Annotated in this window: 61 protein-coding genes (2 of these 61 running past the window's edge); 32 read left to right on the top strand and 29 right to left on the bottom strand. The window is 71.0% G+C overall.

The features are described 5' to 3' along the window. Together OHA21_RS11850 and OHA21_RS11845 are read right to left on the bottom strand one after the other, a co-directional pair. Positions 1 to 145, bottom strand: partial view of an enolase C-terminal domain-like protein gene (locus OHA21_RS11850; RefSeq protein ID WP_328473192.1) — the 5' portion only. 1,022 nt of this gene lie to the left of the window's left edge; the window shows 145 of its 1,167 coding nt (coding positions 1–145); it begins with the start codon at positions 143 to 145; the stop codon falls past the left edge of the window. A 13-nt stretch (positions 146 to 158) separates the two neighbouring features. Continuing rightward, a complete protein-coding gene (locus OHA21_RS11845; RefSeq protein ID WP_328473190.1) occupies positions 159 to 929 on the bottom strand; it encodes a DeoR/GlpR family DNA-binding transcription regulator in 771 nt (256 codons plus the stop codon). Positions 930 to 1,139: 210 nt separating this feature from the next. On the opposite strand from OHA21_RS11845, the gene OHA21_RS11840 reads away from it, so the two are divergent. The 14 genes from OHA21_RS11840 (at position 1,140) to OHA21_RS11775 (ending at position 13,395) form a co-directional block, all read left to right on the top strand. Continuing rightward, a complete protein-coding gene (locus OHA21_RS11840) occupies positions 1,140 to 2,705 on the top strand; it encodes an ABC transporter substrate-binding protein (protein ID WP_328473188.1) in 1,566 nt (521 codons plus the stop codon). Then, positions 2,702 to 3,640 carry an ABC transporter permease gene (locus OHA21_RS11835; protein ID WP_328473186.1) on the top strand — a complete coding sequence of 313 codons (939 nt, stop codon included), beginning with the start codon at positions 2,702 to 2,704 and terminating at the stop codon, positions 3,638 to 3,640. The genes OHA21_RS11840 and OHA21_RS11835 overlap by 4 nt, the downstream gene beginning before the upstream one ends. After that, complete coding sequence (locus tag OHA21_RS11830) at positions 3,637 to 4,530, top strand: ABC transporter permease (protein ID WP_328473184.1); 894 nt, start codon at positions 3,637 to 3,639, stop codon at positions 4,528 to 4,530. The genes OHA21_RS11835 and OHA21_RS11830 overlap by 4 nt, the downstream gene beginning before the upstream one ends. Beyond that, on the top strand, positions 4,527 to 4,736 hold the full coding sequence (locus OHA21_RS11825; RefSeq protein WP_328473182.1) for an ATP-binding cassette domain-containing protein: 210 nt from the start codon (positions 4,527 to 4,529) through the stop codon (positions 4,734 to 4,736). The genes OHA21_RS11830 and OHA21_RS11825 overlap by 4 nt, the downstream gene beginning before the upstream one ends. Further along, a complete protein-coding gene (locus OHA21_RS11820) occupies positions 4,718 to 5,365 on the top strand; it encodes an ABC transporter ATP-binding protein (RefSeq protein ID WP_328473180.1) in 648 nt (215 codons plus the stop codon). The genes OHA21_RS11825 and OHA21_RS11820 overlap by 19 nt, the downstream gene beginning before the upstream one ends. After that, a complete protein-coding gene (locus OHA21_RS11815) occupies positions 5,362 to 6,198 on the top strand; it encodes an ABC transporter ATP-binding protein (protein ID WP_328473177.1) in 837 nt (278 codons plus the stop codon). The genes OHA21_RS11820 and OHA21_RS11815 overlap by 4 nt, the downstream gene beginning before the upstream one ends. Then, the gene (locus OHA21_RS11810) at positions 6,195 to 6,962 is read left to right on the top strand and encodes an HpcH/HpaI aldolase family protein (protein ID WP_328473175.1); all 768 of its coding nucleotides are present in this window, start codon (positions 6,195 to 6,197) and stop codon (positions 6,960 to 6,962) included. Before OHA21_RS11815 ends, OHA21_RS11810 begins: the two co-directional genes overlap by 4 nt. After that, complete coding sequence (locus OHA21_RS11805) at positions 6,959 to 8,131, top strand: sialidase family protein (protein ID WP_328473173.1); 1,173 nt, start codon at positions 6,959 to 6,961, stop codon at positions 8,129 to 8,131. The genes OHA21_RS11810 and OHA21_RS11805 overlap by 4 nt, the downstream gene beginning before the upstream one ends. A gap of 1 nt (position 8,132) precedes the next feature. Beyond that, positions 8,133 to 8,810 (top strand): SDR family NAD(P)-dependent oxidoreductase, encoded by a 678-nt coding sequence (locus OHA21_RS11800; RefSeq protein ID WP_328473171.1) that lies wholly within the window; start codon positions 8,133 to 8,135, stop codon positions 8,808 to 8,810. Further along, on the top strand, positions 8,807 to 10,018 hold the full coding sequence (locus OHA21_RS11795; RefSeq protein ID WP_328473169.1) for a four-carbon acid sugar kinase family protein: 1,212 nt from the start codon (positions 8,807 to 8,809) through the stop codon (positions 10,016 to 10,018). The genes OHA21_RS11800 and OHA21_RS11795 overlap by 4 nt, the downstream gene beginning before the upstream one ends. Next, a complete protein-coding gene (pdxA, locus tag OHA21_RS11790) occupies positions 10,015 to 11,070 on the top strand; it encodes a 4-hydroxythreonine-4-phosphate dehydrogenase PdxA (protein WP_328473167.1) in 1,056 nt (351 codons plus the stop codon). Before OHA21_RS11795 ends, pdxA begins: the two co-directional genes overlap by 4 nt. 22 nt (positions 11,071 to 11,092) lie before the next feature. Then, positions 11,093 to 12,328: an iron-containing alcohol dehydrogenase gene (locus tag OHA21_RS11785; RefSeq protein ID WP_328473165.1), complete on the top strand. Its 1,236-nt coding sequence runs from the start codon at positions 11,093 to 11,095 to the stop codon at positions 12,326 to 12,328. Between the two features lie 80 nt (positions 12,329 to 12,408). Then, positions 12,409 to 12,642: a hypothetical protein gene (locus tag OHA21_RS11780; RefSeq protein ID WP_328473163.1), complete on the top strand. Its 234-nt coding sequence runs from the start codon at positions 12,409 to 12,411 to the stop codon at positions 12,640 to 12,642. A 174-nt stretch (positions 12,643 to 12,816) separates the two neighbouring features. Further along, on the top strand, positions 12,817 to 13,395 hold the full coding sequence (locus tag OHA21_RS11775; protein WP_328473161.1) for a hypothetical protein: 579 nt from the start codon (positions 12,817 to 12,819) through the stop codon (positions 13,393 to 13,395). Between the two features lie 21 nt (positions 13,396 to 13,416). Here the strand turns inward: OHA21_RS11775 and OHA21_RS11770 are convergent, their stop codons facing one another. The 6 genes from OHA21_RS11770 to OHA21_RS11745 form a co-directional block, all read right to left on the bottom strand. Next, positions 13,417 to 14,916: a protein kinase domain-containing protein gene (locus OHA21_RS11770; RefSeq protein WP_328473159.1), complete on the bottom strand. Its 1,500-nt coding sequence runs from the start codon at positions 14,914 to 14,916 to the stop codon at positions 13,417 to 13,419. Further along, positions 14,913 to 15,674, bottom strand: a complete 762-nt coding sequence (locus tag OHA21_RS11765) for a serine/threonine protein kinase (RefSeq protein ID WP_328473157.1) — start codon at positions 15,672 to 15,674, stop codon at positions 14,913 to 14,915. Before OHA21_RS11765 ends, OHA21_RS11770 begins: the two co-directional genes overlap by 4 nt. 69 nt (positions 15,675 to 15,743) lie before the next feature. Continuing rightward, complete coding sequence (locus tag OHA21_RS11760; RefSeq protein WP_328473155.1) at positions 15,744 to 16,223, bottom strand: MarR family winged helix-turn-helix transcriptional regulator; 480 nt, start codon at positions 16,221 to 16,223, stop codon at positions 15,744 to 15,746. A gap of 8 nt (positions 16,224 to 16,231) precedes the next feature. Beyond that, positions 16,232 to 17,479: an FAD-dependent oxidoreductase gene (locus tag OHA21_RS11755; RefSeq protein ID WP_328473153.1), complete on the bottom strand. Its 1,248-nt coding sequence runs from the start codon at positions 17,477 to 17,479 to the stop codon at positions 16,232 to 16,234. 85 nt (positions 17,480 to 17,564) lie between these two features. Then, positions 17,565 to 18,149, bottom strand: a complete 585-nt coding sequence (locus tag OHA21_RS11750; protein ID WP_328473151.1) for an RICIN domain-containing protein — start codon at positions 18,147 to 18,149, stop codon at positions 17,565 to 17,567. A gap of 125 nt (positions 18,150 to 18,274) precedes the next feature. Next, the gene (locus OHA21_RS11745; protein ID WP_328473149.1) at positions 18,275 to 19,480 is read right to left on the bottom strand and encodes a winged helix DNA-binding domain-containing protein; all 1,206 of its coding nucleotides are present in this window, start codon (positions 19,478 to 19,480) and stop codon (positions 18,275 to 18,277) included. A gap of 57 nt (positions 19,481 to 19,537) precedes the next feature. Here OHA21_RS11745 and OHA21_RS11740 point away from each other — a divergent pair, with 57 nt between their 5' ends. Then, complete coding sequence (locus OHA21_RS11740) at positions 19,538 to 19,690, top strand: hypothetical protein (protein ID WP_328473147.1); 153 nt, start codon at positions 19,538 to 19,540, stop codon at positions 19,688 to 19,690. Here OHA21_RS11740 and OHA21_RS11735 read toward each other — a convergent pair. Then, the gene (locus OHA21_RS11735; protein ID WP_328473145.1) at positions 19,671 to 20,012 is read right to left on the bottom strand and encodes a winged helix-turn-helix transcriptional regulator; all 342 of its coding nucleotides are present in this window, start codon (positions 20,010 to 20,012) and stop codon (positions 19,671 to 19,673) included. The genes OHA21_RS11740 and OHA21_RS11735 overlap by 20 nt on opposite strands. A 52-nt stretch (positions 20,013 to 20,064) precedes the next feature. Here OHA21_RS11735 and OHA21_RS11730 point away from each other — a divergent pair, with 52 nt between their 5' ends. After that, positions 20,065 to 20,634, top strand: coding sequence for a carboxymuconolactone decarboxylase family protein (locus OHA21_RS11730; RefSeq protein ID WP_328473143.1), 570 nt, complete (start codon positions 20,065 to 20,067; stop codon positions 20,632 to 20,634). On the opposite strand, the gene OHA21_RS11725 is transcribed toward OHA21_RS11730, so the two are convergent. Both OHA21_RS11725 and OHA21_RS11720 read right to left on the bottom strand, forming a co-directional pair. Beyond that, positions 20,615 to 21,478, bottom strand: coding sequence for a phosphotransferase family protein (locus tag OHA21_RS11725; protein WP_328473141.1), 864 nt, complete (start codon positions 21,476 to 21,478; stop codon positions 20,615 to 20,617). The two genes, OHA21_RS11730 and OHA21_RS11725, sit on opposite strands and share 20 nt — an antisense overlap. A 523-nt stretch (positions 21,479 to 22,001) precedes the next feature. Continuing rightward, entirely contained in the window at positions 22,002 to 22,532 is a 531-nt protein-coding gene (locus OHA21_RS11720; protein ID WP_328473140.1) for a hypothetical protein, read from the bottom strand. 50 nt (positions 22,533 to 22,582) lie between these two features. Between OHA21_RS11720 and OHA21_RS11715 the strand changes: the two genes are divergently transcribed. Further along, positions 22,583 to 23,569 carry a helix-turn-helix transcriptional regulator gene (locus OHA21_RS11715; RefSeq protein ID WP_328473138.1) on the top strand — a complete coding sequence of 329 codons (987 nt, stop codon included), beginning with the start codon at positions 22,583 to 22,585 and terminating at the stop codon, positions 23,567 to 23,569. 58 nt (positions 23,570 to 23,627) lie between these two features. On the opposite strand, the gene OHA21_RS11710 is transcribed toward OHA21_RS11715, so the two are convergent. Next, positions 23,628 to 24,296 (bottom strand): PRC and DUF2382 domain-containing protein, encoded by a 669-nt coding sequence (locus tag OHA21_RS11710; protein ID WP_328473136.1) that lies wholly within the window; start codon positions 24,294 to 24,296, stop codon positions 23,628 to 23,630. A gap of 179 nt (positions 24,297 to 24,475) precedes the next feature. Here OHA21_RS11710 and OHA21_RS11705 point away from each other — a divergent pair, with 179 nt between their 5' ends. Next, positions 24,476 to 25,267 carry a PRC and DUF2382 domain-containing protein gene (locus tag OHA21_RS11705; RefSeq protein WP_328473134.1) on the top strand — a complete coding sequence of 264 codons (792 nt, stop codon included), beginning with the start codon at positions 24,476 to 24,478 and terminating at the stop codon, positions 25,265 to 25,267. Positions 25,268 to 25,303: 36 nt separating this feature from the next. Here the strand turns inward: OHA21_RS11705 and OHA21_RS11700 are convergent, their stop codons facing one another. Next, on the bottom strand, positions 25,304 to 25,633 hold the full coding sequence (locus tag OHA21_RS11700) for a DUF6401 family natural product biosynthesis protein (RefSeq protein WP_328473132.1): 330 nt from the start codon (positions 25,631 to 25,633) through the stop codon (positions 25,304 to 25,306). A gap of 46 nt (positions 25,634 to 25,679) precedes the next feature. Between OHA21_RS11700 and OHA21_RS11695 the strand changes: the two genes are divergently transcribed. Together OHA21_RS11695 and OHA21_RS11690 are read left to right on the top strand one after the other, a co-directional pair. After that, positions 25,680 to 26,627, top strand: coding sequence for a nucleoside hydrolase (locus OHA21_RS11695; RefSeq protein ID WP_328473130.1), 948 nt, complete (start codon positions 25,680 to 25,682; stop codon positions 26,625 to 26,627). A gap of 11 nt (positions 26,628 to 26,638) precedes the next feature. Then, entirely contained in the window at positions 26,639 to 27,688 is a 1,050-nt protein-coding gene (locus OHA21_RS11690; RefSeq protein ID WP_328473128.1) for a DUF2293 domain-containing protein, read from the top strand. Here the strand turns inward: OHA21_RS11690 and OHA21_RS11685 are convergent, their stop codons facing one another. Next, positions 27,689 to 28,120 (bottom strand): MarR family winged helix-turn-helix transcriptional regulator, encoded by a 432-nt coding sequence (locus tag OHA21_RS11685; protein ID WP_328473126.1) that lies wholly within the window; start codon positions 28,118 to 28,120, stop codon positions 27,689 to 27,691. Positions 28,121 to 28,162: 42 nt separating this feature from the next. On the opposite strand from OHA21_RS11685, the gene OHA21_RS11680 reads away from it, so the two are divergent. Beyond that, the gene (locus tag OHA21_RS11680; protein ID WP_328473124.1) at positions 28,163 to 28,525 is read left to right on the top strand and encodes a hypothetical protein; all 363 of its coding nucleotides are present in this window, start codon (positions 28,163 to 28,165) and stop codon (positions 28,523 to 28,525) included. A 53-nt stretch (positions 28,526 to 28,578) separates the two neighbouring features. After that, positions 28,579 to 29,304, top strand: coding sequence for an AfsR/SARP family transcriptional regulator (locus OHA21_RS11675; RefSeq protein WP_328478377.1), 726 nt, complete (start codon positions 28,579 to 28,581; stop codon positions 29,302 to 29,304). A gap of 260 nt (positions 29,305 to 29,564) precedes the next feature. Here OHA21_RS11675 and OHA21_RS11670 read toward each other — a convergent pair whose 3' ends face one another. Continuing rightward, a complete protein-coding gene (locus OHA21_RS11670) occupies positions 29,565 to 29,996 on the bottom strand; it encodes a DoxX family membrane protein (RefSeq protein WP_328473122.1) in 432 nt (143 codons plus the stop codon). Positions 29,997 to 30,094: 98 nt separating this feature from the next. On the opposite strand from OHA21_RS11670, the gene OHA21_RS11665 reads away from it, so the two are divergent. After that, positions 30,095 to 30,751, top strand: a complete 657-nt coding sequence (locus OHA21_RS11665; RefSeq protein WP_328473120.1) for a helix-turn-helix transcriptional regulator — start codon at positions 30,095 to 30,097, stop codon at positions 30,749 to 30,751. Here the strand turns inward: OHA21_RS11665 and OHA21_RS11660 are convergent, their stop codons facing one another. From OHA21_RS11660 to OHA21_RS11640, 5 genes are read right to left on the bottom strand one after another with little or no spacing between them, the layout of a single operon-like run. Next, positions 30,752 to 31,297, bottom strand: a complete 546-nt coding sequence (locus tag OHA21_RS11660; RefSeq protein ID WP_328473118.1) for a uridine kinase family protein — start codon at positions 31,295 to 31,297, stop codon at positions 30,752 to 30,754. Between the two features lie 46 nt (positions 31,298 to 31,343). Continuing rightward, on the bottom strand, positions 31,344 to 31,826 hold the full coding sequence (locus OHA21_RS11655; RefSeq protein ID WP_328473116.1) for a permease-like cell division protein FtsX: 483 nt from the start codon (positions 31,824 to 31,826) through the stop codon (positions 31,344 to 31,346). Between the two features lie 11 nt (positions 31,827 to 31,837). Further along, positions 31,838 to 33,196, bottom strand: a complete 1,359-nt coding sequence (locus OHA21_RS11650) for a flavin monoamine oxidase family protein (protein WP_328473114.1) — start codon at positions 33,194 to 33,196, stop codon at positions 31,838 to 31,840. Continuing rightward, entirely contained in the window at positions 33,193 to 34,209 is a 1,017-nt protein-coding gene (locus tag OHA21_RS11645) for an agmatine deiminase family protein (protein WP_328473112.1), read from the bottom strand. Before OHA21_RS11645 ends, OHA21_RS11650 begins: the two co-directional genes overlap by 4 nt. After that, positions 34,206 to 35,126, bottom strand: a complete 921-nt coding sequence (locus OHA21_RS11640; protein ID WP_328473110.1) for a nitrilase-related carbon-nitrogen hydrolase — start codon at positions 35,124 to 35,126, stop codon at positions 34,206 to 34,208. Before OHA21_RS11640 ends, OHA21_RS11645 begins: the two co-directional genes overlap by 4 nt. Before the next feature lie 76 nt (positions 35,127 to 35,202). Here OHA21_RS11640 and OHA21_RS11635 point away from each other — a divergent pair, with 76 nt between their 5' ends. Next, a complete protein-coding gene (locus tag OHA21_RS11635; protein WP_328473108.1) occupies positions 35,203 to 35,808 on the top strand; it encodes a TetR/AcrR family transcriptional regulator in 606 nt (201 codons plus the stop codon). A 96-nt stretch (positions 35,809 to 35,904) separates the two neighbouring features. On the opposite strand, the gene OHA21_RS11630 is transcribed toward OHA21_RS11635, so the two are convergent. Then, complete coding sequence (locus tag OHA21_RS11630) at positions 35,905 to 36,678, bottom strand: ZIP family metal transporter (RefSeq protein WP_328473106.1); 774 nt, start codon at positions 36,676 to 36,678, stop codon at positions 35,905 to 35,907. 132 nt (positions 36,679 to 36,810) lie between these two features. Between OHA21_RS11630 and OHA21_RS11625 the strand changes: the two genes are divergently transcribed. Then, positions 36,811 to 37,116: an STAS domain-containing protein gene (locus OHA21_RS11625; RefSeq protein ID WP_328473104.1), complete on the top strand. Its 306-nt coding sequence runs from the start codon at positions 36,811 to 36,813 to the stop codon at positions 37,114 to 37,116. A 6-nt stretch (positions 37,117 to 37,122) separates the two neighbouring features. Here OHA21_RS11625 and OHA21_RS11620 read toward each other — a convergent pair whose 3' ends face one another. Next, positions 37,123 to 38,733 carry a methyl-accepting chemotaxis protein gene (locus tag OHA21_RS11620; protein WP_328478375.1) on the bottom strand — a complete coding sequence of 537 codons (1,611 nt, stop codon included), beginning with the start codon at positions 38,731 to 38,733 and terminating at the stop codon, positions 37,123 to 37,125. Between the two features lie 126 nt (positions 38,734 to 38,859). Here OHA21_RS11620 and OHA21_RS11615 point away from each other — a divergent pair, with 126 nt between their 5' ends. The 3 genes from OHA21_RS11615 to OHA21_RS11605 are packed head-to-tail and all read left to right on the top strand — an operon-like array spanning position 38,860 to position 41,768. Further along, positions 38,860 to 39,033 carry a hypothetical protein gene (locus OHA21_RS11615; protein WP_328473102.1) on the top strand — a complete coding sequence of 58 codons (174 nt, stop codon included), beginning with the start codon at positions 38,860 to 38,862 and terminating at the stop codon, positions 39,031 to 39,033. Between the two features lie 30 nt (positions 39,034 to 39,063). Then, on the top strand, positions 39,064 to 40,944 hold the full coding sequence (locus tag OHA21_RS11610) for an ATP-binding protein (RefSeq protein WP_328473100.1): 1,881 nt from the start codon (positions 39,064 to 39,066) through the stop codon (positions 40,942 to 40,944). Positions 40,945 to 40,967: 23 nt separating this feature from the next. Further along, positions 40,968 to 41,768, top strand: a complete 801-nt coding sequence (locus OHA21_RS11605) for an alpha/beta fold hydrolase (protein ID WP_328473098.1) — start codon at positions 40,968 to 40,970, stop codon at positions 41,766 to 41,768. On the opposite strand, the gene OHA21_RS11600 is transcribed toward OHA21_RS11605, so the two are convergent. Together OHA21_RS11600 and OHA21_RS11595 are read right to left on the bottom strand one after the other, a co-directional pair. Beyond that, the gene (locus OHA21_RS11600; protein WP_328473096.1) at positions 41,746 to 42,408 is read right to left on the bottom strand and encodes a hypothetical protein; all 663 of its coding nucleotides are present in this window, start codon (positions 42,406 to 42,408) and stop codon (positions 41,746 to 41,748) included. The two genes, OHA21_RS11605 and OHA21_RS11600, sit on opposite strands and share 23 nt — an antisense overlap. After that, a complete protein-coding gene (locus OHA21_RS11595; RefSeq protein ID WP_328473094.1) occupies positions 42,405 to 42,803 on the bottom strand; it encodes a GNAT family N-acetyltransferase in 399 nt (132 codons plus the stop codon). The genes OHA21_RS11600 and OHA21_RS11595 overlap by 4 nt, the downstream gene beginning before the upstream one ends. A 124-nt stretch (positions 42,804 to 42,927) precedes the next feature. On the opposite strand from OHA21_RS11595, the gene OHA21_RS11590 reads away from it, so the two are divergent. Further along, positions 42,928 to 43,839: a hypothetical protein gene (locus OHA21_RS11590; RefSeq protein ID WP_328473092.1), complete on the top strand. Its 912-nt coding sequence runs from the start codon at positions 42,928 to 42,930 to the stop codon at positions 43,837 to 43,839. Here OHA21_RS11590 and OHA21_RS11585 read toward each other — a convergent pair. Continuing rightward, positions 43,787 to 44,971, bottom strand: coding sequence for an MFS transporter (locus tag OHA21_RS11585; protein WP_328473090.1), 1,185 nt, complete (start codon positions 44,969 to 44,971; stop codon positions 43,787 to 43,789). The two genes, OHA21_RS11590 and OHA21_RS11585, sit on opposite strands and share 53 nt — an antisense overlap. Positions 44,972 to 45,039: 68 nt before the next feature. On the opposite strand from OHA21_RS11585, the gene OHA21_RS11580 reads away from it, so the two are divergent. Continuing rightward, positions 45,040 to 45,990 (top strand): ArsR/SmtB family transcription factor, encoded by a 951-nt coding sequence (locus OHA21_RS11580; RefSeq protein ID WP_328473088.1) that lies wholly within the window; start codon positions 45,040 to 45,042, stop codon positions 45,988 to 45,990. On the opposite strand, the gene OHA21_RS11575 is transcribed toward OHA21_RS11580, so the two are convergent. Next, positions 45,951 to 46,583: a TetR/AcrR family transcriptional regulator gene (locus tag OHA21_RS11575; RefSeq protein ID WP_328473087.1), complete on the bottom strand. Its 633-nt coding sequence runs from the start codon at positions 46,581 to 46,583 to the stop codon at positions 45,951 to 45,953. The two genes, OHA21_RS11580 and OHA21_RS11575, sit on opposite strands and share 40 nt — an antisense overlap. 54 nt (positions 46,584 to 46,637) lie before the next feature. Here OHA21_RS11575 and OHA21_RS11570 point away from each other — a divergent pair, with 54 nt between their 5' ends. Beyond that, positions 46,638 to 47,642 carry a hypothetical protein gene (locus OHA21_RS11570; protein ID WP_328473085.1) on the top strand — a complete coding sequence of 335 codons (1,005 nt, stop codon included), beginning with the start codon at positions 46,638 to 46,640 and terminating at the stop codon, positions 47,640 to 47,642. Here the strand turns inward: OHA21_RS11570 and rph are convergent. After that, a complete protein-coding gene (gene rph, locus OHA21_RS11565; RefSeq protein ID WP_328473083.1) occupies positions 47,609 to 50,152 on the bottom strand; it encodes a rifamycin-inactivating phosphotransferase in 2,544 nt (847 codons plus the stop codon). The genes OHA21_RS11570 and rph overlap by 34 nt on opposite strands. Before the next feature lie 25 nt (positions 50,153 to 50,177). Continuing rightward, positions 50,178 to 51,113 carry a helix-turn-helix domain-containing protein gene (locus tag OHA21_RS11560; protein WP_328473081.1) on the bottom strand — a complete coding sequence of 312 codons (936 nt, stop codon included), beginning with the start codon at positions 51,111 to 51,113 and terminating at the stop codon, positions 50,178 to 50,180. A 71-nt stretch (positions 51,114 to 51,184) separates the two neighbouring features. Here OHA21_RS11560 and OHA21_RS11555 point away from each other — a divergent pair, with 71 nt between their 5' ends. Next, entirely contained in the window at positions 51,185 to 52,204 is a 1,020-nt protein-coding gene (locus OHA21_RS11555) for a saccharopine dehydrogenase family protein (RefSeq protein ID WP_328473079.1), read from the top strand. Here OHA21_RS11555 and OHA21_RS11550 read toward each other — a convergent pair. Beyond that, positions 52,201 to 54,240 carry the 3' portion of a tetratricopeptide repeat protein gene (locus tag OHA21_RS11550; protein ID WP_328473077.1) on the bottom strand. Its footprint extends 909 nt past the window's final position, so 2,040 of the gene's 2,949 nt are visible here — the last part of the coding sequence; its start codon lies off the right edge, out of view; it ends in the stop codon at positions 52,201 to 52,203. The two genes, OHA21_RS11555 and OHA21_RS11550, sit on opposite strands and share 4 nt — an antisense overlap.

Genomic DNA, 54,240 nt, shown 5'->3' with positions numbered 1-54,240 from the left:
CGTACCCGACGACCGGTTTCCCGTCGCGGATCACGTCGCTGACCAGAGCGAGGACCGAGCAGTCCATGGACGTGAAATCGATCCAGGCGTTGCGGATCGCCGAACTGATCGGCACGACTCCCTCGTACGCGGCCGTGATTCTCATGGTTGTGATCTCCTCACACCGGCACGGTGACGACCCGGATGCCCTTCTCCCGGAACGGCGCGACCTGCGCGTCGGCGCCGGTGGTGACCAGCGTCCACCCGGGCGCCAGCCGGGTCCAGGCGTGGAACGGCCGGCGCCCCAGCTTGGCGGCGTGCGCCAGCACGTAGACACGCGTGGAGCGCTGCGCCATCAGCTCCTTGAGCCGGGTCTGTGCCAGGTCGGCCTCGCAGATCCCGCGTTCGGCGTCCACACTGTCGGCGGCCAGGAACGCCCGGTCGAAGCTCATCCGCTCGAGGGCGTTCTCGGCGATCGGGCCGACCAGGGCCTGACTGACCGGTCGCATCGTGCCGCCGAGGCAGTGCACGGTCAGCCCGTCCGCCCCGGCCAGCTCACTGAGAACCGTCAGGCTGGGCGTGGACACGGTCAGGTCGGTGTGGTCGCGCAGCTGGTGGGCCAGGGCTGCCACCGTGGAGCCCGCGTCCAGGGCGAGGGAGTCGCCGGGCTCGATCTGGGCGGCGGCCCAGCGGGCGATGGCGACCTTCTCGGCGAAGGCCTCGCCGATGCGCTGCTGCAGGGGTGGCTCGGCGCGGTGCGGCGCGGCCATCGCCCCGCCGTACGTCCTGGTCAGCCGGCCGGTCGCCTCCAGCCGGGCCAGGTCGCGGCGGATCGTGGAGGCCGAGACCCGGAACCGCTCGGCCAGGTCGGTGACGCTGGTCAGTCCGGTCGTCTCGGCGAGCCGGACGATCTCTTCGCGGCGACGGCGTGAACCCAGCACCGGTGGCATGGCACCAGAATGCGAGTCCTGCGCGATGTGCGCAAGTGATGGCCGTGAATTGCTCTGACTGTCACGCAGGTCACTCATTTCCCGCGCATTTCGCGCCGATAACTTGCTCGTAACGCGCAGGCAATGCCATCGTCATTCGTGATTGGCCGGCCGTCAGGCCCCGTCCCCCCTTCTCCATCGTGACTGATCCCGCATAGGAGTGGATCACCGATGACCGATGCCCTTCACAGCCGTCGCAACATCCTCAGAATGGCGCTGGCCCTCGGCGCCGGCGGCACGCTCGGTGGCCTGACCACGGCGTGCGCCACCCCCACCGGCCTGCCCGGTGCGGGCACCCTCAACATCGCCCTGAACCGTTCGCTGGTCAGCCTGGACAACAAGCTGAACCAGTTCGACGCCGCGGTCACCGTGCAGCGGGCCGTCCGCCAGGCACTGACCCGGCTCACCCCGGACCTGAAGATCCAGCCGGTGCTGGCGGAGAGCTTCCAGCTGACCGCGCCGACCGAGTGGACCGTGCGCTTGCGGTCCGGCATCCGCTACTCCGACAACTCGCCGGTGCAGGTGGAGGACGTCGCCAAGGCCCTGGAGTCCTACCGCGACACCAAGGGCGGCTTCCTGGCCACCTTCTTCCCGGAGTGGCCGCGCGTGGTCAAGGTCGACGACCAGACCTTCAAGCTGCGCACCGACGCGCCGCTGCCGGTCCTCGACTACCTGATGGCCAACATCCTGATCACCCCGGCCGCCGCCAACAAGGCCGAGGAGCTGCAGACGGGCGTCGGGAGCGGGCCCTACGTCGTCACCGCCGCCGACCGCGGCGCCGGCAACTACCAACTCGCGATCAACCCCAACTACTGGGGTACGCGCCCCACGGTCGAACAGGTGCAGGTGCGCTTCCTGCCCTCGGAGACCAGCCGCGTCGTGTCCCTGCGCAGCGGCGAGGTCGACGTCATCGACTCGATCACCCCGGACTCCGTCGAGCAGCTGCGCGGCCTGCCCGGCGTGCAGATCGAGAACCGGCCCGGCACCCGGATCACCCACCTGTTCTACAACTTCCGCAAGCCAGCCGGGCATCCCCTCGCCGACGTCCGGGTCCGGGAGGCGCTCAGCTACGCGATCAACGGCGACGCGCTGATCAACGACATTCTTCAGCAGGCCGTCATCCCGGTCCCCGGAGTGGTCCCGCCCGGACTGAGCGGCGCCGCCGCGGTCGGCGGGTTCCGCTACGACCCGGCGAAGGCCCGCCAGATGCTCACCGGCCTCGGCGTCCGCGACCTGTCGATGAAGATCATCTGGGAGTCCGGGGAGTTCGCCGGCGACACCCAGGTGATGGAAGCCGTCTACGAGATGCTGCGCGCGGTCGGCGTACGGGTCACGCTCCAGCAGTTCGAGCCCGGCGGCGACATCTCCGCCTGGCGGCAGGGCCGCGCCGGCGACTGGGACCTGCTGGCCAACGGCTACCCCAGCTCGACCGGCTTGGCGATCACCGTTTTGCAGGGCATGTACGCGGGCACCGCCGCCAAGGAGCAGACCCGCGACACCTATCACGGCTACGTCGTGCCGGAGGCGACCCAGCTGATCGCCCGGGCCTCGGCCGAGATCGACCCGGCCCGGCGCACCCAGCTGCTCACCCAGGCCCAGCAGACGGTCTGGAACACCTGGCCGGCCATGTGGGCGTTCGCGCCCAAGGCCGTGGTCGCGCGCCGCGAACGGGTCACCGGCATGGCGATGGGCGCCAACAACTCCTACGACCTCACCCAGCTCCGATTGGCGCAATGAGCATGATCCGATACCTGGCCAAGCGCCTCGCCCAGAGTTTCCTGACCATCCTGCTCACGGTCTCCACCGTCTTCGTCCTGATCCGGCTGGCGCCCGGCGACCCGGCCCGCGCCTACGCCGGTCCGCTGTCCACCAACGAGCAGGTCGAAGAGGTACGCCGCCAGTTCGGCCTCGACCAGCCCCTGATCGAGCAGTACTGGACCTTCCTCAAGGGGCTGTTCAGCGGCGACCTCGGTACGTCGTTCAGCTATCAGGCACCGGCCCTGGACGTGGTCCTCGACCGGCTGCCGTACACCCTGACCCTGGCCATCTCCGCCATCGTGGTGACCACCCTGGTCTCGATCCCGCTGGGCGTGTGGATGGCCCGGCGCGCCGACACCCGCCGCGAGCTGGCCGCCAACGTGGCCACCGTCGCCGGGCAGTCGATGCCCGAGTTCTGGACCGGCGTGATGCTGCTGACCGTGTTCGCGGTGCTGATCCCGGTGCTGCCCGCATCCGGCTTCACCACGTGGGGCGGCCTGGTGCTGCCGACGGTCACCATCGCCATCCTGCAGATCGCGCTGATCTCCCGGATGGTGCGCCGCGAGATGGTCGCCAACTTCGGCGCACCGTACCTGACCGTGGCCCGCTCCCGCGGCGTCGGCGAACGGCTGCTGACCTGGCGCTACGCCATGGGCAACGCGTCCGTGCCGGTGGTCACCGCGCTCGGCACCCGGTTCGCGGCCATGCTCAACGGCGTCGTCGTGGTCGAGGTGGTTTTCGCCTGGCCCGGCGTCGGCTCGCTGGTCGTGCGCGCCCTGGAGACCAGGGACTACCCGCTGATCGTCACCACCGTGCTGGTCACTTCCGTGCTCGCGGTGCTGGTCCAGCTGCTGGTCGACCTCTGCTACCCGCTCCTGGACCCGCGGGTCCGCCTAGGAAAGGCCGTCGCATGAGCACCACAGCCGTCCGGCCGAGCGCGGTCACCGCCCGCGACCTGACCCGCTCCGCGGTCACCCGGCGCCGCCGCGGCGTACGCCTCAAGCTGATCGCCGGCACCATCTGCACCCTGCTCGTGCTCCTGCCGGTCATCTTCGCCCAGGTCCTGCCGCTGCCCGACCCGGGCGCCCAGGATCTCAGCAAGCGCCGGCTGCCGCCGCTGAGCGAGGGACACCTGTTCGGCACCGACGCGCTCGGGCGTGACCTGCTGTCGCTGGTGCTGCACGGCGCCCAGGTGTCGATCGCCATCGGCGTCATCGCGGTCACCGTCTCCGGGCTGATCGGCATCCTCGCCGGCTCGGCCGCCGGTTTCCTCGGCGGCTGGGTGGACACCGTCGTGTCCCGGCTGCTCGAAGCGCAGATGTCGCTGCCGCTGCTGATGATGCTGCTGCTCGTGGTCGCCCTGTTCGGACCGTCGATGCCGGTCATCACCCTGGTCATCGCCATCGCGTTGTGGCCCGAGGTGGCCCGGCTGACCCGCAGCCTGGTGCTGGTGGAACGCGAGAAACCCTACGTCGCCGCTGCCCGGGTGCTCGGCCTGCACCGGTTCCAGACCCTCGCCCAGCACATCATCCCGAACATCATCCGGCAGGCCTCGCTGGTCGTGCTTCTGCTGCTGGCGCAGGCGGTGCTGCTGGAGAGCGCGCTGAGCTATCTGGGCGCCGGGCCGCAGCGCCCGTTCGCCACGCTCGGCCGCATCATCTCCGACGGCCAGAACTACATCACCACCTCGTGGTGGCTGGTCACCCTGCCCGGCCTGGTCATCGTGCTGCTGGTGGTCGGGGTCAACCTGCTCGGCGACGGCCTGCGCGACCGCGCCCGGCGCCGCAAGGGAGGACAATCGTGAGTACGCCGCTGCTCGACGTCCGCGACCTGCAGATCGAACTGATGACCGACGCCGGTGTCATCCGGGCCGTCGACGGGGTCAGCTTCCACGTCGACGAAGGTGAGACCGTCACCATCATCGGCGAGTCCGGGTGTGGCAAGTCGACCACCGCCATGGGCATCCTGCGCTGCTGCCACCGGATCTGGCCGTGCTGTCCGGTCACGTGAGCTTCGCCGGCACCGACGTGATCACCGACCCGGCCTCGATCGCCCGGGTCCGCGGCCGGTCGGTGTCGCTGATCCCGCAGGACCCGATGACCGCGCTGAGCCCGGTCCTGACCATCGGCAGCCAGCTGATCGAGGCGGTCCGCACCCGCAGCCGCGAGCTGAGCCGGACCCAGGCCCGCGAACGCGCGGTCGAGCTACTTGATCAGGTCCATATCCGTACGCCCGAACAGCAGCTCGCCAAATACCCGCATCAACTGTCCGGCGGGATGCTGCAGCGGGTGCTGATCGCGATCGCGCTGGCCGGGCAGCCCCGCCTGCTGGTCGCCGACGAACCGACCAGCGCGCTCGACGTCACCGTCCAGGCCGGAGTGCTCGACCTGCTGCTGGAGCTTCAGGCGCGTACCCGGATCGCGGTTTTGATGATCACCCACGACCTGGGCGTGGCCCGCGTGGTCTCCGACCGCATCCATGTGATGAAGGCCGGGTGCTTCGTGGAGAGCGGCGACGTCGAGGACGTCGTGGACCGGCCGAAGACCGACTACACCAAGGCGCTGCTCGCCGCGATCCCCCAGCTCGGTGGCTGGGACGGCGAGTCGGCGGCCGGCAATCGCAGGGAGACGGTGTCGTGAGCGCGGTACTGAGCGTCGAGAACCTCGTGGTGGAGTATCCGACCGCTTCCGGCGTGCACCGGGCCGTCGACGATGTCAGTTTCGAGATCGAGCGCGGCAGCACCCTGGCCGTGGTCGGCGAGTCGGGCTGCGGCAAGTCGACGATCGCCCGGTCCCTGGTCCGGCTGATCCGCCCGACCTCGGGGGCGATCACGCTGGACGGCGTCGACATCTCGGCCATGCCGGAGAAGCGGTTGCGGGCCCTGCGGTCGAAGATCCAGATGGTGTTCCAGGATCCGTACGGCTCCCTCGATCCGCACATGACCGCCCAGCGCATCGTCGCCGAACCGTTGAAGCTGCGCGGCGTACGCCCGGCCGAACGCAACGCCGAGGCCGCCCGCCTGCTCGACCTGGTCGGCCTGCCCAGCAGCGCCCTGGAACGCCGGCCGGCCGAGTTCTCCGGCGGCCAGCGCCAGCGCATCGGCATCGCCCGCGCCCTGGCCAGCCGGCCCGACGTGCTGGTCTGCGACGAGGCCACCAGCGCGCTCGACGTGTCGGTCCAGGCGCAGGTGCTCAAACTGCTCGCCGACCTGCAGGAAGCCACCGGCGTCACCTACCTGTTCATCTCGCACAACCTCGGCGTGGTCCGCGAGATCAGCCAGAACGTGCTGGTCATGCGGCACGGCAAGGTCGTCGAGTACGGGCCCACCGACACCGTGCTGGCCCGGCCCGCCGAGCCGTACACCCGCGCGCTGCGCGCCGCCGCGCTCGACCCCTCCACCATTCACGGCCGCAAGCCGCGCCACGTCCTCGCGGTCACCGTCCCCTCGCCCGAAATGGAGCGCCAGCCATGAACGCCGCAGCATTCGCCGCCAAGGTCCGGGCCCGCGAGACCGTCGTCGGCTACTGGGTCACCCTGGACGCACCGCCGGCCACCGAACGCATCGCCCGGCTCGGCTACGACTACGTGGCGCTCGACGCCCAGCACGGCCTGTTCGGCTATTCCGGCATGCTGGCCGGGCTGACCGCCATCGACGCGGCCGCCACCGCGGTCGGCCTGGTCCGGGTCGCGGCCAACGACGCCACCCCGATCGGGCAGGCCCTGGACGCCGGCGCGGCCGGCATCATCGTGCCGCTGGTCAGCACCGGCGCCGACGCCGCCCGCGCGGTCGCCGCCACCCGTTATCCGCCGGTAGGCATCCGCTCCTACGGCCCGATGCGCTCGATGCTGCGGATCGGCCCGGCCCCGGCCGAGGCGAATGAGGCGGTCACCCTGCTCGCCATGATCGAGACCCCGGAAGGGCTGGCGAACGTCGAGGAGATCGCCGCCACGCCGGGCATCGACGGGCTCTACATCGGCCCGTCGGACCTGACCATCGCCGTCGGCGGCGCCGGACCGGCCGACCCCGCGGTGGCCGACGCGTTCGAGGACGCGCTGGTCCGCATCCGCCGCGCCTGCGAGGCCGCCGGGATCGCCGCGGGCCTGCACACCCGCACCGGCGAGGAGGCCGCCAAGCGGCTGTCCGAAGGCTTCACGCTGGTCACGGTGGCCAGCGACCTCACCCACCTGGAGATCGCCGCGAACGCGCATCTCACCGCGGTGCGGGGCGAACGATGACCTCCTCATTCGACGGTGTGCTGCGCCCCGATCCGGCCGACCCGCGGCGCACCGACGCCTGGCTGGCCGCGCCGACCGTGCAGAGCCACGCCTCGTTCCTGGCCACCCTGCCCGACGGCGACCTCGGCCTGGTCTGGTTCGGCGGCACCCAGGAGGGCGTCGGCGACATCAGCATCTGGTTCTCCCGGCTCGCGCCCGGCGCCGACAAGTGGTCCACCCCGGAGCAGCTCAGCGACGACCCACGGCGATCCGAGCAGAACCCGATCCTGTTCCCCACCCCGGCCGGCGAGCTGTGGCTGCTCTACACCGCGCAGCGGGCCGGCAACCAGGACACCGCCGAGGTACGCCGGCGAGTCTCGGCCGACTCGGGCCGCACCTGGGGACCGGCGCACACGCTGTTCCCGGCCGACGAACGCAGCGGCGTCTTCGTGCGCCAGCCGATCGTGGTGACCGACTCCGGCCGCTGGCTGCTCGGCATCTTCCGCTGCGTCACCGTCCCCGGCGAACGCTGGGCCGGCGACGCCGACACCAGCTCGGTGCTGATCTCCGACGACCAGGGCGCGACCTGGCGGGAGGTGCCGGTGCCGGACAGCGTCGGCTGCGTGCACATGAACATCGCCGACCTCGGCGGCGGGCGGTTGTTCGCGCTGTTCCGCAGCCGCTGGGCCGACCACATCTACGCCTCCCGCTCGGACGACGGTGGCGAGACCTGGTCGGTGCCGCAGCCCACCGAGCTGCCGAACAACAACTCGTCGATCCAGCAGTGCGTCCTCGCCGACGGGCGTCTCGCGCTGGTCTACAACCACTCCAGCCGGCTCGACGCCACGTCACGCCGTGTCTCGCTGTATGACGAGATCGACGACGAAGGGCTGGTCGAGGGCGGCGCCGGCGAGACCTCTTCGGAGTGCGGCGCGGCTTTCTGGGGCGCTCCGCGCGCACCGATGACCCTCGCCTTCTCCAGCGACCAGGGCGCCACCTGGCAGCGCGCCGGAAACCTCGACGAGGGCGACGGCTACTGCCTGACCAACAACTCCCGCGACGGGCTCAACCGCGAGCTGTCCTACCCGGCCGTGCACCAGAGCCCCGACGGCACGCTGCACGTCAGCTACACCTACCACCGGCAGACCATCAAATACGTACGCCTGCCGGCCGACTGGACGCGAGGCTGACATGGCCGGCACCGCACTGGTCACCGGCGTCAGCTCCGGCATCGGGCACGCGATCGCCGCCCGGCTGCTCACCTGCGGCCGGCACGTCGTCGGCGTCAGCCGGCGCAAACCCGACCTGCCCGAGCTGGGCTTCCACTGGATCGAGGCGGACCTGACCGATCCCGGCGCGGTCGAGCAGGTCGCCGCGCAGGCCGGGCACGTGGACGCCGTCGTGCACGCGGCCGGCGTGCAGCACAGCGCCCCGCTGGGCGAACTCGACCCCGGGCACGGCGCGCTGATGTGGCGCCTGCACGTCGAGGTGCCCACCCAATTGATCAACACCATCATCGGTACGCTGCCCGACCGCGCCCGGATCGTGCTGATCGGCAGCCGCACCGCCGCCGGAGTGGCCGGCAAGAGCCAGTACGCCGCCACCAAAGCCGCCCTGACCGGCCTGGCCCGCTCCTGGGCGATCGAACTGGCGCCGCGCGGCATCACCGTCAACGTGGTCGCCCCCGGCCCCACCGAGACGGCGATGCTCAGCGACCCGAACCGGGCGGCCACCCCACCGAGGGTGCCGGCGCTCGGCCGGTTCGTGCAGCCGGACGAGGTGGCCGGGCTGGTCGCCTTCCTGCTCGGCGACGACGGCGGCTCGATCACCGGGCAGCACCTGGTGATCTGCGGCGGGGCGTCGCTGTGACACCCCGGATGCTCGGCCTGGTCGCCGACGACCTGACCGGCGCCACCGACGCCGCCGTGCCGTTCGCCGCAGCCGGCTGGTCGGCGCACCTGCTGCGCAGCAGCACCGCCGCGCCCTCGCCGGCCGGCGACCGGCCGTGCCTGCTCGCGGTGGCCACCGGAGTGCGGGCGGCCGCCGACGATCGAGCCACCGCCGTGACCGCGGCAGCCGTCGGTGAACTGCTGGCCCGCGGCTGCGACCGGCTCTACCTCAAAGTCGACTCCACGATGCGCGGCTCGGTGGCCGCTCAGATACGCGGGGCGCTCGGCGCGTGGGCTCAGGCGTACCCCGGCGCGGTTGTTGTTGTCTGCCCGGCCTTTCCCGAGCAGGGCCGCACCGTCGTGGGTGGCCGGGTGCTGGTCCGCGGTATCCCCCTGGAACACACGGCCGCCGCGCAGGACCCGGTCACCCCGGTCACCACCAGCCTGCTCAGCGACCTCGTCGCCGGCCTGCCAGCCTCCGAAGCCGGCAGCGACGCCGACCTCGCCCGGGGCCTGGTCGCACTCGACGCCGACCTCCTCAGAGGCCTGTCCGCACCCGAGGCCGACCTCCTCCGAGGCCTGTCCGCACCCGAGGCCGACCTCCTCCGAGGCCTGTCCGCGCCCGACGCCGGCAGCGACGCCGACCTTGACGAGATCGCCGCGACGCTGGACCGGCACGGTCCCGGGGCGGTGGCCGCCGGATCCGCCGGGCTGGCGAGCGCCCTGGCCCGGCGATGGCCGGCCGCGAAGCCGGCACCGGACCGGCAGCGGCCGAGCACCTGCATCCTCGTCGGCGTCAGCTCCCTGCACCCGGTAGCCCTGAGCGCGCTCGCCCGGCTGCGCGACGCCCGGCCGACGGTCGACGTGATCACCACCCCGGCCGCCCGCGCCGACGCGGCCACCACCGCGGCCGGGTTCGGCGAGCAGGTGGCCCACCAGCTGAAACAGGCCCGGTACGACACCGTGGTGCTGGTCGGCGGCGACGGAGCCGCCGCGGCACTCGACCACGTTGACGCCGGTGCCATCACCGTCCACCGGGCCTTGGCACCCGGCGTCCCGCTCGGCACGATCTGCGGCGGCGCGGCCCACGGCGTCCGCGTCGTCACCACATCCGGCGGCTTCGGCAGCGCCGACTCCCTGGTCGACATCGTCGACCGACTCGGTACCACAGGAGGAAACACCCGATGACCTCGTCCCCCACCCCCCGCCCGGTGCTGGCCGTCACCCTCGGCGACGTCGCCGGCATCGGCCCGGAGATCACCGCCAAGACCCTGCTGCAGCACCCCGACCTGCGCGAACGCCTCGTCCCCGTGGTGATCGGCGACGCCGACGCGATGCGCGCCGGCGCCGAACGCGCCGGGCTCGACCCCGGCGCCGTCCGCGTGATCACCGACCCGCGGGCGGCCACCAACGACCCGGACACCATCGAACTGATCCAGACCGGCGAGTCCCTGGCCTCGGTCCCGGTCGGTGAGCTCAGCGCGGCCGCCGGCGACGGCGCCTACCGCTTCGTCGTCGAAGCGTGCCGGCTCGCCCGCGACGGCCTGGTCGACGGCATCGTCACCGCTCCGCTGAACAAGGCCGCCATGCACGCCGGCGGGCACACCTGGCCCGGGCACACCGAACTGCTCGCCCACGAGTTCGGGGTCCGCAACTTCAGCCTGGTGCTCTCCGCCGGCGACCTGTACTTCTTCCACCTCACCGCACACATGTCACTGCAGCAGGCGGTGGAGAACTGCACCCCGGAACGCTCCGACGACGTGTTCAACCTGGCCGGCGCGTTCGTGCGCGCCCTCGGCAAACCCGACGAGGCGATCGCGGTGGCCGGGCTCAACCCGCACGCCGGCGAGAACGGCATCTTCGGCCACCAGGACGCCGAGGTGCTCGCCCCGGCCGTGGCCCGCGCCCGCGAGCGGGGCATCAACGCACACGGCCCGATCCCGGCCGACGCGCTGATTCCGGCCGCTGTGCGAGGCAAGTGGAACACCGTCATCGCCTGCTACCACGACCAGGGGCACGCGCCGTTCAAGGCGGTCTACGGCGACGACGGCGTCAACATCACCATCGGGCTGCCGGTGGTGCGGGTGTCGGTCGACCACGGCACCGCCTTCGACATCGCCGGAAAGGGCATCGCCCGCGAGGCCAGCCTGGTGCTCGCCTGCGAACGCGCGGCCCGGCTCGCGCCCGGCTGGGACGACGTCTGGCAGGCCGCCTCCCGCAGCGTCACCACCACCGTCTGAGCGTCTCTTGAAGGGAATCGACATGACCACCACCGCGCTGGGTGTCCTGCGCCTGCCGCGTACCGTGCTGTTCGGACCGGGTCAGCGGCACGCCATCGCCGACGCCGTGGCGGGCCTCGGGCGTACGGCGCTGATCTGCACCGACGCCCGCCTGGCCGCCACCGCCGAACTCGCCGAGATCCGCAAGGAGATCGAGGCGGCCGGCGTACGGGTGGAGGTGTTCGCCGACACCCGACCGGAACTCCCGGTCGACGGTGTCCTCGACTGCGTGCGCGGGCTCACCGGGCACGGTGTCGACGTCGTCGTGGGCATCGGAGGCGGCAGCTGCCTCGACATGGCCAAGGCGGTGTCTCTGCTGCTCACCCACGGCGGCAAACCGCAGGACTACTACGGCGAGAACGTCGTACCCGGGCCTATCCTGCCAGTGGTCGCGGTGCCGACCACGGCGGGAACCGGGTCGGAGGCGACGCCGGTGGCGGTCTTCGCCGACCCGGACCGGGACATGAAGGTGGGCATCTCCAGCCCGCACCTGATCCCGCACACGGCGGTCTGCGATCCGGAGTTGACCCACTCCTGCCCGCCCGGGCTGACCGCACACTCCGGCGCCGACGCGCTGTCCCACCTGGTCGAGTCGTTCACGGCGGTGACCCGTACGCCCGACCCGCACCTCGCCTACGAGCGGGTGTTCATCGGCAAGTCGGCGCTGACCGATCATGTCGCTCTCAACGGCCTGGAACTGATGGGCCGCAGCCTGCTCAAGGCCTACCACGACCCGACCGACGTGGGCGCCCGGCACGACGTGATGCTGGCCGCCTTCGCCGGCGGTGTCTCCCTCGGCACGGCCGGGACCGCCGCCGCGCACGCCCTGCAGTACCCGCTCGGCGCGGCGACCCACACCCCGCACGGCCTGGGGGTCGGCACCCTGCTGCCGTACGTCATGCGCTTCAACCTGCCGGTGCGCGTGCGTGAGTTCGCGCAGGTGGCCCGCGCCCTCGGCGTCGAGGACGCCGGCCGTGACGAGGCCGCCCTGGCGCGCGCCGGTGTGGAAGCCGTCGACGCGCTGATCGACGGGCTGGGCCTGCCCCGCACGATCGCCGAGCTGGGCCTGCCGGAGTCCCGCCTGGACTGGCTCGCCCAGCAGGGCATGGGCGCCGCCCGGCTGGTGCAGAACAATCCGCGGCCGCTGGACCTGCCGGCGATGAGCGCCCTGGCCCGGGCCGCCTTCACCGGCGACCGCGGTTTCCCCGCATCAATCTGACCGTTGGTTCCGGAGCGCTGAATAAGGCGCTCGCCGTGGGGTAGCCATCAGTCGACGGATCGACCGGGACGGAGAACGCCGTGACCACAGCCCAATCCCCCGAGAATCTCCCCCTCGCCGCGGCGATCGCCGGGGAACGCAACGACACCGACGAGGAGACCAGGACCGGGCCGACGGTCGGTGCCGCCGACGCCGAGGCCGACGCGGCTCGCTCCGGCGCCGACGCCGACCTCACCGAGGCGACGCACGACACCGACGGCGTACCGGTCGGCTCCGCCGACGTGGAGGCCGACAAGCGCGCATCAGGCGCGTGAGTCGGCCCGGGCGCGCCCGGGCCGTCTTCCCCAGCGACCGCAATTTCGTCGCTTAGCAGACGCAGGCCACACAGGCAACCTTCACCGTCGGAGGTGCCCGGGAGCACCGGCCCTCCCCGAGGATGCGAGTGGCGGTGCATCCGACCGCCACCGTATCGGAGGAAGAGGACTGCTGTGCGAACGAAACTGCTGCGCCTGCTGGCCGCCGGGATCCTCGGGGCCGGTCTGGTCCCGATGGTGAACACGGCGCCGGCCAACGCCATCACCGACTACGCGTTCGGCCCGTTCGACCATCCCAGCGTGGACTGTGGGCAGTCGAAGTACATCTCCAGCATGGGCATCAAGTACTGGGCGTGCGCCTGGCACACCAAGAACAGCAGCGGCCACGGTCACGTGAAGACCGGCATCGTGATCCAGAACTACGGCGGCAGCACGCGTGGGGTCGTGGCCAACTGGGAGCGGTGGTACGACCTCGGGGCCTACTACGCGAGCAAGCACTCGCAGACGTTCGGCACCGGTGTCTCGCTGCCGGCGGGTGAGACGAAGACCCTGTGGGACTGGTACGAGTACGACACCGACCTGTACTACTCGTACTATTTCGGCACGCTGGGCAGGGTGCGGGTCGTCTCCGGCAGCACGACCCTGGCGACCGGCCCCTGGGCCTATTCGCCGCTCCAGTCCCACGGCGTGGGCTGCCGCGACGGCAACTCGACGGAGAACTGGGTGGACACCGGCCGTGGCTGCGACCTCTGAGCACCGGCAGACGCCATCAGGTCAGGGGCCCGGGGTGAAGCTCTGCCGGAAGGCGCCGACCCGGGCCACGTGATCACGCGTCTTCGGCGGTGGGCCGCCCTCCTCGACCACCCGTGTCGCCGACGTCCGGTAGGCCGCGGCGAGCAGCAGTCCCGGGTCACCGGGAACCTTGCTCAGCCGCGGCGCCAGGAAGCACAGGTAGCGGCCCATCGCCGGGATCGACACCTCCGGCGGGAACGGCGGCGCCGGCACCTCGTCGCGCTGTCCCTCGGGCAGGTAGAACCGCAGGACGGACGGGGTCCAGCGGGCGATGCCGTACTCGTCCTTCGCCGGATCGCTCAGGTTCGGATCGAAGTTGCTCTCGGCCTTCAGCATGGCCGCGATCAGCGCCGGGGTGATGCCGGGCTCGGCGCAGGCGGTGCCGGCGTCCACGATCAGCTCGCGGTACGCCACCGGGATGCCGGCGTCGGCGCGCAACAGATCGGCCCGGTACACCGTGGGTCCGGAGGGCGCCCGGTCGTCGAATGGCCCGGCGACCGCGACCCCGGCCACCGCGGCGGTCACGACAGCCACGGCCGCCGCAGCAGCCAGGGCGATCCGGCGCCGTCGCCGGCCGGAGGGGGCTCTGCCCGAGCGCAGTCTTCGGATCCGTTCCAGCAGCTCGGCCGATCCGTGCTGGGCCCGGGCGGCGTGCGTGGGCGCCAGGCAGTCCTGGATCAGCTCGCGCCACGGCTGCGGCAACGCGGGTGACAGCGCCAACGAGGATCCGCCGGCGGCGTACTCGGCCGCCGCCGCGAGCCGGGCCTGCGACGTCCCGCCCGGGAACGGGAAGGCCCCGGTGAGCAGCAGATGCGCGGTGATGCCGAAGGCCCAGACGTCGGCGCTCGGCCGGACCGCGATGCCGTGCTCGCCGAGCGACTCGGTCCAGCGCTCGGGCGGCACATAGTCCGGCGACGCCATCGGCGGCAGGTACGCGTGGGTGCCGTCGAACTCGCCGGCCAGGCCGAAGTCGGCGAGCCGAATCGAGCCGTCGGCCATCAGCAGCACGTTGGCCGGTTTGAGGTCACCATGCACCCAGTCGCGCCCGTGCAGGTAGGCCAGCGCGTCGCAGATCTCCTCCAGCAGCCGCTCGGCGTCCGGCACCGGCCCGCCCGCCGCCTGTTGCAGGCGATCGCGCAGGGAGGCCTCTGCACGTTCCATGACGATGACCAGTGCCCCGTCCAGCGCCGGGTGCTCCGGGTCGTCCACGGTCAGGATCTCCCGGGCCCGGACGAGGTGCGGGTGCGACAACTGCTCGTGGCCGCGTCGCTCGCGGGCCGCGACATCGGCCAGGTGGGCGATCTGGCGAGGGGTGAGCGTGCCGGTGGGCAGGAACTTCAGCGCCATCTCGGCCGCGTCGCCGGCACCGGTCGCCGCGTACACCGAACCCCAGCTGCCGCTGGCGATCGGGGCGGTGACGGTCCACCGGCCGACCCGGTATCCGGTCGGGACGTCGACGGCCCAGCCTCCGGTCGCGGTCACCGGGCCCGCCGCCGCGGTGGCAGCAGCCCCAGGTGACTCTCCTGGACGAGGTTGAACCGCAGGGCCGCCCGCACCAGGTGTTCCCGGCGGGAACCGGCCCTGGCCTCCGGTTCGGCCGTCCCGGCGGAGGGCGCGCGCAGCCGCAGTTTGCGGCGGGTCAGGTAGTCGATGTGGAAAGCCACCGCGTCGGCGGTGAGCCCGTCGCAGTCGGGCAGGTCGCGCAGCCGGGCGACCACCTCGGCGTCGGCCGGGATGTCGACCGGGGACTCGTCGCGCAGCCGCGGCTCGCAGAGCGCGACCAGGACGAGGAAGTACTTCGCCGTGACGTCCAGCGGGAACGCCGCCACGGTCGGCTCGCCGCCCGCCGGCCGGCCGGGCTCCTGGTCCAGATAGGTGTGCATGGGTGCGAAGACCTGGAACAACGCCGTCCCGGCGCCGTCGCGGGCGGGCAGCACGACACGTGAGATCTCGAACGGCACCGGTGCGCCGAGCCGCCCGGGTGGGACCTTGAGGAACTCGCCGCCACCCTCGGGGTTCTCGACCACGTAGGTGTGGTGCCGGCTGTAGTTGGTCAGACTCCAGTGGTCACCGGTGGCGGTGATCTCACCGGCCAGCCGGGAGACGGCCCGGTCGGGCAGGGCCAGCTCCACGTCGAGGCCCGGCCCACCCCGGCCGAACCGGAGTCGCTGCCCGGGCCCGAGATGGTGCTTACCTGCCGCGGCCCCCTCCTGTGGCACGGCAACGAGCACGGTGTTCACGTGCGCCCCCTCCGCCTTTCGTGCACGTTACGGACGAAGGGTAGTGATACACGTCAATTCCCGCCACCCTCAGCCCGGGGTGCCGTCGCCGCGGAGGCGGTTCAACTCGGCGAGGTACATCGCCTGCATCCGGCCGAAATGCCGGACCAGCAGCCTGATCTGCTCCACGCTGTAGCCCTCGATGAGCCGCTCCGCGTGCTCGGCGAACCGCTCGTACGGCCGCTCCAGCTCGGCGACCCGCTCCGGGCGCAGGGTGACGACCAGCCGTCGCCGGTCCGCCGGATCACGTTCGGCGGTGACGTAGCCGGCCTGCTGGAGCCGGCGCACCATGCTGGTCACGGCCCCGGTGGTGAGGTTGGTCCGCTCGGCGACCTGTCCCGCGGTGGCCGATCCGACGTCCGCCAGGAAGTCCAGGCACTCCAGGTCGCTCACGGTGATTCCCAGCCGGTCCGCGATGGCGTACCGGAACACCATGGACAGCCGGGAGGTCTCCCGGCCGGCGCGCATGAGGTCGGCGATCGCGGACGTGAGGGCCGGCTCATGGGGCATGCCCGCCATCATCCCTCGGGTACGGTGACCCGGTGCAGCCGAGGTAACAGGCGGGTCAGCACCCAGTGCGGTGCGGCCGCACCCCCGGTGAGACGGCGCATCAGCCCGGCTGCGGTGTCGACGGCGCGGAACGCGTACGGAACCATCTCTTCCTGATAGCCGGCGATCGCCTCCTCGACCGGCGTGCCGCCCGCCCGGGCCTCGACGAGCCGGCGGCCGAGCACGGCAGCGTCGCGCAGCGCGGTGTTACCGCCGTGCGCGCCGAACGGTGGCATGACGTGCACGGCGTCGCCCATCAACGTCGCCCGCGGCACCGTCCACTGGTGCGGGCGCCGGCCGGTGGCGAAGAGGTTGAGCACCGTGGCGTCCAGCTCCGCCGTGTCGACCAGCCGCCGGATGAGCGGGTGGAAATCCGTGCTCATCCGCGCGGCCAGGTCCCGCAACGCCAGCAGGTCACCGCGTACGCCGATCGGCACCTCATGCTGCTGCACCAGCAGCCCCCACATGACGTAGTCGTCGCCGGTGGGCGCGTACGTTCCCGGAGTCACGCGCGCGAACGCCTCCCGCGGGTTCTCCCCGAACCGCATGGAGGTGAAGAAGAAGGCGCGGCCCGGCTCATCGGCGATGGCCAGCACCCCGCTGGTACGCAGCGCGTCCGGGATGACCTCCTCGCCGTTGCGCCGCAGGGGCGAACGTCCGTAGACGCCCGCCATCGGGGTGCTCGCCGGGCCTGCGTCCGGTGTGAGCTGCGCGCGCAGTGCCGAGCCGACGCCGTCCGCGCCCACGACGACGCTCGCCGCGGCGGCCCCGCCGTCGGCGAACCGCAGCCGGAGCCCGGCCGGGCCGCCGCTGTCCACCGCGACGGCGGCCTTGCCGTAGTGGATGCGCCCCTCCAGCCCGGACATCAGGATCGATCGCAGGGTCAGCCGGTCGACCTGGCGGGTCGCGTGCGGCTCGTCCTTGAAGGTGATGGTGAAGGCGTTCCGCAGGCGGCTGTCGGTGAAGCGCAGGTGCCCGCCGGGCTCGTCGCCGGTGGTCAGCGCCAGCCGGTACAGCGGGCGGGGCAGGCTCTCGCGCAGCGCCTGCAGCCCGTACCGGTCGAGGATGATCCGGTAGCCCTGCTGCCGGATGAAGGGGCCCAGGTCCCGCTCGTAGACGTGCACGTCGATGCCGGCGCGCATCAGGTACTGGGCGAGGCAGAGGCCGGAGAGACCGGCGCCGGCGATCGCCACCGAGAAGTCCGTCGATATGACCACGCGATTATCTTAATGACTAAGATAATTTGGGCAAGACCGCCGACGTGCCACCCTCCCCCGGCGTCACCTGACGGCGGGAGCCAGATCAGTAGGCCAGATACCAGAGCTGGTTGCCCAGGTCGTCGTTACAGGGATACGACAAGATCGGCGAATTCATCGTCGCCTGCTGATACGTCGTCAGGCAGTGGTGGTTGTAGACCGGCCGGATCCAGTACCTGATGAAGGTCCCGCTGTTGTAGACCACCTGCAGCCGGAACATCTGCTGCCACCCGTTGTGGCAGTCCCAGACCTGCATCGGAACCCCGAATTGACTGGTCACCCCGTCACGGACGTCGAGACACTTGTTCGTGTTGTAGCGCGGCTTGATGCGCCAGGCCGCCACGCTGTTCACGGTCCCGATGCTGACCAGCTGGAACTGCTGGTTCCACGGCCCGTTCTGGCAGGCGTACTGCTGCACCTTCTGGCCGTTCGGCGCGTTCGACAGCTCGACATCCATGCAGTTGCCGGAACTGTCGCGAAGGTAGACGAACCGGCCGGAGACTGCTTTCGATCCGACGTTCGTCCACGGCGTCGCCTGCGCCGGGCCGGCCGGTATGAACACGCTCGCGACGAGCGACAACAGCAGCACGGAAAAGGCGCCGAACAGCCGCCGCCTCAGCAGGACACTCATGACATGCTCCCCCGTTTGATTGACGTATGTACATCCGTCTTGCTCGGGGTCAGGTTAGTCACCCGCAGGCAGGCCCACATCGTTCGACCGGACAGGAGGACCACCCCACCTGCCCGGAAGGGTGACTAGGTGGCCGACGCAGCGCTGGAGCCGAAGTCGACATCGACCGATGAGGCGCCACGCAGTGTGGCGAGCTGCTCGGCCTCGGCCAGTAGTGGCTTCCTGCTCCGCGCCGGCAAGGTGCCGAACGAGGACACGGTCATGGTCAGCTTCCGCCCGCTCTTACGCGAACGCCAGACACCGGCGATCTCGCCGTCCACAAGCACCACGCCCGGGGCGCCGACAGCCTTCCACACGTCCCGATGATGCTGCTTGTCGACGACGGTCCCGCGGTCACGCAGCTGTGTGTAGGGATCCCGAGGCGGAAGCAGCCGTACCCCCTTGGGCATCGTTGCTGACCGCAACCCATCGAGATCCTCGGTGAGAATCCACGTCCTGCGGCCGAACGAGACCTCCGTCATCTCATCCTCGACCAGGCTCCACCAGGGGCCGGCGTCGCCGGGACGGACGCCCAGCCAGGCGGCGAAGTCCGCTCGGGTCGACGGACCGTAACAACGCAGATATCGGCGAAGCAGCTCGGCGCGCGCGGATTCCGGGTCGGTGTCCGGGATTGGATCACTCAACCACTCATCGACCAGCACGAACGGCGCCTGGTTCCCATCGCGTGGCGCGAAGCAGACCACTTTCTGCAAAGTGAGGATACGGATGCAGAAGTGCACGACGCCTTCGCCGAGCGGTTGTCCAGCGGCATAGGGACCCTCCTTCTGCCAGATGTCGCGTTGCTTCCTCGACAACTTGCCGGCGATCCGCTCAGCGAGCTCTGCGCCGAGCTCGTCGATGGCCAGTCGGCGTCCGGTCAGGACATCGCCGATCTCGGCACCGGCCAGCGCGACGGCGTCGGTGAGCTCCAGGCCGAGTTCGTCCACCGACGGCCCCGCCCCGAGAATGAAGTGGCGCATCGCCTCCTCGGTCGGCGGCAGCACGCCGGTCGTGAATACCGCTGCCTCAGCGGCCGGGACGTAGAACGGCGACCCGCGCATGCACCAGCTCTGCAGCAGGCTCTTGTCCTCGGCCACCGCCGCGTCGAACCGATCCTGCGAGAGGTTGCGCACCCGGGCGTGCAGGGCCGCCAACGCCGACCCGGGCGGGCTGTTCTGGATGCCGCACGCTCCGGCCGCTTCGAGCAGCCCCTGCTTGCCCAAGCGTTCGTCGAGATGCTGGGCGTGCAGGCGATACGCGATGACGTCGACTCTGGAGACCTTCACCGCCATCGGCTCAGCCTATCCAGGCAGCTCTTCGAGCTGTTCCTCGGCTGCGGCACGTCCGACATGACATATCCGTCGAACCAGCGTTTCGCCGCGCAGGCCGAACAGTGCGGGTGGCAGCCGACCGTCGCGTTCGACGAGGGAGATCACGACTGGGCGTACTGGGATCGGGGCATCGCCCGGGTGCTGACCTGGCTCACTCCTCCGGGGAAGTAGGCCGCCACGTGCTCGCCCATTTCTCCAGCGGGGCGAGGGTGTCGAGCAGGGCGCGTCCCTGCTCGGTCAGCTGGTAGCCGCTGTCGGTGCGCTCGAGGATCGCGGCGTCGCGCAGCTCGGCGAGGCGTTCGGTGAGCACGCTTGAAGAGACGCCGTCGCAGCGCTGTTGCAGCGCGCGGAACGTCGGGACCGGGTCCTCGCGCAGCTCCCAGAGCACCCGAAGGGTCCATCGGCGGCCGAGCAGATCCAGGATCGCCATGACCGGCCGCCCGGTCCGGGAACCACGGACCGGGCGGCCCGGCAGCGGTGCGGGTCGGGGCATGCCTACTCCCTCTGCGCTTCTCTTTCCGAAGCACCGATGCTAGCGTACGGGCATGCTTCGGAATCCGAACCACACGCGGGTGCCGCTGGTTTCGCCGCCGCATGACGACGACACCGCCGCTGCCCTGGAGAAACTCGGTCCACCGCTCGCCCTGTTCCGGGCCTTCGCGGTGCGGCCCGCCCGGGCCCACGCGATCCACGGGTGGGGCAGCTACTACCTGTCGCGGCGCAGCGCGCTGTCGCTGCGGCAGCGCGAACTCGTCATCGACCGGACCACGGCGCTGTGCGGGGCCGAGTACGAGTGGGGCATCCACATCGCGGTGTTCGCCTCGAAGGCGGGGCTGACCTCCGACCAGGTGCGGTCGCTCACCGCGGGCGCCGCGACCGATACCTGTTGGACCGACCCGGCCGACCGCGCGGTGATCGCGGCGGTGGACGCCCTGCATGCCCGCAACGACCTGGATGACCTGGAGTGGGCCGCGCTCGCTGAGGCCGTCGGCCCGGACGGCGCCGTCGACCTCATGCTGGTCTGTGGCTGGTACCACGCCATCTCGTACGTGGCCCGCGCCGCCCGCCTGGCTCCGGAGCCCGGCTCACCGGCCTTCAGCGAGTACGGCCGATGAACGCTTCCGATGCCTCGGCGATCATGCGGTGGCCCTGGGCCTCGAACTCCTCGATGCCCTGCGCGTAGGCCCAGCAGGCGGTGGCAATCGCCTCACGCATGCGGCTGCGATGCCAGCCGTCCGCCGCGCGCGGGTCGGAACCGTAGCCCGCCATGAACGCGGCCTCGAGTTGGGGGCCGGTGCGGAACTCTTGGGCATCCAGCCGGTTCAGATCGGTGAACGGCGGGCGCAGCGCCGCCCGGCCGAAGTCGATGATGCTGACGACGCCGTCGTGGATCAGCCAGTTCCGGGGCTGCCAGTCCCCGTGGGTCGGCACGACGGTCACGGGCGGCGTCGGCCAGGCGGCGATCATCCTCTGGAGTCGCTCCACGGTGGTTCCGGCGATCCGGTGCGGGCCGGCCAGCAGCTTCAGCGACTTCTGGTTCTCGCGCCGTTCATAGTCGTCGTCCGCTTGACTCGTGTGGGCGTGCAGGAGGGCGAGCAGTTCGCCGGCCTGGCGGTAGGCGCCGGGATCGCCGACCTGCTCGGCGTCCAGCACCAGCTCGCCCGGCAGGTAGGTGGTGACGATCAGCTTGGCCCGGCTGTCGTGATGCAGCAGGAGCGGCGCTCGCCCCAGGCTCGTCCACGGCTCCAGCCAGTGCAGGTGGGCGCGGATCTCCCGCTCGATGTGGTGATCGGCGGCGCCGCCCGCCTTGACGATGAACCGCGACCCGGCCCGGGCCATCTCCAGGACGGTGGTCTCCACGACGCCCCAGCTGTGGTCCTGCTCGACCGCCGCCCCGGGAATCCACTCGTCGAGCAGACGTCGCTGTTCTTCGGAGAGCTTTCCGAGCGCACCGCCCACAGCGGCATCCTAAGCCGCCTCCTCAACCGCCGGCGCGCATCCTCCTTTCGCCCGCCGCCTCTTTCTCCCGCCGCCCGCTTGCAGCCAGCGCCCGGTCACGCTGCCCGGCTGGCCGTCACGGTCGTTTCCCGCTCGCCGAAACAGCCGTGGAAGCCAGCCGGACTCCCCTGGCTGGCGCTCACGGTCGTATCCCGCCCGGTGGTGGATCGCCAGGCAGCCGTAACTCCCAGCCGGGCGACCCACGAGGCCGGTTCGCGAGGGCCGGCTGGGAGCTGTGGCTTCTTCCGGTGGCCCGAAAGGTGCGCAGCTCCCAGCTGGATGATCGAGAAGGCGGAAAACCGGGGCCCGGCTGGGCCTTGCGGCTATCGCGCTGCCCGCGGCTATCGCGCGATCGGAACTTCACGAGGCCGGCGGCCGCGACCGGGGCTGCGTTGTTTGGCCGCGAAGCGGCCGCCGGTCATCATGGCTGAGCGGCAGAGTGGCCGCCGGTCATCATGGCTGAGCGGCGGGCGGTCGCTGGGCGTCATGGCTGGGCGGGTGACGGTGAGAGCTCGGCGGCAAGCGTCGGAGTGGCGGTGGCCTGGCTGTCGCGGCGGGTGAAGGTCATGATCCAGTTGACCGGGGACCAGGTGGCGCCGGCGTCGTAGGAGAAGTCCTGCTCCCAGCGGGCCGAAGTTGCGGTGATCGCGGACCAGCGGTAGCGGACCAGGGTGGGCCGGCCGCCGATCGTGTCGTCGCCGAGGAAGATGCCGGTGCCGTCGGTGAAGCGGCCCTCGACCGGCGGATCGAGTTTGCCGGGCCGGGTGGTGGAGGACCACCAGATGCGCCAGCGGTCGGCGGCCGGGTCGTACAGCCGCAGGCTCATGCCTTCGAACGCCTGGCCGCCGGGGAGCGTCGCCGACACGGTGTCGACGTTGCCGGCGCCGTCGAGCACCGGTCGCGCCTCGCAGAGGCCGTCGAACTCCACCCACTCGGTGCACTCGGGGTCCAGGGTGTCGGTGACCTTGCGGTGGTGCACGTTCCACTCGCCGAACAGGAAGTCGAAATCGTTCATGCGGGGACCGTAGCGGCGGGCTGTGTCAGAACCTGTCAGGGTTGCCGTGCATGATCGACGACATGACCGCGGGCCGTCTCCTGTCGATGTTGCTGCTCCTGCAGACGCGTGGACGGCTGTCCGCCGGGCAGCTGGCCGAGGAGCTGGGTGTCTCGGTGCGTACCGCGTACCGGGATCTGGCTCGGCTTCAGGCGGCGGGCGTGCCGCTCTATGCCGAGACCGGTCAGCACGGCGGGTACCAGTTGGTCGAGGGCTATCGCACCCGGCTGACCGGGCTGAGCGGCGGCGAGGCGCGGGCGCTGTTCCTGGCCGGGCTGCCGGCGCCGGCGGCTGATCTGGGACTGGCCGAGGAGGTGGCCGCGGCGAGACTCAAGCTGCTCGCCGCCTTGCCTGCCGAGCTGCGTGATGAGGCTGCGCGTACCGCTGCGGTGTTTCACCTGGACGCGCCGGGGTGGTACCAGGAAGCGCAGGTGCAGCCGTTCCTGACCCTGCTCATGGACGCTGTCGTGGCGCAACGGGTGGTCGACGCCGAGTATCGCCGCTGGCGGGCGCCGCAGGAGGTTCGGCGGGTGCTTCACCCGTACGGTCTCGTGTTGAAGTCCGGGGTCTGGTATCTGGTGGCCGCGAGCGGCGCCGGCAAGGTCTCCACCTACCGGGTCGCGCAGCTGCGGCGGGTCGTGGTGACGCCGCAGCAGTTCCAGCGGCCGGGCGGCTTCGATCTGGCCGCGCATTGGCATGCCTACCTGGCCGACTTCGAGGCCCGCCGGTTCACCGGCGAGGCTGTCATCCGGCTCTCGCCGCAGGGCCGGGAGCGGCTCGCCGACCTGGCCGATCAAGCGGTGCTGCGGGCGGTGGAGCAGACTGCAGGCGAACCGGGGCCGGACGGGTGGGTGCGGGCGACGATTCCGATCGAGAACGTGCGGCACGCCTGCCAGGAGCTGCTCCGGTTCGGCGCCGACGTGGAGGTGATCGGCCCGGAGCCGTTGCGGCAGGCACTGGCCGACATCGTGCGGGAGCTGGCCACCCGGTACGCCTGAGGGCGCATTCGAGCTCTTCAAAGAATGGGCGCGGAAGCGTTCGGGAATTGCAGGGAAATTACGCGCCGCGGGCTTCTTCGGGGGTGTGGAGTTCTATTTTCTCCTTGCGGACGGTGCCGGTTACGGTTTCCTCGCCGCGGACGGTCTGTTTGGTCAGCCGGACGTGTTCGACGGGGACTGTCTCGGTGCTCACCACGGGGCGTTGCTCGTGCAGGGTCACGGCCCCGCCGGGCTCTTCAGAATCCGCCTCTTCGCCCAACGGGACCTGCTCCAGGCGTACCTCTTCGCGGGTCACCGGAACGGTGATCTGCCGTTCTTCGGTGACCAGATATCTGCGCAACCGCACCTTGGCGGCCGGCTCGCGGCGGGTGCCGGTGACCAGCCGCTCCTCCGACCGGGTCATCGCATCATCGTCCGAGGTCAGCCCGTAGTGGGCAGACAAACGGTCGGCGTCGTCCTGCTCGAGGGGACCGCCGGCGGAAAGCAGCGGCGCCTGCCGGATCCGGGCCTGTTCGACCGCCACGGTGAGCCGGCCGGCGTCCAGGTGCGCGCCGTGCAGCGGCACGAACGACTCCTGGAAACTCAGCGATCCGGTCCGGACAGTCACCCACAGCGGGTCGCCGCTGTGCGGGTCGAGGTAGACCTGGCCGACCGCACCGATCCGGTCGCCCGCGCTGTCGTACACCTCGGCGCCGTTCAGGACGCCGAGATCGTCCTTTGTGATCACCGTTTTCCCCTCCATGAATACCGCTCCGCCGCCTCGTTACCCGCGATACCGGCGGTATCACCTGCGCGGTGAAGATTTTCCTTGTCATGGGTGAAAGACTCGGATTCTTCGAATGTTCCTGCATGGCCGAAAATCCGGTGGGTAGTGGTGGGGCGTACCGAACGAAAGGAGACCCCCTGATGATCACCATCGACCAGATTCACACGCTCTCCGGCCGCAACGTGTACGACCCCGAGGGCGACAAGATCGGCAGCGTCGGCCAGATCTGGCACGACGGCACCGGCCGGCCATCCTGGGCCAGTGTCAACACCGGACTGTTCGGCATGAACGAGTCGCTGGTCCCGCTGGACGAGGCGGACCTGCAGGGCGACCGGCTCGTGGTGCCGTTCGACAAGGCGAAGGTGAAGGACGCGCCGAACGTGGACGCCTCCGACGACGAGCCGCTGCTGCGCGACGACGTCGAGCGGCTGTACGAGTACTACGGCATGAGCTGGGCGGACAGCTCAGAGGCATACCAGGCCGGCGCCGCCGCCGGGGACGCCAACTACCGGCGTACGACCACCGGGGACACGGACGTCACCGGTGCGGACGCGATGACCCGCTCGGAGGAGCGGCTGCAGACCGGCACCGAGCGCGAAGAGGCCGGCCGGGCCCGGCTGCGCAAGTACGTGGTGAGCGAGCAGCAGCAGGTCAACGTGCCGGTCGAGCGCGAGGAGGTGCGCCTCGAGCGGGAGCCGATCACCGAGGCCAACCGTGGCGCGGCCTTCTCCGGGCCGGATCTGACCGAGTCCGAGCATGAGGTGACCCTGCACGCCGAGCGGCCGGTGGTCGACACCGAGACCGTGCCGGTGGAGCGGGTGCGTCTCGGCAAGGAGAGCGTCACCGACGAGGAGACCGTCAGCGCCGAGGTGCGCAAGGAGCGCATCGAGGCCGACCTGCCGCACGAGCAGGGCCGCCGGACGGTCGACTGACCGGGTCTGCCCGAACCGCTGGCCGGAACCGTCGCGTCACGCAGTGGTTTCGGCCAGCACGCATATGGCCAGCAGATGCAGGGACGGCCATGAGGCACGATGCCAGCCGGCCTTCGTCTCGTCGGCGCTCCAGCCTTTGGCGGTGACGGTGTCGGCGACCCCGTCCGCGTAGGCGGCGAGGGTGTCCGGGCGTACCCGGCCGATCGTCTCTCTGATCTGCGCGACGTGCTGATCCACCGCGGCGGCCAGGCCGGGCACCAGGCGCATCGCCTCCATCCCGGCGGCGCCGAGCTGATGCGTCCACTGCGCCAGCGACAGGCGCGCCGCCGCCAGCACCGCCTGACGGGTCTGCTGATCCATCTCCATGGGGAGCGACCGTACACAACGTCGTCCCCGTTCTATGGTCATTCCTGTGGGTGACTTCGCGGCTCGGCCGATCATCGTGGACTGCGACCCGGGGCACGACGACGCGCTGGCACTGCTGCTGGCCGCCGGCGACGCCCGGGTACGCCTGCTCGGCGTCACCACGGTCGCCGGCAATCAGACGCTCGAGAAGACGACCCGGAACGCGCTGAAGGTCCTCGCGCTGGCCGGGGTCACCGGCGTCCCGGTCGCGGCCGGCTGCGACCGGCCGCTGGTCGGCGAGCTCACTGTGGCCGAGGACATCCATGGGGCGTCCGGGCTGGACGGGCCGGAGCTGGACGTACCGGTCGGCGAGCTCGCGGGCGTGCACGCGGTCGAACTGATGCGCCGGCTGATCGCGGACTCGGCCGAGCCGGTCACGCTGATCGCCACCGGGCCGCTTACCAACGTCGCCCTGCTGCTGCGCAGCCACCCGCCGGTCGTGCCGCGCATCAGCCGGATCGTGTTCATGGGCGGCTCGACGGAGCGGGGCAACACCACGCCGTACGGGGAGTTCAACATCGTCACCGACCCGGAGGCGGCCGACATCGTGCTTCGTTCCGGAGTGCCGGCCACGATGATCGGCTTGAACGTCACGCACCAGGCGCTGGCGACCGACGAGATCATCGCCGAGTTCCGCGGGCTGGGCACCCGGCTGGGTGACATGTGCGCGGAGCTGATGACGTTCTTCGCGAGCACGTACCGGCGGGTGTTCGGCTTCGAGCATCCCCCGGTGCACGATCCGATCGCCGTGGCGCAGGTCATCGACGCGTCGATCGTGCGCACGGTCACGGCGCCGGTCGCGGTTGAGCTCGTCGGGACGTACACCCGTGGTGCCACCGTCGTCGACCTGCATCGCCGCTCCGGGCGCAACCCGGAGGCGGACATCGCGGTAGGTCTGGATGTGGACGCCTTCTGGCGTCTGCTGATGTCCGCGGTGCGCACGCTCGGTCGGTAGCATCGGCGTCCATGCAGGCCACCACGAAGCTGGAACGACGGGTGGTGACCGCCGCCGAGCAGGCGCTCACGCGCGGGCGGCAGGTCAGCCCGCTCGACGTGCTCACCGGGTTGGGCTGGGTGCCGCCCGGGCTGGTCACGGACTGGCGGCAGGGCCGGGTGCCGCATCTGGAAGCGGTCGCGGCGGTCTCGGCCGACCGGCTGGCCGACGCGCTCGAGGTGTTCCACCGCTGGGTGAAGAGCCGTGACCTGCGAGCCGGCGAGGTCGAGTATCCGGCGGCCACCCGCGACCGGCGGCCGTTGCAGTTCACCGCCGCGGGCGATCCGGCGCTGGAGGCCGCCTACCGCACCCATTGGATGCCGGCTGACCTGCCGGAACAGCAGCGGGACCGGCTGACCGCCCGGCAGAGCAAGGCGCCGGATCTGGTGGTGATGCAGGCGCTCAAGGAGTTCACGTGCGCGGGCTGCGGGCGTACGGATGCCGAGTTGCTCATGATGGAGGATGCCGGACCGACCTGCCTGGCCTGCGTGGATTTTGATCATCTGGTGTTCCTGCCGGCCGGCGACGCGGCGCTGACCCGGCGGGCCAAGAAGGCCAGCCGGCTGTCGGCGGTGGTGGTGCGGTTCAACCGGTCCCGCAAGCGGTACGAGCGGCAGGGGCTGCTGGTCGAGGAGGCGGCCGTCGAGGAGGCCGAGCAGCAGTGCCTGTCGGACGAGGAGGCGCGGGCCCGTCGCCGGGAACGCGACCGGCAGCGGCGGGAGGTCGCCGACGAACAGTTCCAGGAGGAGCTGGCCGCGGCCATCGGCCGGCTGTTCCCGGGCTGTCCGCCGCCGCGCGCGGCAGCGATCAGCGCGCATGCCGCAGTGCGCGGCAGCGGGCGGGTCGGGCGCAGCGCTGCCGGGCGGGCATTGGATCCGGACGCGGTCACCCGCGCGGTGGTGGCTTCGGTGCGGCATGAGGACACGGCGTACGACGAGCTGCTCATGACCGGCGTGCCACGCGACGAGGCCCGCGCCCGGATCCGCCCGGAGATCGACCGCGTCCTGGAGCGCTGGCGCTGACTATCGCCGATTCTGGGCTTCCACCAGGCGGTTCATCAGGGTCAGCAGGGTGACGACATCCTCCTGTGGCCAGTCGGCGGTGAGGGTACGCAGCGTCTCGTCCTGCCATGCGTGAGCCTGACGGAGCAGCTCTTCGCCGGCGGGCGTGTTGACGATCGCCGACGGGACGCCGATACGGCCCGGGGCGTGCCGGGTGACCAGGCCTTCCTTCTCGGCGTGGGTCACCATGCGGCTCGCTCCGGACTGGTCCAGCCCGAGCTCGCGAGCCACCTCGTTGATCGACGTGGGGGCGTTGCGCCGGGTGAGGGCGTGCACTGCTTCGAGCACCATCACGTCGCGCCCGCGCTGCGCGTCCGGCCCTGTGCCGTTGCCGGTCCATCGCCGCGACCAGAAGCGTACGAAGGCGAACAACGTCTGTCCGCTGAGCTGCACGTCACCCTCCCGCTTGGTATGCGCATCGCATACGCTGGCCGCATGCAGAACGCATACGAGAAGTCTGCCATGCTGATCACTGCCTGGCACGAGGCGGTCAACCAGCGCGATCTGGTCGCCGCGCAGAAACTGGTCACCGATCCGGTGGAAGTTGCCGGCCCCCGGGGCATCCAGCGCATCACCGCCGCCGAGTTCGCCGACTGGATCACCACGTCCGGGATCCGGATGCGGCCGCTGTCCACCCACCCCGTCGACGACGCCACCGCGGTCGTCGAACAGGAGGCGACCTGGCCCGGAAGCGACGCGGCGCGGGTGGCGACGCTGTTCCGGACCCGCGACGGTGCGATCAGTTCCATCAGCCGGTTCGCCTCGCTCGACGAAGCCCTCCGCGCAGCAAGGCCCTGACGCACCGGCGCTATGCTGCTGCGCGGAAACTGCTGCTCAATGGGGACGTGACGATGACCGACGGCGCGCTGCGGTTCGAGATCCTCGGCCCGGTCCGCGCATACCGGGGCGCCGAAGAGGTGGATCTCGGGCCGGTCAAACAACGGGCACTGCTCGCCCTCCTGCTGCTGAACGCCGGCCGGCCGGTGCCGCTGCACGAGATCGTCACCACGCTCTGGAACGGCGACCCGCCGGAGAACGGCGTCGACGTGGTGCAGCGATACATCGGCGGCCTGCGCCGCGCTCTGGACCCGGCCCGCACGTCCCTGCTGGCGCTGACCGACCGCGGCTACGTGCTCCGGGTCAGCGACAGCACGGTCGACGCCGACCAGTTCCGGGCTTCGCTGGCCAGGGCGCGCGACCGGGGCGAGGGCACCGAGGAGGTACGGCGTGCGCTGTCCCACTGGCAGCAGGAGCCACTCGCCGGGCTGACCGGCCCGTTCTTCGCTGCGGCCCGGGCCCGGCTCAACTCGGAGCGCGCCAACGCCGCGAGACTGCTGGCCGCCCCCGCCTCTGCCGCCGAGCCGGCCCCGGCGAAGCCCGCCCCTGCCGCCGAGCCGGCCCCGGCGAAGCCCGCCTCCACCCGGCCGCCTCTGGAGCCGACCCGTGTAGAGCCCCGCCGGCCGGCCCTGGATCCAACCCGCGTCGAGCCGGATGCTGCGAGTCCCGCCTATCCCGACGCGGTCGACCCGTGGGCCGGGCACGACCTCTTCCCGCCCGACCCCACAGCAATGCGCTGACCGTCGACACCCGGAGGCGGTGACGACCCGGGCGTTGCTCGGCGCGGACCGGCGCTCTCGGGGTAGATGTTCAGAGCCCGCTGCGGCGTCTCATCGTCGGTGGTTCGCTGGATCCCGATCGTGAGAGGCATCCGCCGGTCCACTTCAGGCCGGAGGCATACCGGACGTAGGGGCGGCCGGCGGCGCGGGCGAACCCGTGGCGGCGATGAGCAGGCAGGCCGCCGGCACGGTGACAGCCACGGTCCTGATGACACGGCGGCTCACGGCGCAGTCCTTCGGTTGTCGGCGTCGGAGGCCAGCAGGAACAGGGCGAGCGCCGCGCCGAGCAGGCCGAAGTCACGGAGGGCCACGTCGTAGTACGCGCCGAGGATCAGCAGGTTGATGATGATCCCGGCGAGCCAGGCCGCGACCACCAGGGCGCCCCAGCGCGGCCGGATCGCGACGAGCAACCCGGCGACGATCTCGATGACGCCGACGGCGTACATCGCCTGTTGTGCCGTGCCCGGAACGAGTTGATCGATCCAGGGTGCGAGGTAGCCGGGCCAGTCGGTGAGCAGATTGACGAACTTGTCCAGCCCGAACAGGATGGGCGCGATCGTGAACAAGCTCCGGAGCAGCAGGAACGCCTGCCTGGACGGTTCGCCGAAGCGGTGTGACGGCAGCGCTGTCGACTTGCCGGATGCGGTGGCCATGGCCACCTCCTTCTAAAGTACGGATACGTGCTCTTTAGAAGCGAGCGTAGGCCCGGCGCTGTTCTAAAGTCCATGGCCGCGTCATTTACAATCGCGGAATGGCACATCGAAGCCGGACCGAACGCATCGCCTCCGTCGCCGCCCTCGACGACGTGACCACCCGATCCGTGTTCGACTTCGTGACCACCACTGCCGGCCCGGTCACCCGTGACGCCGTCGCGGAGGCCCTCGGCGTCAGCCGGCGCATCGCCGCAGGTCACCTGGACAAACTCGCCGAGCAGGGCCTGCTGACGGTCGAGTTCCGCCGCCTGCACGACCGCACCGGCCCCGGCGCGGGCCGCCCCGCGAAGCTGTATCGCCGCAGCACGGACGAGGTCGCGGTCTCCGTACCGGACCGCCGCTACGACCTGGCAGCGAACCTGCTGGCGTCAGCCGTCACCGAGGCGATCGACACCGGCGCCGACGTCGGGGAGATCGTGCACCGGACCGCGTACGACGCCGGCCTGGCCATCACCACCGCCTCCCCGGACCTGCCCGCCGCGCTGATCGACACCGGCTACGAGCCGCGCGAGGCCGGCCCCGACATCGTCCTCACGAACTGCCCCTTCCACCGGCTGGCCCGCCAGTACACCGACCTGGTGTGCGGGCTGAACCTGCACCTGCTGCGCGGCATGGTCGAGGGCGCGCAAGCTGCGTACCGCCCGGTCCTCGACCCCGGCCCGGGCCGCTGCTGCGTACGCCTCCCGGCCGGCTGATCAGGCAGAGAGCACGAGGTCCGCGCGCAGCCACGGCTGCTGGTCGGCGTAGAACGGGGTCTCCTCGCGCATCCACTCGTCCCAGAAGTCGCGGGCCTCCTGGGTGTCCCCGTCGCGGGCCAGGCAGCGCCTCCGGCCCTCAGCCAGGTCGGATTCGATCCAGATGACGAAGTCCACGAGGTGCATCAGCTCGCGGCGGGCGGCGCCGGTGCCCTCGACGACGACCAGCGAGCAGCCGGCGGGGACCTCGATGGCCCCTTCGCGGCCCCGCTCGGCCCAGGCCGGCGGCCGGTAGGACACCGCCTCGCCGCGGTGCAGCGGTTCGAGGACGCCCTCGATCAGCAGGTCGGACCAGCCGAAGAACGAGTGGTGCCACGCCACGTCGTCGGTGTGCACCACGGCCGCGTCCGGGACACTGGCGGCAAGTTCGGCCGCGATGGTCGTCTTGCCGGCGCCGCCGTGACCGTCGATCGCCACGATGCGCGGCCGCCCGGCCGGGTCGCCGACCGACGCGAGCACCGCCTGCAAGATCTCCCGTGCAGACATGACAGCCACGATTCCAGCAGCGGGAACCGAGAGCAACCTGAGGCGATCAGGACGGCGGCGCGGTGGGTCGCGGGGAGTACTTCTCCCGGCATTCCTGCACCGTGGTGCAGGCGACCACGACGTCCCGCACGCCGGGCAGGTTCTTCACCACGCCCTCGTCGCGGACCTTCCGGACGGCCGCGATGTCGGTCATGCGCACTTCGAAACTCTCCGGCAGCGCTTCCGGTCCGATCGGCAGCGTGCTGTCCGGCGGCGCCGAGAACACCTGCTTGAACTTCTCGTAGGCGCCGTCGTGATCGGTGAAGGTGAGGCCGGTGAACCCCGGCAGCGCCCGCAGGAACGCCTCGACGTCCCTGCGCTGCGCTTCGGTGGCCTCGCTGTCGAGGAAGACCGTGAACATCGCGTTCTCGTCGAGGATCTTCTGGATCTGCTCGTCCTCGGAAGGGCCGGAATCCTGGCCGAGGAGACCACAGCCGGCCAGGCCGGCAACGGCGAGAAGCAGAACCACGAAGATCTTCAGCGTACGCACGACGAGCGAGCCTACCGACCGTCCCGCAGGGACAGCAGACGGGCGGCGACGGCCTCGCCCATCCGGATCGCGCCGTCGACGTGCTGGAAGCCCAGGCCGGCGACATCGCTGCTGGCGAACGCGAGTGGTCCGACGTCGGCGCGCAGGTGTTCGCCGTACCGTGTCAGAGATCCGATGTCGAAACTGGTGCCGAAGGCGCCGGCCGTCCATTCGTCGGCCACCCACGGGCTCTCGTAGTAGGCCACCGGGTGCAGCGCCTGGTCGCCGTAGTACGCGGCGAGCGACTCCAGCACCCGGGCGCGCCGGATCTCGGTGTCCAGCGCCAGCACCCCGTCGGCCTTCTCGTCGGAGACGAACCCGACCAGCGTCCCGCGGGTCTCCCCCGGCACGTCCTCGTTGGTGTTGTCGTACGCCTCGTGGACCAGCGCGTACGGGCTGAACGCCGTCCCCGACAGCCCGGCCGCCCGCCAGAACGGCGTCTCGTAGGTGATGTGCAGCTTCAGGACCAGCCCGAACGACTGGTGCTGGCGCATCTGGGCCTGCACCGGCGGCAGCGCCGGCACGTACTGCACCCGGTTCACCAGGGTCGGCGGCACCGCCATCACCACCCGCCGGGCCCGATACTCGCCGGCGCCGGTGTGCACGGTCGCGCCCTCGGCGTCCCAGGTCACCCGCAGCACCGGCTCGCCGAGGCGCACCCGCCCCGGCAGGCGAGCCGCCAGCCGCACCGGCACCTCCTGCAGCCCGCCGACGACCCGGCGGTCCAGGATGAAGTCGGCGTCGACGAGATGGCTGAAGCCGCCCGCGCTGGCCGCCATCAGCACCGCCGACAGCGCGGAGAACGAGTGCGCCGGCTTGGTCAGCATCGCCGGGCCCACGTAGAGGCCGACGTTGTCGCGGGCCTCGGCGTCCTCGGTCTGCTCGGCGAGCCAGGCGGCGAACGACATCCGGTCCAGCCGTTCGGCGTCCGGGTGCTCCCACGGCACCAGCGGATCCATCCGCGCCGCCAGGCTGTCCAGCTCCTTGATGATCCGCTGCATCTCGGCGGCGGTGGCGTCCGGGACCGGGAACGCCTCGCCCTGGAAGGTGCGGCGCACCCCGTCGCGGCCGATGTAGACCGAGTCGCCGTCGCGGTGCCGCGGATACGTCTCCAGCCCCAGCTCGTCGATCATCGCCAGCAGGGCGGACTGGTCCGGCGAGACCCACTGCCCGCCGATCTCGAGCCGCACCCCGTCGACGGTCTCGGTGTACAGCCGGCCGCCGACCCGGTCGCGGGCTTCGAGCACGAGCACGTCGAGGCCGGCTTCGTGCAGGCGCAGAGCCGTGGTCAGCCCGGTGACACCGGCGCCGACCACCACCACGTCGATCATGAGAGTTCTCCAGGGAGGGCGGGTTGTTGCTGGGTGATGCAGTGGATGCCGCCACCGCGGGCGAAGATCGCCCGGGCGTCGACGCCGGTCACCCGGCGGCCCGGGTAGGCGGCGGACAGGATTTCCAGCGCGGCGGCGTCGTGCGGGTCGTCGAAGGTGCAGGCGACCACGCCGCCGTTGCAGACCAGGTGGTTGACGTAGCTGTAGTCGACCGGCCCGTCGTCGTCCGTCAGCTGCGCCGGGGCCGGCAGGTCGACGACCCGCCAGTGCGCCGGCAGCGCGGACCGCAGCGAGGCCGTGATGGCGTGGTCGGGGTGCCGAGGGTCGAACTGGACGTGCAGCAGCACGGTGTCGTCGCCGGTCGGCGCGGCGACGATGTCGACGTGCCCGCGGGTGCCGAACTCGCTGTAGTCGCGGGTCAGACCGCGCGGCAGCCACACCACGTCACGGACCCCGAGCGTGCGGCGCAACTCGTCCGCGACCTGCTCCTGCGACCAGCCGGGATTGCGGCCGGGGTCGAGCTGCACGGTCGACGTGACGAGCACGGTCCCGGCGCCGTCGACGTGGATGCCACCACCCTCGTTCACCAGCGTGGACTCGATCAGCGTGGCGCCGGCCCACTGCGCGACCTGCCGGGCGATCCGGGCGTCGTTCTCCCACCGGGCCCAGCTCTGCTGACCCCACCCGTTGAACTGCCAGTCGACCGCACCGAGACCGTCCGGGCCGACGACGAAAGTCGGGCCGATGTCACGCATCCAGGCGTCGTCGAGCGGCGCCTCGTACAGCTCGATGCCGGAACCGAGCCACTTGCGGGCGTGGGCGACAGCGTCCGGGGCGACGACCATCCGTACCGGCTCGAACTCGGCGACCGCGTGCGCGACCGCCGTCCAGGCCTCGCGTGCCTCGTCGGCGTCGGCCTCGGAGTCACCGAGGGTGTATCCGGACGACGGCCAGGCCATCCAGGTGCAGGCGTGCGGGTCACCCTCGGCGGGCATCCGCCAGCCGGCGGTCATGCCAGGCCCGCGTACGTGTCGGGTCGCCGGGTCCGCAGGAAGGGGAACAATGTCAGCCAGTCGCGGCGCTGGTCGAGGTCGAGGTCGGCGACCAGCACGGCCTCCTCGTCGCGCGGCGCCTGGGCGAGGATCCGGCCGTACGGGTCGACGATGAACGACGAGCCGTAGAAGCTGATCCGCCCCTCGTCGCCGGTGCGGTTGGGCACCGCGATGAACAGCCCGTTGGCGATCGCGTGCCCGACGACGACCTGCTGCCACAGCGGCTGGGTGTCGAAGTCGGGGTGGTCCGGCTCGGAGCCGATCGCGGTCGGGTAGACGAGCAGGTCGGCGCCGCCCAGCGCGTACAGGCGGGCGACCTCCGGGAACCACTCGTCCCAGCAGGTCGGCATGCCCAGCGCGGCGTCCAGGCCGTCCACCTTGTGCACCGGGTAGGCGCCGTCGGCGGGGCCGGGCCGGAAGTACTTGTCCTCGACGTAACCCTCGGTGACCGGGATGTGCGTCTTGCGGGTGCGGGCCACCACGCTGCCGTCCGGGCCGACCAGCACGGCGGTGTTGTAGCCGAGGCCGTCGCCGAGGTCGGTCTTCTCGTACAGCGAGGCGTGCACGTGGATGCCGTGCCGGCGGGCGGCCTCGGCGGCGAACGCCACGGTCGGCCCGGTCTCGACGTCCTCCGCGGCCTCGACCGGCGGGCCTTTCGGCTCCTCGAAGGCCGGATACTGCGACAGGGTCAGCTCGGGGAGGAAGACGGCCTGCGCTCCGGCCCCGGCCGCGGCCGCGATGCCGGCAGCTAGCGCGGCCTTGAGCTCCGCGGCGTCAGCACGCCAGCGATGCTGCACGACACCGATCCGTACGGGCGACCGGCGCGGCTCGTCGACGCGGGCCGGCGAGCCGAGCGGCGCGGACCGGATCAGTTTCATGTCGTCCTCCACTAAACGAACCGTATTCGTTTTAGTATGGTGGGCGTCCCGGCGACGGGGCAAGAGAGGAGTCCGGGTGGGGCGGCCGGCCACACCGAAGCTGTCGGTCGACAAGATCGCCGCAGCGGCACTCGCCCTGGTCGACGCCAAGGGCGAATTCACCATGGGCGAGATCGCGGGCGCGCTGGGCGTACGCCCGTCTTCTCTTTACAACCACCTGGCCGGCAAGACCGACGTGATCGAGGCGATGCGTGCCCGGATCTTCGCCGAGCAGCCGGCCCCGCCGGCGCCCTCGGCGCACTGGACGGACGCCCTGCGCGCCCTGCTGCGGCACTACCGCGACGCTTTCGCCCGGCACCCGCGGCTGATCCCCATGCTCACCGCGCACACCGTCTCCTCCCCCGACGTCATTCACATGTACGACGACATCGCCACCGTGCTCAGCGCCGCCGGCATTCCCACCGCGCGGCTGCTGGACGTGATCACCGTGCTCGACAGCTTCGTGATCGGCTCCGCCCTCGACGTCGCCGCCCCCGACCAGGTCTGGGACGCCGCCCAGGCCCGCACCCCGGTCCTGATCGCCGCCATCTCAGCCGCCGGCCACGGCCGCCCCCGAGCCGACCGCGCCTTCGAACTCGGCCTCGACCTGATCCTCGGCGCCCTGACGACCTACACCGAATGACCCGCCACCGGCCGGTGTGGCTCCTCGACGTCGACGGCGTGATCAACGCCTACCGCGGCGCCTGGCATCGTGCGTATCGGCCCGCCGACCCTCGGCTCAGAGGGTTGAGAGGACGAAGGACAGCACGAAACCCGCGGTGGTGCTGAGGGCGACCACCGGGCCGCCCTTCTCGTAGGCCTCGGGCATCAAGGTGTCGGCCAGCGACGCCAGCACGGCGCCGGCGGCGAAGGCCAGCGGCAGGGAGATGGTTTCCGGGTCGGTCTGCGACAGTGGGCCGGCGCCGACGACGACGGCCAGGGTGAGCAGCACCGCGCAGGTCAGCCAGGTGCCGAGGATGAATTTCTGGGAGCGGCCCTGCGCCCGCATCGAGGCGCTGCCGACCAGGGCCTCCGGGAAGTTCGACACGAAGATGGCGGCCAGCAGCGCCAGGCCGCCGGTTCCCTCACCCAGCGACACCCCGAGGGCGACATTCTCCGGTACGCCGTCCAGCGTGACCGCCGCCAGCAGGGCGAGCCCGGCCGCGCCGGAGGTGGAGGCGGTGCTGGGCGCCTTCTGTTCGGCGGCGGCGTCCACGTCGAGCTTCTCGCTGCCGTGCGATTCCGGGCGCCGCCCCTCGGCTGCCCGGTCGAGCCAGGCGCTGAGCGCGGTGAACACGACGGCGCCGACGATCAGGCCGATCGCGGCACGCCAAATGCCGCCGTGCTCGTACGCGTCCTCGAACAGCTCGAACGACAGTGCCGTGATCAGCGCCCCGGCGGCGAACGACAGCATCATCGCCAGGGCCCACTTCGGCAACTGGATCCGGGCGCCGGCGACCGCGCCGATGACGAGGGCGCTCGATGCGATGACACCGAAGATGAGGGCGTCCATGGACGTCTTCTACCCCGTGCACGCCACGCCAAGTCACGCATGGCCGGTCGGTACACTGGGCGAACAAGTTGGCGTTCGGTTCACCATCCCCGTGACGTCCTGATGGCGCGCGGCGCCGGGATCGAGGTCGTGGTGAACGTTTCCTGCCAGCAGTTGGGCAGTGTCGCTCGGCTGACCGCCGCCGGAGAGATCGACATGGCGACCGTCGGCGCCCTGACGAAACCCCTGCAGGAAGCGATCCTGGACCCGAGCATCTCAGCCATCGAGATCGACTTCGGTGATGTGACGTTCTGTGACTCGTCGGGTGTCGCCGCCCTCGACGAGAGTTACGCGGACGCCCGGGAACACGGCATCACCCTGCGGGTGATCAACCTGCGGCCGATCGTCTCCCGGGTCCTGGAGATCACCGGCCTGCTCGAGCCGCTCACCCAGCGATAGACCGGGTCAGACGCGGAACCGGCCGACCAGCTCACGCAGCTCGTGCGACATACCGGCCAGCTGTTCAGCGGTCTGGCGTGACTGGACGACCCCGCGCGCGGTGTCCTGGCTGGCCGTCGCGACCCCGGTGATCCCGGCGGCGATGTCGCCGGAGCCAGTGGCCGCCTCGACGATGTTGCGGCCCATCTCCGCGGTGGTCGCGGTCTGCTCCTCGACGGCCGCCGCGATCGTGGTGGAGTGCTCGTTGACCTCGCCGATGATCGAGGCGATCCGGTCGATCGCGGCGATGGCCGCCTCGGTGTCCTCCTGGATCGCGTGCACCCGGTTGCCGATGTCGTCGGTCGCCCGGGCGGTTGCCTGCGCCAGGTCCTTGACCTCGCCGGCCACCACCGCGAACCCTTTGCCCAGCTCACCGGCGCGGGCCGCCTCGATGGTCGCGTTCAGGGCGAGCAGGTTGGTCTGCTCGGCGATCGAAGTGATCAGGTTGACCACGCCGTTGATCTCGCCGCTGGAACGGCCCAGCCGGCCGATCGTCTCGGTCGCGGCCCGCACGCTGTCCACCCCGGCGGCAGCCACTCCGGCGGCCCGGCCGGCGCCGTCGGCGATCTCGCGGATCGCCGCGTTCATCTCTTCCGTGCCGGCCGCCACAGTCTGCACACTGCGCGAGACCTCCTCGGCCGAGGACGCGATCATGTCCGACTGCCCGGACGCGGCGTCGGCAGCGTTCGCGATCTGCGCGGACGTCGCGGTCAGCTCGGAGGCGGCGTCGGAGAGCGTACGGCTGCTCTCGTTGATCGTGGAGAACGAGCTGCGCAACACGTCCAGGGTGCGATTCACCGCCCGGCCCATCGAGGCCAGCTCGTCACGGCCGCGATCCGGTACGCGTACCGTCAGATCTTTGTCGGCGACCGTCCGGAGCGCACTCACGGTGGCTGCGAGCGGCCCGGTGATGCTTCGGGTCACCACCGCGGCGACCAGCGCGGTCAGCACCAGGCACAGCAGCCCGGCCCAGGTCATGAAGGTCTCGGCGGTGCCGGCCGCGTCGTCGGCGGACTGCTGCGCGGCGGCGGCGCGCGCGTCGGTCATCTGCACGAGCCCGTCGACCGACGCGATGATCTCGGCCATCAGCTCCAGCGCCGCGCCGGCGACCAGCGCGTTCGCCGCTCGCTCGCCGGCGCGGGTGCCGGCCCGGTAGCCGTCGATGATGCTCGCGTCGACCTCCATGAACCGCTCGAAGGACTGCTCGGCCGTGTCCACCGCAGCGGATTCGGCGGCCTCGAGGTCGAGTGCTCTGAGCTTGGTGAGGTCGTCGCGGAAGGCTGCGGTCGAGGCCAGGAACGACGCCCGCTGCCCGACGGTGTCGTCGGTGGCGTTGTCGACGCCGCGGATGGTGTCGAACGCGTACCCGGTCTGCCAGCCGTTGAAGTCGGCGGTGCGGAACTTCGCCATCAGGGCCGCCTGGCTGGCGGAGCTCGCCGCGGCCAGATCGCGGGTGGCGTTGCGGGCGCGGTCCTGGCCCCACAGCCCGACGCCGATGGCGGCCATCATGCACAGGCAGATGGCGGTGAAGGCGGCACCCAGGCGCATGCCTATCTTCAAATCGCGGAGGAATCGCATGGTCACCCGCCCACGGTGTGAACGCTACTCACGTTGACGATACGGACGATTCCGGCCCCTGGTAGCAGTTCAAGTTCGTACCCGGTTTTCGCTCACCGCCCGGGACGGCCTGCCGAAGACCGGGTCGTGACCGTCAGCCGACCTGAGCGTGCCGACGCCGGCCGGGCCGGCGTGCACCTGCTGCGCTCGGCCGGTTTCGCGCTGCTCTACCTGATCGCCTCCTACATCGGCCGGCTCACGGTCATGGACGAGACCAACCTGAGCCTGGTGTGGCCCGCCGCCGGGGTGGCAGCCATTTGATTCGTCGCTCAGCGCCGGTCGCCCGTACGGATGCTCGATGTTGCCCTGCTCGTGACCGTGACCGGCGCGGTCAACCTCGTCACGGGCGCCTCCGCGGCCCTGGCCGCCTGCTTCGCCGCGGCGAATCTGGTGCAGGCCGGCGTGTTCGCATGGCTGTTCGGGCGCTGGCTACCGCAACTGTGGGGTGGCGGCGGCACCGAGCCGATCTCCCGGCTGCCGCACCTGTGGCGGCTGCTGTCGATCGCCGCGATCAGCACGGTGACCGGCGCGCTGATCGGCCCGACCGCGGTCTGGTTGGTCACCGGCGACTACTCGGTGCCGGCGACCGCGGTCTGGCTGACCCGCAACACCGCCAGCATGCTGCTCATCGGGGCTGCCGGGCTGCGCATCGGATACCTTCTGCACCGATTCTGGACCGGCAATCCGGGACGGCGGCGCGACGCCGTCCGCGAGGCCTGGAACGGCACCACCGGGTTGCGCCGCGCCGAATACGTCGCCGTCCTCGCCGTGTCCACGGCCGCCTACGTCGTGGCGTTCGGCATCAACCACGGTCTGCCGCTCGCGTTTCCGCTGCTCGTGGTCACCGTGTGGGCGGCCCTGCGGCTGCACACCTCGTTCGTGATCCTGCACGACCTGGTGTTCGGCAGTCTCGCGGTCGTCTTCACGCTGGCCGGCGACGGCCCGTTCGCCATGATCGGATCCCACACGACCCGCGCGCTCGTCGTGCAGCTGTTCGTCGGTGTGGTCGCTGTCGTCGGCCTGGCCGTCGCGCTCGGTCGCGACGAACGCGCCCGGCTCATGGACGACCTGCACTCCGCCAAGCAGGAGGCCGCCGACCAGGCCGAAGTGCTGCGCACCGTCGTCGACTCGATGGCCGAGGGCCTGATCGTCCTCGACGCCGACGGGCGCTTCCTGCTGCGCAACCCGGCCGCCCGGGACCTGCTCGGCGTCACCAGCGGCAGCGACCAGGTCGAGGACAGCGCCTACTACGGCCTCTACCGCGCCGACGGCGTCCTCGTGCCCGACGGCGAACACCCGTTCCAGCGGGCACTGGCCACCGGCGAACCGCACGGCATGGACGTCGTGGTGCGCAACCCGGCGGTCCCGCAGGGCCGGACCCTCGCGGTCCGGGCAACCCCACTGCCCACCAGGATCAATGGCATTCGGTACGCCGTGAGCGTCTTCTCCGACGTCACGGCAGAACGGCGGCAGCGCGACGAGCTCGCCGCCTTCGCCGGTGTCGTCGCGCACGACCTGAACAACCCGCTGACCACGGTCGAAGGGTGGTCGGAGGAGCTCGCTGACGTACCGGGCGCAGTTTCCGGCATCGCCCGGATCCGCCGCGCCGCCGCCCGGATGCGCAACCTGATCAACGACCTGCTGAACTACACCACCGCCCGCGACGGCCGGCTGGAACTCACCGACGTCGACCTGGCCGCGGTCGTCGCCGACATCGCCGCCGCCCGCCTCGACCAGGCCGAGACCACCGGCGCACCGCCGCCGCGGATCGTGCTCGGCAGCCTGCCGCTGGTCCGCGCCGACGTGGGCCTGATGCGCCAGCTGCTGGAGAACGTGATCGGCAACGCGGTCAAGTACACCGCGCCGGGCGTCACACCGCAGGTCATGGTGTACGCCACCGCCGGCCGGGACGACGACGTGCAGATCTGCGTCGCGGACAACGGCATCGGCATCCCGGCCGGTCAGCACGAGGCCGTCTTCGAGAACTTCCACCGGGCGCACCGCACCAGCGACTACGCCGGCACCGGGCTGGGCCTGGCCATCTGCAGGCGCATCGTCCAGCGGCACGGTGGCACGATCACCGCCATCGACAACCCGGACCGGCCCGGCACGATCATCGCGTTCACTGTTCCGTTGGCGTCCCAGCCGGTCCGGGCGTTCACCCCGGTCTGAGCGCGGCCGCCATACTGGCGGTCATGGATGGCCGCCTCTGGACCCGATCGGCCGGCAGCGGGCCACCGCTGGTGCTGTGCCACGGCGGCCCCGGGCTGTGGGACTACTTCGGCGACGTCGCATCGATGCTGCAGGACGTGCGGACCATCCGCTGGGACCAGCGCGGTTGCGGCCGTTCGGAGCGGCGCGGCCCGTACTCGATCGGTGGCTCGATCGCCGACCTCGATGCCGTGCGTGCCCAACTCGCCGGGCCGCGCACGGCCCTGCTCGGCCATTCGTGGGGCGCCCACCTGGCGCTGCGCTACGCCCTCGAGCACCCCGGCCACGTCAGCGCCCTGATCTACGTCTCTGGAACGGGCATCGACCCGAACCGCGCCTGGCATCCGTACTACGAGCGCAACCTGCGGCAGCGGCTTGGTGGGCATCTGCAGCGGTGGGAGACCCTCAATGGCCGCGACCGCACGCCGGCGGAGGAACGCGAATGGGCGGTCCTGCAGTGGTCGGCGGACTACGCCGACATGGACGCCGCGCAGGCCCTCGCTGCCCGGATGGCCACGCCGTGGCTGGGGATCAATTACGAGGTCAATCGGATCCTCAACGCCGAAGCTGAGGCCGACCTCACCGCGCGGTGCCGGACCCTCGACCTGCCCGTGCTGATCATCGACGGCGCCGAGGACATCCGGCCGCGCTGGGCGGTCGACTCGCTGCACGAGGCCCTGCCCGATGCCACCCGGATCAGCCTGCCCGGCGCCGGCCATCTGCCGTGGGTCGAGCGCCCCGACGAGTTCCGGCAGGCGGTGCTCACTTTCCTCGGGCCGCGCTAGCGTCCGCTGCCGCCAATGCGGCACGCATCGCTGCGCGCTTCTCGGGTTCCCACGGGCCGGAGGCTGCCAGGGGGATCTCGGTCATGAAGCGGCGTTCGGGCTCGGCGATCCGGGTGACGAACAGGTCCGGGTTCTCGGCGGCGGTCGCGTACAGGTGGGGTCCGTCGGCGTAGAACAGGTCGGTGACGACGAGCCGCCCGTCCGCGGCGCGCATCACGTTGGCCGGGTTGTCGTCGAGCGGGCCGCACCAGGGCAGCTCCTGCCGGGCCCGGGCGTGGATGCGGTGCACGATGCCGGCGAGCTCGGCGACGTGCGGGGACCGCTCGGCGATCGCCCGGTGGAAGGCGGCCGCTTCGTCGTCCGGGACGTGCCGGAGCCATTCCAGCACCTGCAGGTCGCCGCCGCCGGTGAGCCGGCGGTGGGCGTACAGAACCGGCACCTGCCCGGTGTGGGCGGCATCCCGATAGAGCGCCGCAGCGTAGCGGCCGGTCGGGTCGAACGGGCTGATCCGCGCAGCCTTCGTGCCGTCCGGGGAGCGCAACGCGATCGCCCAGTCCCCCGCGCCGCACGGCGTCCAGCCCGCCGCGAGCAGTGCCTGCTCGGCGTCCCGGTGGTCAGCCTGCTCGGCCAGGATCATCACAGCTGGACCAGTCCCGCCCCGGTGGCACGGAACCCGCAGGCGTTCAGGTAGAAGTGCTCGAGATGCGGCTCGAAGTCGACGTGCAGCCACGCGCATCCGGCGGCGCGGGCCTCGTCGACGGCCGCCTTGACCAGCCTGGCGCCGATGCCGTGCCGCTGCTGGTCCTCCTCGACAGCGGTGTCGAGAAGGAAGGCGTGGCTGCCGCCGTCCCAGCAGACCTGAACGAACCCGACCAGGCGCTCGCCGTCGAAGGCGCCGATCCAGGTGAGCGCGTGCCGGTCCAGCCGCTGCGCCCACGGCCGGACCTCGACGGCATCTCCGCCGAACGCGCGAGCGTGCAGGGCGCTGAGCTGCACGTCATCGACCGGGAAGCGGGGTACGAGCGCGATCGTCATTCGATCAGCTCCCGGCTGAGGTCGAGATGACCGGCTGACCGGCGTGCCGGGTCTGCATGGCGTGCAGACTGCCGTGCGAATAATGACTCCGGCAACCGATTTGCCGCATGGCACGCTCTGTCCCGTGACCGCCTCCGAACAGCACGTCCCGTTCCGCTGGGACCTGATCACCCCTGATCAGCTGGGCTCGTTGCTGCACGGGACCACCGAGCCGGACCTGTGGTTCCTTCCGCACCTGGTGGCGTGCACCGGCAAGGTGCTCGCCCGCAGCGGCAACGGCGACCTGGTCTTCGTCGGCCGGTCCCTGGACTCGATGGTCGACCTGCTCGGCGGCGCGCTGGCGGACTGCCGCGACGGCCCGCAACTGCACCGGCTGCCGCTGTCGTTCGCCCGGTCACCGATCGCGGAAGGACGACGGTGGCGACGGCGTCCGTTGACAATGCGCGAGCTGGCGCAGGCGCGGCGGATCCTGGCCGGGGTGGGCGTGACCCCTTACCGACTGGCCCGCCGCGAGCGCCCGGTGACCTTCGTGGACGTGGTCCATGCGGGCTCGACCTTCACGGACCTGTTCCACCTGCTGTCGGACTGGATCGACGAGGAGCGGGAGACCTGGCCGGTGATCCGCCGCAAGATCCGGTTCGTCGGGGTGACGATCCGCAGGAAGACCAGCCCGAACACCGCCCGATGGCAGCAGGAGGCGGACTGGACGCGACGGCTGCCCGCTCGTGCGGTGGTGAACGTGTCGATGCCCTACGGGGTCTGGTCCTATCTCGGCGACCATCAGGTCAAGCTGACGCGCACGTTCCGCCCGGAGCACTGGTCGGCCGAGGCGCCGGGGCCGGAGCGGGACGAGCGGACCCGCCAGGCTTTGGCCGAGGCGGCGGCGCTGGTGGCGTACGGTCGCAGTGGTTGGGGGCGGCGCGCTGTGGCGCGTGCGGTCGGCCGCGAACCGGCGCTGGCCGAAGCCTGGCTGCGGAGCCTCGTCACCGAACTGAGTGCTCCCGAAGGGCCGCGGAAGCGCGCAGCCGCAGGGTGAGCCAGAGCGTGCTGACCAGCGACAACCCGGCCATGATGGTGATCGCGGCGGGCACCGGCACGTACTGCGCGATCGCGCCGGCCAGCGAGGCGCCGACCGCCTGCATGGTGAACATGCCGGCCGAGTGTAGGCCCAGCGCCTGACCGCGCAACTCCGGCGGCGTCACCTCGACGATCCGCTGTTGCAGGATCAGCCCGCCGGCGAACCCGGCGGATGCCGCAGCCACCGCGATCGCCGCCACCGGCAGGGGCGGGGCCAGGGCGAACAGCAGATACGGTACGCCCAGGAGCACCTGCATCGGCGTCAGCAGCCGTTCCCGCCAGGCCGGGCGCACCCACCGCCCGACCAGCGCGTCGCCGCTGAACATGCCCGCCGCACCGGCGATGAACAGCACGCTCGCGGTCGCCGGGTCGTACGGAACGAACAGCGCCTCGTTGCCGACGACCAGCCCGTTCGGCACCCAGGCCGCCAGGTAGAGATAGCGCCGGCCCGGCGTGCGCAGCAGCCGGGCGTTGACCCGCCACGTCTCACCGGCCGAGGCCCGCCCGGCGGCCCGGGACGGCCGCGCGGTCAGCCCGAATCGGGTGATCAACGCCGCTACCAGGGTGAGCGCGGCTGAGGTCAGCAGCGCCTCGCGGGCGCCGACCAGCGCGACCAGGGCGCCGCCGGCCGCGAAGCCGGTGACCTGCATCGCGCCGACCGACATGTTGAACACCGAGCGCCCGGTCAGATAGTCGCGTTCCGGCAGGATCTCGCCGAGCAGACCCCACCGGACGCCGCCGTGCACCGAGCCCATCAGCCCCATCGCGCCGATCACCGCGAACATCGCCGTGGTCGGCATGCCGGGCACGGCCAGCAGCACGGTGCCGAGGGTGCCGATCAGGTTGATGGTGATCAGCGCGGTCCGGGGTGGCACCCGGTCGGCCACCGACAGCAGTGTCATCGCGCCGAGGACCTGCGCGAAGTGCGAACCGAACAGGCTCAGCGCGGCGAGCAGCGGCGATGCGGTCGCGTCGTAGACCAGCACCGCGAGGGCGAGACCGCGCAGTGTTCCGGCGGCCACGTTGACGGAGTTCGCGAGGAACAGCGGGGTGAATTCTCTGGTGGCGAAACAGTCCCGGTAGGTTGGCACGTGCGGCAGTCTGCGGGCGGTTCGCCCGGCGGCCACAGCTTTTCGTCTGCACACGAAAGGGGCGCGGGTTGGGGGTCTGGCTGGTCGGCGCCGACGTGCTCGCGTCGAGCCGGTTCGCGATCTCGCCGCTCACCGAGACCGTTGCCGCGATGAAGGCGTTCGCGGGCAAGGGCACCCACCCGTCGCAGCGCGAATGGCTGGAGGCGCACGTCCCCGCGTACCAGCAGATGCTTCGCGACGATGCTTTCGCCGCGGCACTCGTCGGCGCCTCGCTGCGGCCGCGCTGGGTGGCCGACTTCCTGGTCACGCCGCCGGATGACGCGGACGGTACGTTCGACGGCGACCTGGCCCGGCTGCGGGCCACCACTCCGGACGAAGCCCGCGCGCAGCTGACAGCGGAAGGCGTGCCCATCCCCGACGAGCTGCGCGGAGCTGACCTGATCGACCGGGCCGCCGCGATGCTGACCTGGGTGTGGGAGCGGGCGCTGCTCCCGGACTGGCCGCGCCGCCGGCGGCTGCTGGAGGCCGACATCGTGGCCCGCTCGCAGCAGCTCGCCACCGGTGGGTGGGAGAACGCGCTGCTCGGCATGCGCCCCGACATGCGCTGGGTCGGGAAGGGCCGGCTGCAGGTCAACGCCTACGACTACCCGCCCGAGGATCTGGCCGGCGCGCGCCTGTCGTTCGTACCCACGCTGTCCCGCGACGGGTGGATCTGCCTGGACCCGCCGCACCGCTACGTCGTGGTCTACCCGTGCACGGGTCTTCTCGCCGATCCGGCCAGTGTGGTCGCCGCGCCGGCGCTGGAGCGGCTGCTCGGGCCGGTACGCGCGCTCGTGCTCTCCCAACTGGAGACGCCGAAGACGCCGAGCCAGCTGTGCGCGGTCACCGGGTACGGGCTGGGCACGGTCGGCGGCCACCTGCGCGTGCTGCTCGACGCGGGCCTGGTGCAGCGGCGCCGGGCCGGGCGGGCGGTCCTCTACTACCGGACCGCGCGCGGCGACGACCTGACCGGTAGCTGATCCAGCGCCGGTGCGAGCGGCGTGAGCGCGGCCCGGACCAGGTCCGGCAGCGATCCCGACAGCACGACGAAACCGGGCATCGACTCGGCGGGGCGCAGCCACTGCTGGAGTGCCACCTTGGCGGCCGCGGCGACGGCAGCGGCCAGCACTTGGGCGGTCAACGGTTCGACGTCCGGGCACCGCTCGGCGATGGCCTCGGCCAGAGGACCGTCAACTGTCGTCACCGTGTCGACGTAGCAGGCCCGCAGCGTGGCGTTCGTGGCGATCATCAGCAGCGCGGCGCGCTGGTGGTCGCCGGGGTCGGTGTACGAGTTCACGACGGCATCGATGACGGCGTCGCTGAGGTTGATCTCGACCGGGTGCGTCGTCACGGCTGCGGTGAGCTGGGCGGCTCGGTCCGCGACGATTCCGGCGACGATCGCGTGCTCGCGGCTCGAGAAATAGTTGTTGTAGGTGCGCGGTGAGACCCCGGCCGCCTGCGCGATGTCCTCGACGCGGACGTTCTCCAGCCCGTGTTCCAAGGCGAGGCGCAACGCTGCCGCCGCCAGGGCTTCGCGGGTGGCGCGCTTTTTTCTCTCCCGGAGGCTGGCCATGATGGCATCCTTTCACGCAAACTTGCGTGCACGCAATTTTTGGGGAGGGACTACATGCGAGCGAACGGCATCGCCTACAGCACCGGCTTCCACTCGGCGCAGGAGTTCGACCCGGCGATCGTCCGGCGGGAGCTGGCCATCATCCGCGACGACCTGCACTGCAACGCCGTCCACATCGTCGGCGTCGACGCCGGCCGTCTGGAGGTCGCGGCCGGGATCGCCGCCGAGCTCGGCCTGGAGGTTTGGTTCTCGCCGTACCCGCTGGAGCTGACGCCGGAGGAGATCCTCGCGCTGTTCCTCGACTGCGCCGACCGGGCCGAACGGCTGCGCGCGGCGGGGGCCGAGGTCGTGTTCGTCGCCGGCGTCGAGCTGAGCATCATGAACCGCGGGTTCATCGACGGCGACCGGCTCGACGAGCGCGTCGGCAACCTGTTCGCCGGCCGGATCGCCGAGGTCCGCGTCCGGCTCGACGCGTTCCTGCGCAACGCGGCGGCCGCGATCCGTGAACGGTTCCACGGCAGGCTCACGTACGCTGCGATCCCGTTCGAGGGCGTCGACTGGGAGCTGTTCGACTTCGTGACCCTCGAACTGATCCGGTCCGCCGAGGTCGCGGGTCAGTTCCGGGAAGCCGTACGCGATCTGGCCGCCCAGCCCAAACCGGTCGCCATCACCGGTTTCGGCACCGCGGCCTGGCGTGGCGCGAGCGACGTCGCGCCGCGCAGCATGGAGATCATGGAGTACGACCCGGTCACTCGCGCGCCGCTACGGCTCAACGGCGTCTACGAGCGCGACGAGGAGGGCCAGGCGACGTACTTCCGCGAGCTGCTCGAGATCTTCGACAGCGAGGGCGTCGACAGCGCGTTCTGCTACCTGTTCGCGCTGCCCGACTTCCCGCACCGGCCCGACGGCGATCCCCGCGACGACCTCGATCTGGCCAGCCCCGGGATCGTCAAGGTGCTCGACCGCCCTACCGGAAACGGCCTGCCGTGGGAGCCGAAGGCGGCCTTCGCCGCGATCGCCGAGCATTACAGCAGCTCGACGAAGCCGTCCGTGCCGTGAACGCGGATCCGCTGCCCGTCGCGGATCAGCCCGGTGGCCCGGTCGACGCCGACGACGGCGGGTAGGCCGTACTCCCGGGCGATCACCGCACCGTGGGTCATCAGACCGCCCACCTCGGTCACCAGGCCGGCGACCGCGACGAACAACGGCGACCAGCTGGGGTCGGTGAACGACGTCACCAGGATGTCGCCGGCCTCCAGATCGGCCTGGGCCATGTCCAGGATGACGCGGGCCCGGCCCTCGACGGTTCCGGCCGAGACCGCCAGGCCGACCAGGGCGCCGGCCGGCACGTCGTCACGCCGGTACGCCCCCGACAGCGCCTCGCCCTCCGAGGTGAGAACCCGCGGCGTGGGCAGCGCCTGGAACGTCCGGAACTCCTCCTCGCGGCGGCGGATGAGCTCCCGGTCCACCTGCTGCGTACGCACCACCTCGTGCAGTTCCGGAAAGCTGAGGTAGAAGATGTCCTCCCGGTGCGCAAGCACACCGGCCCGGACCAGACGGTCGGCCTCCCTCATCAGCGCCTGCTTGAAGACGAAGTGGCGGCTGATGATGTCGTACTTCGGGTACTCCCGGTAGCCGACGAAGGTCCGCACCCGGTCGATCATCCGCTTGGTCTCCGCCGCCTTCTGCTCCCCGTCCGGCAGCTCCCGCAGGCGCGACAGCACCTCCTGTTCCTTGCGCGCCGCCGCCTCCCGGCCCTGCTCGAAGCGCCGCGCGGCAGCGCCCGGCTCGAAGGTCCGGACGTTGTCGAGGATCACCGGCACGAGGGTGGCCGGCTGCTCACTCCACCGCGGCCGGGTGATGTCGATCTCGCCGACGCAGCGCACCCCGTACCGATCCAGATAGGCCTCGATGGCCTGCCGGGCCTCGGCAGGCAACCGTTCCAGGAAGTCGTCGCCCTGAAGGATCTCGGCCGCTTCCGGATACCGCCGGATCACGTCCGCGACGTCGAGCAGCGCCAGCCCCATCTCCGAGGTGATGTTCCCCGGCGCCGACAACGTCAGCGTGTCGGCCGCGTTCTTCTCCCCCAGCCACTCCTGCAGATGGTCGTTGAGCCACCAGGTGGCCTCCATGCCCGCCATGATCGCCTGCATGCTCCGCGGATCCTTGAGAACCCGCTTGAGCTCCTGGAACGCCTCGAGCAGGAAGTCGAACAGCGCGGGCCCGGAGTACGCCCCGATGTCGGCCCGCAGGGCGGCGATGGACTTCTCGCTGCGCTCGATCAGCCCGGCGACGATGGCCGGATCGGTCTCGATCGGCTCGGCCGGGCCACCCTGCGGCGGCCGGGCAGGACCCGTATCGGGCAGCGTCGGCACGAAGTCGCCGCGGTCCAGGATGGTCTGCAGCGCGTCCCTGGTCAGCGGATCGGTCCGGCCCGCCATGTCGAGGAAACCGGCCCGGCGTACGGGTGAGGCGAGCATCGCGGTGCTGTCGACGAACAGCCGCCCGCCGGCCTCGAGCATCGGCGCCAGGGCGGTCAGCCGCCAGCAGGACAGGCCCAGCGGCTTCATCGGGTCGGTCATCATCTGCTGGTGCCCGACCGAGAGGTAGACGTGATTCTCCTGGTCGCCGACCTCCGGTACGGGGAACAGCGTGGTGATCGGCCGGCTCTGCACGATCTGGAACTCGCCGTCGGCCAGGCACCACTCGATGTCCTGCGGGCGGCCGAAGTGCGCCTCGATCCGCCGGCCCAGCCGCACGAGCTGCACGACCTGCGCATCGGTCAGCGCCGGCTCCTGCCTGCGCTGCGGGTCGACCGCGACCTGCCCTATGCCGCCGTCCGGCAACGGCTCGACGGCACGCTCCTTGACGGCGATCGTCCGGGCCACGATCTCGCCGTCACGCACGGCGAACACGTCCGGGTTCACCAGGCCGGAGACCAGGGCCTCGCCGAGACCGAAGCCCGCGTCCACGGTGGCAACCCGACGGTTGCCGGTGACCGGGTCGGCCGTGAAGAGGATGCCGGAGACCTGCGGAAACACCATTTCCTGTACGACCACCGCCATCCGGACCTGCCGATGGTCGAACCCGTTGCGCAGCCGGTAGGTCACGGCCCGCTCGGTGAACAGCGACGCCCAGCAGAGAACGATGTGCCGCAGGATCTCGGCGGTGCCGGTCACGTTCAGATAGGTGTCCTGCTGCCCGGCGAACGAGGCGGTCGGCAGGTCCTCGGCGGTCGCGCTGGACCGCACGGCGTACGCGGCGCCCGGTTTGAGCGCGCGGGTGACAGCCGCGGCGAGATCATCGGGGATGGTGATGCCCTCGATGATCCGGCGAACCTCCGCGCTCTCCGCGCGGATCGCCTCCCAGTCGTCCGGGTCGACGCCCACTAGCCCACCGAGCCTCAGCGCGTCCGCGACGACCTGCTGGAACGCGTCCGTGGTCACACAGAACCCGGCCGGCACCCGAACCCCGTCGATCCGGGACAACTCGCCCAGGTGGGCGCCCTTGCCACCGACGGCCGCGACGTGCGCCCGGTCGATCTCGTCTAGACCCAGCAGCACGCTCATCCGACCACCCTATGCGGCGTCTCGGTCAGGTGCGGAAGGTGCGGCGGTAGGCGTCCGGTGGTACGCCGACCGTGCGCTGAAAGTGGCGGCGCAGCGTCGTGGCCGTACCCATCCCCGCCGCCTCCGCGATGCTGTCCACGCTGTCATCGGTCGACTCCAGCAGCTCCTGCGCGCGGCGGATCCGCTGGGTGAGCAGCCACTGCAGCGGCGTGGTGCCGGTGATCGAGCGGAAGTGCCGGGCCAGATGACGGGAACTCATGTTCGCCTGCCGGGCCAGATCCTCGACGGTCAGCGGCTCGTCGAGGCGCCGCATCACCCACGGCAGAAGCTCCGACAGCGGATGTCCGTCCTGGGCCGGCACCGGCGTACTGACGAACTGCGCCTGGCCCCCGGCCCGATGCGGCGGCACGACCAGGCGGCGGGCGACCACGTTGGCGATCGCCGGTCCGTGGTCCCGGCGGACCAGATGCAGGCACAGATCCATCGCCGCAGCCTTGCCGGCCGAGGTCAGCACGCTGCCGTTGTCGACGTAGAGCACATCCGGATCGACCTTGACCTGCGGATACCGCGCGGCGAGCTGCTCGGTGTGCGCCCAGTGGGTGGTCGCGCCGAGCCCGTCGAGCAGACCCGCGGCGGCGAGCACGAACACGCCGGTGCACAGCGACACCACCCGCGCGCCACGCTCGTGCGCCTCGCGGACGGCAGCCACCAGGTCGGCCGGCGGGTCGGCGTCGACGTCCGCCAGGGCGGGGACGATCACGGTGCCGGCCTGGGCGAGCCGGTCCAGGCCGCAGTCCGGCTCCACCAGGAACCGCCCGATCCGTACGGGTTTCGCGCCGCAAACCGTGACGTCATACCAAGGGCCGTCGACGGCGTCGGGCTTCGAGCCGAAGACCTCGTAGGCGAGCGCCAACTCGAAATGCAGCATCCCGTCGGTGGCGGCGACCGCAACGGATCTCATGTCGGAAATTGTATGGGTCATGTCGTTCCGGACACTGGCCGGGTTGTCACGGTGGCGGAAAGATCTTCTGCATGACACAGGTAGCGGTTTACGGAGCGTATGGACACACCGGCCGATTCGTCGTCGCGGAGCTGGCCTCGCGCGGCTATGTGCCTCTCGCGGTCGGGCGCGATGCGGACAAGCTGCGGTCGCTGACAGGCATCGAAGCGCGCCAGGCGTCGGCAGACGATCCAGCCGCGCTCGACCGGGCGCTCGCGGGTGCGGCGGCGGTGATCAACACGGCCGGGCCGTTCGCTACGACTGCCGGGCCGCTTGTTGAGGCGGCTCTGCGCGCCGGAATCCCGTACATCGATGTCGCGGCCGAAATCGAAGCCAACGCCGACACCTTCGCGCACTACGCCGACCGCGCCCGAGCCGACGGCGCGATCGTGGTGCCGGCCATGGCTTTCTACGGCGGCCTCGGTGACCTCCTGGTCACCGCCGTCATGGGCGACTGGCCCTCGGCGGACGAGGTCCATGTCGCGTACGGCCTGAGCAGCTGGCACCCCACCGGCGGCACCGTGGCCTCAGGTGTGATCTCGGGCGAGCGCCGAGGCGGCCGGCGGGTCCGCTTCACCGGCGGCACCCTGCAGTACCACGACGACGCGCTCCCAACGGTCTCGTGGCCGTTCCCCGCGCCGCTGGGCCCGCAGGACGTGATCGCCGAGTTCACGATGGCCGACGTGGTCACCGTCCCCAGCCACCTTCACGTGCCCGAGGTCCGCACCTACATGACCGCCAAGGCAGCAGCGGACCTTTACGCCAACGCCGCAGCCCCGACCGCGGTCGACTCACTCGGTCGTTCCGACCAGACATTCGTGATCGACGTCCTGATTCGCCGTGGCGACGAAGAGCGCCGGGTGATCGCCGAAGGCCAGGACATCTACGCCATCACCGCGCCACTGGCAGTCGAGGCCGTCGACCGCATCCTCACCGACCGCACCAAGGCCACCGGAGTCCTCTCCGCCGGCGCGATCTTCGACGCCCCGGACTTCCTGCGCGCCCTGGGATCGAACCTCATGGTGCAGGCTCCCGGGCGATCACGCGCCTAGACCGGATCGAGGAGGGCTTTCAGCTCCCATAGGGAGGACGTGGTGAGTCTTCGTGAGGCGAGGTTCGTGAAGGCGACCTCGCCGAGCGATTGCCGGAGACTCCGCAGGGCGGTGAGGTCGTTCGCCGCAAGCGGGATACCGAGGTCGAGCCGGATCGCCAAGGCCTGACAATGCAGGGCGACAGATTGGGCGAGGTCGTCGGTGACGAACCGAAGACCGGCCAGGTCGATGATCGCGGCCGCAGCCCCGGCCCGGTCTCCGATCTGCTCGAACGTGGCCACGGCCTGCTCATATCGACGTTCGGCCTCGCCGTAGCGTCCCCGGTCCTGCGCGATCAGCGCCAATTGGTGGTAACTGCCCGCGATGCCGTTCTGGACGCCCAGCTCCGCGAAGGTGGACAGAGCTTGTTGCTGGCGGTGCTCGGCCTCAGCGAAATTGCGTTGGTTCCGGGCGAGTATGCCCAACTGCTGGTAGCTCACGGCGGCAGCAGCCCGGTTGCCGAGTTCGAGCTCGATGGCCAGAGCCTGCTGGTGACGGCGTTCGGCCTCGACCGGAACGCCCCGCATCTGGGCGAGAAGGCCGAGTTGGTAGTAGCTGTTGGCGGTGTTGGCGCGGTCACCCAGCTCCTCGAAGACGGCGAGAGCCTGCTGGAACCAGCGCTCGGACCTGAGGACGTCACCGCGGTTCAGGACCGCGATTCCGAGCTGGTAGTAGCTGGTGGCGGCACCAGCGCGGTCACCTGATTCCTGCATCAGGTTCAGGGCGCGGCTGTGGCGACTCTCGGCTGCGAGGTAATCGCCCTTCGCCTGGGCAAGAAAGCCCAGTTGTTGATGGGTGGCGGCAGCGCCGGCTCGATCGCCCATCTCCTCCTGGAGGGTCAGGCACTGTTGGAAGCGGCGTTCGGCCTCGTCGTTGTCGCCCCGGTCGCGGGCGAGAACCCCGAGCCGGTGGTACCTCGCCACCGCGTCAGCCGGGGTCAGTTCCGATTGAAGCCGGAGCTGGTCGCCGCGCTGCACTCCCGCTCCGTGCAGCGTCTGCGCCGGGTCGAGGTGCATGAAACGAAACCGGCCCTCGACAGGAGGCGGCACCAGGTGCTCCACGCCGACCTGGTAGCCGCCGAAATACTCCTCCCAGACGTCGGCCGCATACCGTTCGGAGATCATGCGGGGAATGTCGTCGACCAACGTTGTCGCCGGAATGTCGTTCAGCTGGAATGCCCGCTTGTCCGGGCCCAGAACGGTCAGCGTCTCGATCAGGTACGGCTCGAATTCGAACTCGCGGGACCCGGCGGCCTCGGCGGCGGTGCGGAACACCCGGTTGCCGGCGTAGCGCCGCAGCGCCGCCGAAGCCAACTGTCTCGCGCCGTCCGGGCCGAGCAAGCCGAATTCCAGCTGGCCGAGCACCGCAGTCCAGAAGGTCCGCGGGGAGACCTCGTCCGGCCAGATCGGACCGCCTTCCACCGGATACCGGATGTCCGCCAGCAGGTCGCGCGCAGCCTCTTGCTGATGGAACACGGCGGCCAATTCGTCGACGAACTGGGCACGGTTCGGCACAGACACAGAGAGGATTCCGCCGCCGCTAACCGAGTCAGCGGAGATCTGCAGCCGGGATCCCTCGGTCACGCCTGCCTCATGCAGGGTCTGATCAGGATCGAGACGGGTGTGCTGCTGAGGTATGTCATCGTCGGCCGGCGTGACGAGGTCGACCACCGTCCGCGGGATCCGGTGGCGGCGGTCTTCGGACCATTCCGAGACGTAGAGATCGATGACCGCCTGAGCGAGTTCCCGCACGGTCCTGGTCGCCGGCGTTCTCTCCGCCACGAATTCCTGCGTATCCGGTCCGACCAGTCGAAACTTCGGGATCAGATACGGCCGGAAGCCGAACTCCTGGAAACGCACCCTGATTTCCGAGCCCGGAACCATTCGCCTTGCCAGAGCCTCCGCCGCGTCGACTATCGCCTGGGCCCGCTCCCTGTCCGGCATGTACACCGCGGCCTCGGGGCCTGCGCCGTAAAGTTGCTCGGCGCGCGGGCCGAT

This window comes from Actinoplanes sp. NBC_00393 (genome assembly GCF_036053395.1).
Lineage (GTDB): Bacteria > Actinomycetota > Actinomycetes > Mycobacteriales > Micromonosporaceae > Actinoplanes.
Note: the sequence above shows the minus strand (reverse complement) of the source record. Positions and strands in the feature narration are given on the sequence as shown.

Coding starts and splice junctions, on each gene's coding strand:
- OHA21_RS11845 (WP_328473190.1), bottom strand. CDS start 929: ATGCCACCGGTGCTGGGTTCACGCCGTCGCCGCGAAGAGATCGTCCGG.
- OHA21_RS11650 (WP_328473114.1), bottom strand. CDS start 33,196: ATGATCGACGTGGTGGTGGTCGGCGCCGGTGTCACCGGGCTGACCACG.
- OHA21_RS11670 (WP_328473122.1), bottom strand. CDS start 29,996: ATGGCCACCGCATCCGGCAAGTCGACAGCGCTGCCGTCACACCGCTTC.
- OHA21_RS11665 (WP_328473120.1), top strand. CDS start 30,095: ATGGCACATCGAAGCCGGACCGAACGCATCGCCTCCGTCGCCGCCCTC.
- OHA21_RS11715 (WP_328473138.1), top strand. CDS start 22,583: ATGATCGACGACATGACCGCGGGCCGTCTCCTGTCGATGTTGCTGCTC.
- OHA21_RS11680 (WP_328473124.1), top strand. CDS start 28,163: ATGCAGAACGCATACGAGAAGTCTGCCATGCTGATCACTGCCTGGCAC.
- OHA21_RS11740 (WP_328473147.1), top strand. CDS start 19,538: ATGACATATCCGTCGAACCAGCGTTTCGCCGCGCAGGCCGAACAGTGC.
- OHA21_RS11610 (WP_328473100.1), top strand. CDS start 39,064: ATGCTCGATGTTGCCCTGCTCGTGACCGTGACCGGCGCGGTCAACCTC.
- OHA21_RS11690 (WP_328473128.1), top strand. CDS start 26,639: ATGCAGGCCACCACGAAGCTGGAACGACGGGTGGTGACCGCCGCCGAG.
- OHA21_RS11705 (WP_328473134.1), top strand. CDS start 24,476: ATGATCACCATCGACCAGATTCACACGCTCTCCGGCCGCAACGTGTAC.
- OHA21_RS11640 (WP_328473110.1), bottom strand. CDS start 35,126: ATGAAACTGATCCGGTCCGCGCCGCTCGGCTCGCCGGCCCGCGTCGAC.
- OHA21_RS11660 (WP_328473118.1), bottom strand. CDS start 31,297: ATGTCTGCACGGGAGATCTTGCAGGCGGTGCTCGCGTCGGTCGGCGAC.
- OHA21_RS11730 (WP_328473143.1), top strand. CDS start 20,065: ATGCTTCGGAATCCGAACCACACGCGGGTGCCGCTGGTTTCGCCGCCG.
- pdxA (WP_328473167.1), top strand. CDS start 10,015: ATGACCTCGTCCCCCACCCCCCGCCCGGTGCTGGCCGTCACCCTCGGC.
- OHA21_RS11595 (WP_328473094.1), bottom strand. CDS start 42,803: ATGACGATCGCGCTCGTACCCCGCTTCCCGGTCGATGACGTGCAGCTC.
- OHA21_RS11555 (WP_328473079.1), top strand. CDS start 51,185: ATGACACAGGTAGCGGTTTACGGAGCGTATGGACACACCGGCCGATTC.
- OHA21_RS11735 (WP_328473145.1), bottom strand. CDS start 20,012: ATGCCCCGACCCGCACCGCTGCCGGGCCGCCCGGTCCGTGGTTCCCGG.
- OHA21_RS11575 (WP_328473087.1), bottom strand. CDS start 46,583: ATGGCCAGCCTCCGGGAGAGAAAAAAGCGCGCCACCCGCGAAGCCCTG.
- OHA21_RS11560 (WP_328473081.1), bottom strand. CDS start 51,113: ATGAGATCCGTTGCGGTCGCCGCCACCGACGGGATGCTGCATTTCGAG.
- OHA21_RS11700 (WP_328473132.1), bottom strand. CDS start 25,633: ATGGAGATGGATCAGCAGACCCGTCAGGCGGTGCTGGCGGCGGCGCGC.
- OHA21_RS11645 (WP_328473112.1), bottom strand. CDS start 34,209: ATGACCGCCGGCTGGCGGATGCCCGCCGAGGGTGACCCGCACGCCTGC.
- OHA21_RS11830 (WP_328473184.1), top strand. CDS start 3,637: ATGAGCACCACAGCCGTCCGGCCGAGCGCGGTCACCGCCCGCGACCTG.
- OHA21_RS11605 (WP_328473098.1), top strand. CDS start 40,968: ATGGATGGCCGCCTCTGGACCCGATCGGCCGGCAGCGGGCCACCGCTG.
- rph (WP_328473083.1), bottom strand. CDS start 50,152: ATGAGCGTGCTGCTGGGTCTAGACGAGATCGACCGGGCGCACGTCGCG.
- OHA21_RS11570 (WP_328473085.1), top strand. CDS start 46,638: ATGCGAGCGAACGGCATCGCCTACAGCACCGGCTTCCACTCGGCGCAG.
- OHA21_RS11720 (WP_328473140.1), bottom strand. CDS start 22,532: ATGAACGATTTCGACTTCCTGTTCGGCGAGTGGAACGTGCACCACCGC.
- OHA21_RS11840 (WP_328473188.1), top strand. CDS start 1,140: ATGACCGATGCCCTTCACAGCCGTCGCAACATCCTCAGAATGGCGCTG.
- OHA21_RS11810 (WP_328473175.1), top strand. CDS start 6,195: ATGAACGCCGCAGCATTCGCCGCCAAGGTCCGGGCCCGCGAGACCGTC.
- OHA21_RS11750 (WP_328473151.1), bottom strand. CDS start 18,149: ATGAGTGTCCTGCTGAGGCGGCGGCTGTTCGGCGCCTTTTCCGTGCTG.
- OHA21_RS11675 (WP_328478377.1), top strand. CDS start 28,579: ATGACCGACGGCGCGCTGCGGTTCGAGATCCTCGGCCCGGTCCGCGCA.
- OHA21_RS11800 (WP_328473171.1), top strand. CDS start 8,133: ATGGCCGGCACCGCACTGGTCACCGGCGTCAGCTCCGGCATCGGGCAC.
- OHA21_RS11785 (WP_328473165.1), top strand. CDS start 11,093: ATGACCACCACCGCGCTGGGTGTCCTGCGCCTGCCGCGTACCGTGCTG.
- OHA21_RS11805 (WP_328473173.1), top strand. CDS start 6,959: ATGACCTCCTCATTCGACGGTGTGCTGCGCCCCGATCCGGCCGACCCG.
- OHA21_RS11745 (WP_328473149.1), bottom strand. CDS start 19,480: ATGGCGGTGAAGGTCTCCAGAGTCGACGTCATCGCGTATCGCCTGCAC.
- OHA21_RS11630 (WP_328473106.1), bottom strand. CDS start 36,678: ATGGACGCCCTCATCTTCGGTGTCATCGCATCGAGCGCCCTCGTCATC.
- OHA21_RS11620 (WP_328478375.1), bottom strand. CDS start 38,733: ATGCGATTCCTCCGCGATTTGAAGATAGGCATGCGCCTGGGTGCCGCC.
- OHA21_RS11835 (WP_328473186.1), top strand. CDS start 2,702: ATGAGCATGATCCGATACCTGGCCAAGCGCCTCGCCCAGAGTTTCCTG.
- OHA21_RS11760 (WP_328473155.1), bottom strand. CDS start 16,223: ATGCCCCATGAGCCGGCCCTCACGTCCGCGATCGCCGACCTCATGCGC.